The organism is Nitrospinota bacterium, assembly GCA_009873635.1.
Classification (GTDB): Bacteria; Nitrospinota; Nitrospinia; order Nitrospinales; family VA-1; genus LS-NOB.
In genome coordinates this window covers 1-45,758 of the sequence record WAHY01000015.1, presented here as the reverse complement: position 1 = coordinate 45,758, position 45,758 = coordinate 1, and the positions used below count along the sequence as shown (strand labels likewise).

40 protein-coding genes, 1 other RNA gene and 1 pseudogene (1 of these 42 running past the window's edge) are annotated in these 45,758 nt (G+C 43.9%); 18 read left to right on the top strand and 24 right to left on the bottom strand.

The annotated features are described in order from the left end of the window. Positions 1 to 213 (top strand): annotated as a pseudogene (locus F3741_09580) (hypothetical protein) (it extends 825 nt beyond the left edge of the window). Positions 214 to 229: 16 nt separating this feature from the next. After that, entirely contained in the window at positions 230 to 919 is a 690-nt protein-coding gene (locus tag F3741_09575; protein ID MZG31033.1) for an ABC transporter permease, read from the top strand. Here F3741_09575 and F3741_09570 read toward each other — a convergent pair. The 7 genes from F3741_09570 to F3741_09540 form a co-directional block, all read right to left on the bottom strand. Then, positions 912 to 1,676, bottom strand: a complete 765-nt coding sequence (locus F3741_09570; protein ID MZG31032.1) for a hypothetical protein — start codon at positions 1,674 to 1,676, stop codon at positions 912 to 914. The genes F3741_09575 and F3741_09570 overlap by 8 nt on opposite strands. A gap of 4 nt (positions 1,677 to 1,680) precedes the next feature. Then, positions 1,681 to 2,991 (bottom strand): insulinase family protein, encoded by a 1,311-nt coding sequence (locus tag F3741_09565; protein MZG31031.1) that lies wholly within the window; start codon positions 2,989 to 2,991, stop codon positions 1,681 to 1,683. An 85-nt stretch (positions 2,992 to 3,076) separates the two neighbouring features. Then, positions 3,077 to 6,532, bottom strand: coding sequence for a DNA polymerase III subunit alpha (dnaE, locus tag F3741_09560; GenBank protein ID MZG31030.1), 3,456 nt, complete (start codon positions 6,530 to 6,532; stop codon positions 3,077 to 3,079). 84 nt (positions 6,533 to 6,616) lie between these two features. Next, the gene (locus F3741_09555; protein ID MZG31029.1) at positions 6,617 to 8,086 is read right to left on the bottom strand and encodes a DASS family sodium-coupled anion symporter; all 1,470 of its coding nucleotides are present in this window, start codon (positions 8,084 to 8,086) and stop codon (positions 6,617 to 6,619) included. 204 nt (positions 8,087 to 8,290) lie between these two features. Beyond that, a complete protein-coding gene (locus F3741_09550) occupies positions 8,291 to 9,166 on the bottom strand; it encodes a heterodisulfide reductase (GenBank protein ID MZG31028.1) in 876 nt (291 codons plus the stop codon). After that, entirely contained in the window at positions 9,163 to 10,104 is a 942-nt protein-coding gene (sdhB, locus tag F3741_09545; protein MZG31027.1) for a succinate dehydrogenase iron-sulfur subunit, read from the bottom strand. Before sdhB ends, F3741_09550 begins: the two co-directional genes overlap by 4 nt. Further along, positions 10,104 to 11,813 carry an FAD-binding protein gene (locus F3741_09540; protein ID MZG31026.1) on the bottom strand — a complete coding sequence of 570 codons (1,710 nt, stop codon included), beginning with the start codon at positions 11,811 to 11,813 and terminating at the stop codon, positions 10,104 to 10,106. The genes sdhB and F3741_09540 overlap by 1 nt, the downstream gene beginning before the upstream one ends. 398 nt (positions 11,814 to 12,211) lie before the next feature. Here F3741_09540 and F3741_09535 point away from each other — a divergent pair, with 398 nt between their 5' ends. Then, positions 12,212 to 13,489 carry a DEAD/DEAH box helicase gene (locus F3741_09535; protein ID MZG31025.1) on the top strand — a complete coding sequence of 426 codons (1,278 nt, stop codon included), beginning with the start codon at positions 12,212 to 12,214 and terminating at the stop codon, positions 13,487 to 13,489. A 9-nt stretch (positions 13,490 to 13,498) separates the two neighbouring features. Here the strand turns inward: F3741_09535 and ligA are convergent, their stop codons facing one another. The 3 genes from ligA to F3741_09520 all read right to left on the bottom strand — a co-directional run bounded on the left by ligA (position 13,499) and on the right by F3741_09520 (position 18,616). Then, the gene (gene ligA / locus F3741_09530) at positions 13,499 to 15,493 is read right to left on the bottom strand and encodes an NAD-dependent DNA ligase LigA (protein ID MZG31024.1); all 1,995 of its coding nucleotides are present in this window, start codon (positions 15,491 to 15,493) and stop codon (positions 13,499 to 13,501) included. 140 nt (positions 15,494 to 15,633) lie between these two features. Further along, entirely contained in the window at positions 15,634 to 17,019 is a 1,386-nt protein-coding gene (locus tag F3741_09525; protein ID MZG31023.1) for a Do family serine endopeptidase, read from the bottom strand. A 130-nt stretch (positions 17,020 to 17,149) separates the two neighbouring features. Next, on the bottom strand, positions 17,150 to 18,616 hold the full coding sequence (locus F3741_09520; protein MZG31022.1) for a DegQ family serine endoprotease: 1,467 nt from the start codon (positions 18,614 to 18,616) through the stop codon (positions 17,150 to 17,152). A 520-nt stretch (positions 18,617 to 19,136) separates the two neighbouring features. Between F3741_09520 and F3741_09515 the strand changes: the two genes are divergently transcribed. From F3741_09515 to F3741_09500, 4 genes are all read left to right on the top strand, one after another. Beyond that, positions 19,137 to 19,334 carry a DUF2065 domain-containing protein gene (locus F3741_09515; GenBank protein MZG31021.1) on the top strand — a complete coding sequence of 66 codons (198 nt, stop codon included), beginning with the start codon at positions 19,137 to 19,139 and terminating at the stop codon, positions 19,332 to 19,334. Beyond that, positions 19,321 to 19,749, top strand: coding sequence for a hypothetical protein (locus F3741_09510; protein ID MZG31020.1), 429 nt, complete (start codon positions 19,321 to 19,323; stop codon positions 19,747 to 19,749). Before F3741_09515 ends, F3741_09510 begins: the two co-directional genes overlap by 14 nt. 95 nt (positions 19,750 to 19,844) lie before the next feature. Next, complete coding sequence (locus F3741_09505; protein ID MZG31019.1) at positions 19,845 to 20,579, top strand: hypothetical protein; 735 nt, start codon at positions 19,845 to 19,847, stop codon at positions 20,577 to 20,579. A 6-nt stretch (positions 20,580 to 20,585) separates the two neighbouring features. Beyond that, positions 20,586 to 22,208 (top strand): AMP-binding protein, encoded by a 1,623-nt coding sequence (locus tag F3741_09500; protein MZG31018.1) that lies wholly within the window; start codon positions 20,586 to 20,588, stop codon positions 22,206 to 22,208. On the opposite strand, the gene F3741_09495 is transcribed toward F3741_09500, so the two are convergent. The 7 genes from F3741_09495 to F3741_09465 form a co-directional block, all read right to left on the bottom strand. Further along, entirely contained in the window at positions 22,205 to 23,242 is a 1,038-nt protein-coding gene (locus F3741_09495) for a phosphatase PAP2 family protein (GenBank protein MZG31017.1), read from the bottom strand. The genes F3741_09500 and F3741_09495 overlap by 4 nt on opposite strands. 618 nt (positions 23,243 to 23,860) lie before the next feature. Further along, positions 23,861 to 24,236, bottom strand: an RNA gene (gene rnpB / locus F3741_09490) — RNase P RNA component class A. After that, positions 24,230 to 24,919 (bottom strand): hypothetical protein, encoded by a 690-nt coding sequence (locus F3741_09485; protein MZG31016.1) that lies wholly within the window; start codon positions 24,917 to 24,919, stop codon positions 24,230 to 24,232. Before F3741_09485 ends, rnpB begins: the two co-directional genes overlap by 7 nt. A 261-nt stretch (positions 24,920 to 25,180) precedes the next feature. Beyond that, a complete protein-coding gene (gene secF / locus F3741_09480) occupies positions 25,181 to 26,077 on the bottom strand; it encodes a protein translocase subunit SecF (protein ID MZG31015.1) in 897 nt (298 codons plus the stop codon). A 2-nt stretch (positions 26,078 to 26,079) separates the two neighbouring features. Beyond that, the gene (gene secD / locus F3741_09475) at positions 26,080 to 27,633 is read right to left on the bottom strand and encodes a protein translocase subunit SecD (protein ID MZG31014.1); all 1,554 of its coding nucleotides are present in this window, start codon (positions 27,631 to 27,633) and stop codon (positions 26,080 to 26,082) included. A 23-nt stretch (positions 27,634 to 27,656) separates the two neighbouring features. After that, positions 27,657 to 27,971 (bottom strand): preprotein translocase subunit YajC, encoded by a 315-nt coding sequence (gene yajC, locus F3741_09470; GenBank protein ID MZG31013.1) that lies wholly within the window; start codon positions 27,969 to 27,971, stop codon positions 27,657 to 27,659. 256 nt (positions 27,972 to 28,227) lie between these two features. Further along, positions 28,228 to 28,785, bottom strand: coding sequence for a hypothetical protein (locus tag F3741_09465; protein MZG31012.1), 558 nt, complete (start codon positions 28,783 to 28,785; stop codon positions 28,228 to 28,230). A gap of 289 nt (positions 28,786 to 29,074) precedes the next feature. Here F3741_09465 and F3741_09460 point away from each other — a divergent pair, with 289 nt between their 5' ends. Then, positions 29,075 to 29,383, top strand: a complete 309-nt coding sequence (locus tag F3741_09460; GenBank protein ID MZG31011.1) for a hypothetical protein — start codon at positions 29,075 to 29,077, stop codon at positions 29,381 to 29,383. 156 nt (positions 29,384 to 29,539) lie between these two features. Here the strand turns inward: F3741_09460 and F3741_09455 are convergent, their stop codons facing one another. From F3741_09455 to F3741_09445, 3 genes are read right to left on the bottom strand one after another with little or no spacing between them, the layout of a single operon-like run. Next, complete coding sequence (locus F3741_09455; protein ID MZG31010.1) at positions 29,540 to 30,100, bottom strand: NERD domain-containing protein; 561 nt, start codon at positions 30,098 to 30,100, stop codon at positions 29,540 to 29,542. A gap of 11 nt (positions 30,101 to 30,111) precedes the next feature. Then, positions 30,112 to 31,764 carry an FAD-binding protein gene (locus F3741_09450; protein MZG31009.1) on the bottom strand — a complete coding sequence of 551 codons (1,653 nt, stop codon included), beginning with the start codon at positions 31,762 to 31,764 and terminating at the stop codon, positions 30,112 to 30,114. Further along, the gene (locus F3741_09445) at positions 31,764 to 32,420 is read right to left on the bottom strand and encodes a 4Fe-4S dicluster domain-containing protein (protein MZG31008.1); all 657 of its coding nucleotides are present in this window, start codon (positions 32,418 to 32,420) and stop codon (positions 31,764 to 31,766) included. Before F3741_09445 ends, F3741_09450 begins: the two co-directional genes overlap by 1 nt. Positions 32,421 to 32,503: 83 nt before the next feature. Here F3741_09445 and F3741_09440 point away from each other — a divergent pair, with 83 nt between their 5' ends. The 4 genes from F3741_09440 (at position 32,504) to ruvB (ending at position 35,476) form a co-directional block, all read left to right on the top strand. After that, positions 32,504 to 33,259 (top strand): YebC/PmpR family DNA-binding transcriptional regulator, encoded by a 756-nt coding sequence (locus F3741_09440; protein MZG31007.1) that lies wholly within the window; start codon positions 32,504 to 32,506, stop codon positions 33,257 to 33,259. 86 nt (positions 33,260 to 33,345) lie between these two features. After that, the gene (gene ruvC / locus F3741_09435; protein MZG31006.1) at positions 33,346 to 33,837 is read left to right on the top strand and encodes a crossover junction endodeoxyribonuclease RuvC; all 492 of its coding nucleotides are present in this window, start codon (positions 33,346 to 33,348) and stop codon (positions 33,835 to 33,837) included. 7 nt (positions 33,838 to 33,844) lie between these two features. Next, positions 33,845 to 34,438, top strand: a complete 594-nt coding sequence (gene ruvA, locus F3741_09430; GenBank protein MZG31005.1) for a Holliday junction branch migration protein RuvA — start codon at positions 33,845 to 33,847, stop codon at positions 34,436 to 34,438. Positions 34,439 to 34,468: 30 nt separating this feature from the next. Beyond that, on the top strand, positions 34,469 to 35,476 hold the full coding sequence (gene ruvB / locus F3741_09425) for a Holliday junction branch migration DNA helicase RuvB (GenBank protein ID MZG31004.1): 1,008 nt from the start codon (positions 34,469 to 34,471) through the stop codon (positions 35,474 to 35,476). A 295-nt stretch (positions 35,477 to 35,771) separates the two neighbouring features. On the opposite strand, the gene F3741_09420 is transcribed toward ruvB, so the two are convergent. Together F3741_09420 and F3741_09415 are read right to left on the bottom strand one after the other, a co-directional pair. Beyond that, the gene (locus tag F3741_09420; protein MZG31003.1) at positions 35,772 to 36,434 is read right to left on the bottom strand and encodes a fumarylacetoacetate hydrolase family protein; all 663 of its coding nucleotides are present in this window, start codon (positions 36,432 to 36,434) and stop codon (positions 35,772 to 35,774) included. Next, the gene (locus F3741_09415; GenBank protein ID MZG31002.1) at positions 36,431 to 37,222 is read right to left on the bottom strand and encodes a dienelactone hydrolase family protein; all 792 of its coding nucleotides are present in this window, start codon (positions 37,220 to 37,222) and stop codon (positions 36,431 to 36,433) included. The genes F3741_09420 and F3741_09415 overlap by 4 nt, the downstream gene beginning before the upstream one ends. 232 nt (positions 37,223 to 37,454) lie before the next feature. Between F3741_09415 and F3741_09410 the strand changes: the two genes are divergently transcribed. From F3741_09410 to F3741_09395, 4 genes are all read left to right on the top strand, one after another. Beyond that, positions 37,455 to 38,666, top strand: coding sequence for a sulfite oxidase (locus F3741_09410; GenBank protein MZG31001.1), 1,212 nt, complete (start codon positions 37,455 to 37,457; stop codon positions 38,664 to 38,666). Between the two features lie 12 nt (positions 38,667 to 38,678). Further along, positions 38,679 to 39,074: a hypothetical protein gene (locus tag F3741_09405; protein ID MZG31000.1), complete on the top strand. Its 396-nt coding sequence runs from the start codon at positions 38,679 to 38,681 to the stop codon at positions 39,072 to 39,074. 298 nt (positions 39,075 to 39,372) lie between these two features. Then, positions 39,373 to 39,615 (top strand): sigma-70 family RNA polymerase sigma factor, encoded by a 243-nt coding sequence (locus F3741_09400; GenBank protein ID MZG30999.1) that lies wholly within the window; start codon positions 39,373 to 39,375, stop codon positions 39,613 to 39,615. A 307-nt stretch (positions 39,616 to 39,922) separates the two neighbouring features. After that, on the top strand, positions 39,923 to 41,335 hold the full coding sequence (locus F3741_09395; GenBank protein MZG30998.1) for an MBL fold metallo-hydrolase: 1,413 nt from the start codon (positions 39,923 to 39,925) through the stop codon (positions 41,333 to 41,335). A 41-nt stretch (positions 41,336 to 41,376) separates the two neighbouring features. Here F3741_09395 and F3741_09390 read toward each other — a convergent pair whose 3' ends face one another. Then, complete coding sequence (locus F3741_09390; protein ID MZG30997.1) at positions 41,377 to 43,383, bottom strand: hypothetical protein; 2,007 nt, start codon at positions 43,381 to 43,383, stop codon at positions 41,377 to 41,379. 273 nt (positions 43,384 to 43,656) lie between these two features. Here F3741_09390 and F3741_09385 point away from each other — a divergent pair, with 273 nt between their 5' ends. Continuing rightward, positions 43,657 to 44,244, top strand: coding sequence for a DUF3365 domain-containing protein (locus F3741_09385; GenBank protein MZG30996.1), 588 nt, complete (start codon positions 43,657 to 43,659; stop codon positions 44,242 to 44,244). Next, positions 44,238 to 44,717, top strand: coding sequence for a DUF3365 domain-containing protein (locus F3741_09380; GenBank protein MZG30995.1), 480 nt, complete (start codon positions 44,238 to 44,240; stop codon positions 44,715 to 44,717). The genes F3741_09385 and F3741_09380 overlap by 7 nt, the downstream gene beginning before the upstream one ends. 7 nt (positions 44,718 to 44,724) lie before the next feature. Here F3741_09380 and F3741_09375 read toward each other — a convergent pair whose 3' ends face one another. Continuing rightward, a complete protein-coding gene (locus tag F3741_09375) occupies positions 44,725 to 45,603 on the bottom strand; it encodes a PHP domain-containing protein (protein MZG30994.1) in 879 nt (292 codons plus the stop codon). Positions 45,604 to 45,758: the final 155 nt, after the last annotated feature.

Genomic DNA, 45,758 nt, shown 5'->3' with positions numbered 1-45,758 from the left:
GTCTATTCAAATGCCCTGGTTTATGGCTTTGAAGAAGCACTGCTGATCCCTTACAAAAAGTCGGGTCTGGATGTAAGGTATGTTGAAGATTGGCCTGTAGAAAAAATAAACTTCGTTCCAGACGAGTTGAAAGAAAAACTGGTACCCGCCCTGCAAGCACCCTGGAAAAAGTTTCGCGCGAACCTGGAAAAACAGTCCCAGGTAGCCATGTAAAAGTTCAGGATTAACCATGCAAACCATTCCATTACCGGAACTGAGCATCGTCTTCATCCCCGCAGCTTTTCTAATCGCAATAATGTATCAATGGGAGCTCAAACCCTGGGTCGGATTATACGCAAACGCCCGCATGCTTCTTCAGCTCCTGTTGGTTGGCTATTTTCTAAAATACGTTTTCGAAACCACACAACCGATGGTCATCATCGCATTAATTATCGTTATGATAGCAGTGGCTTCATGGATTGCCGTCAGGCCATTCGAAGAACACAAGCCTTTCCTGATAGCCATCATCTCAATCGGAGCACCGGGACTAATTCAACTGGGTCTCGTGACACAACTGGTATTGGACCTGCCAAGATGGTTTGAGCCAAACATGGTGATCCCAATTGCCGGAATGATCTTTGCCAACTCCATGAACACAGTCAGCCTGGCAGCAGAACGTTTTGAATCAGAGTTCAAGCGGGAAAAAGATCCCAAGAGTGCCAGACGAACAGCTTTAGAAGCGGCTCTCATACCACAAATAAATAGTCTTTTTGCTGTTGGGCTTGTTGCATTACCGGGAATGATGACGGGCCAGATACTTTCCGGAGTTGACCCGATCGTCGCAGTGCGTTACCAGATCATGGTGATGTGGATGATATTTGGTTCAGCTGGCATTGCCGCCGCCATATATCTTCTACTACGAGTAAAAACGCTCAACTAAACTTTAAAAGAAGCCAGCCGGCAAGACCTTTTTGCCCGTTCAATTCTTTATTGGAACCATTCCAGACTGCAGTGGCCATCAATACCGATTGCCTGAACTGCACATCATTTGCATTTCCATTTGTCAGGGAACGATTCAAAACCAGACGCCATTTATTGTCTTTCCAAATCGCCCCACCTTTCACATCCTGCTGATTCTGATCGGTCAGAGTGCTGAATCCTTCAGCATTCAAATCTTCAATGGTCTGGTGAGCAAGCATTGAATTGGGGTTATCTTTTACACCTGGCTGGCCCCTCTCCCCGCCAATGGCCTTCCATTGCCAGATATTGACAGGCATTCCCGGCTCTCCCATGGTGATCGAGGGAGCTTCTTTACTAACAGTGACTGGAAACATCACTGCAGCTCGGTCGACATACAAAGCCGAGTGGTCAAAGTTGCTGGACCTGGTATCATCATTCCATTCCAGCATTATGGCGATGTCGTTATTATTTTTAGCCGCGCGAATCGTGACTTCCTTTGTAGAAGGATTCGGCCATTTAGGATTAGTGATCATTTGAGGACCAAGCTCCACCTTTACGGCTACAGCTTTTTTATCCCAAAAGGAGTCATAAGGATCTGACGGCAAAGCTCCATCATGGTTGGCAACAGGTATAGCCGGACCGCAAGTTTCATCCTGCAAACAATCCTCAACATTCACACCGCAAGCCGTGAGAAAAAATAAAAGTAGTGCGAAGGTAAATATTCTATTTTGTTTCATGCAATTAATATTTCAGAGCCAGTTGCTCCAGACCTTCCTGCAATTCCGGAGTATAAGGACCAACAAGAATGAGGTTCATCACTTCAGGAACAAAAGTTTTTCGAGCAACTTCCATAATTTTTGATTTTGAGATCATTTCTATCCGGTTTCGTTCTTCTTCCAAAGAAAGCTCTTCTGAATAGAGATGAGGAAAGGCATAACGCACCACTTGCTTATAAGGATCATCCAGTTCCGAATCCAAATCAAACATATAACGTTTTTTCACATGAGCCACTTCGTAATCTGTAGGGCCATGGTTCACAAAAGCTTTAATTTCCTGAAGCAATACATCTGTCACTTCCAAAAGTTTTTCAGGTCTTACCGTGACATCAAAATCCATGGTGCCAATATCTGACATACTGGTGGCCCGGCATTCTACAGAATATACAAGGCCACGTTCTTCTCTAAGCACTCTCTGTAGCCTGGAGGTGAATCCATCATCAAATATTCGACTGATCAATCCCATCGTCAAAAAATCTTTATGGTTATAGGAACAGGAACGAAAGCATATTTGCAGTTCAATCTGGCTATCTGAGTCCTGCTGAAAAAGAAACTGAGGCCGGTCCTGCTTCTCAGAGATACTATCTATAAAGCAATCTTTTGCAATCGGCGCTACAGTATTTGAGAACCGTGAAAAATACTTTTCTGCCATTGAAAGGATATAATCATGCTCAGTCGGGCCTGAAACCGCCAAAATCATATTGCCGGGAACATAATGGACATTGTAATAATCCCTTAACATTTCCACATTAATAGATTTAATGCTCTTCTCTGTGCCTATAGTTGGCCATGAGATTGGATTATCAGGATAAAGCAACTTGCAGGCCTGGTTGTTTATATCCACATTCACGCCTTCTTCATTAAGTTCTTCATAATACTCTTCAAGAATAATTTCCCTTTCCAGCTCTATTTCCGGAAAAGTTGGGGAATAAAGAAACTCTGAGAAAAGTTCCATCCCCTTATCCAACTCTGAAATATGCGGACTGAACCCGTACTGGGTATACTCACCAAGTGTTGAAGCCCGGAGATCCCGGCCAATATTCTCAAATTCCTTATTCAGGGAAATTGAATTCGGGTATTTCTTATTACCCCGGAACATCATGTGTTCCAGGAAATGGGATATCCCGTTATTCTTATCAGTTTCAAACCTTAAACCAGCGCGGACAAACATTGATACTTCCATGGTGTGAATATGCGGCATTTCAACGGTAACCACCGTCAATCCATTAGCCATCACATCGTTGTAGTATCGTAAGGAAAATTCTTTAACTTCCATATTTATTTCGCCTTCGGCAGATATAAGAAATGTTAAAATTTAAAGCGTTAGATTAGCGCACAAATCAGCGGCCTGCAAATGATTGCTATTCAAATAAAATGGCATCTTCCCCCAGAAGAGACTCAATCTGGCCCAATACTTCATCAGAAGGCTTAATACGTAATTCATCCGCCACAGTTACTACACGTTCTTTATTATCAGGGAATATAAAATGTAACCGGGTATCGTTATTGCCCTTATGTGACGCTAAAATCTCTTTTACCGCGATCAAAGTTTCACGCTCCAGTCCCAGAGTCCTGAAGTGGATCATCACCTTGCCTTGAAAGTGCTGATTCGCCTGTCCAAGCGGAAACACTTCAGTTGCAATGACCTTTGGCAGGCTGCCCTCGGCATCCACTTCACCTTTCACAAGCAGAGGTTCTTCCGCCAACAAAAGCGTTTGGGCTTTTTCATAAATCTCCGGCCAAAGAATAACCTCCACCGAACCCTGCAAATCCTCCAGAGTAATAATCCCCATCTTATCACCCTTGCGAGTGGTTTTAGGGAGATGCTTGATAGGCATACCCGCCAGGCTGACCTTTTTCTTATTTCCCATTTCAGCGATTGAGGCTGAGGTGGCATCTGTAAACCAGGACAACTCCCGGGTGAACCCATCCAGAGGATGGCCAGTGATATAAAACCCTATGCTCTCTTTTTCCAAACGGAGCCTCTCTGTATCACTCCAGTCTTCAACAGAAATGGATTTATCTTCTTCAACATCAGCCTCAAACGTATCAAACATATTCGACTGTCCCAAATTTTGGTCTCTTTGCTTTGCCTGCCCTCGTTCCATACAGACTTGCAAATCGCTCATCATCTGAGCCCTGGTTTTACCAAGGGAATCGCAGGCCCCACTTTTTATCAAACTTTCAAAAACCCGTTTATTGGCTAACTGCATGTCAACGCTCTCACACAACTGTCCCAGGGAGCTGAATTGAGTCAACTCCTTCCTCGCTTCAATAATATTGTCGATGGCCTTGCTCCCGACATTTTTTATTGCCCCAAGACCAAAAACCAACACATTGTTGGCGACTGAAAAGTCACGCTGGCTCAAGTTCACATCCGGAGGTTGTACCGTGATGTTCAATTCACGGCAATCGTGGATATAACGCAAAACCTTATCCGTGTTGTCCATATCACTGGTTATCAATGCACCAAAAAATTCCAGCGGGAAATGAGCTTTCAGGTAGGCGGTCTGGTAAGAAACCTGAGCATATGCGGCGCTGTGAGATTTGTTAAAACCGTAACCGGCAAACTTTTCCATCAGGTTAAAAACTTTCTCCGATTTCTTTACATCTATATTTTTGGCTTTTGACCCATTTAGAAATTTCTCCCTCTGCGCCGCCATTTCCTCAGGTTTCTTTTTACCCATGGCTCTTCTTAACAGATCCGCATCACCCAGACTGAACCCGGCCAGGACGCTTGCAATCTTCATCACTTGTTCCTGGTAGAGGATGACCCCATGTGTTTCCTTGAGAATGGATTCCAATTGAGGAAGATCATATTTTTCTTCCAAAGTCCCATGCTTTCGCTTGACATAATCATCAACCATACCACTTTCAAGGGGCCCTGGCCGGTACATCGCTAAAAGAGCAATGATATCTTCAAAGCAGTCCGGTTTAAGTTTTTTAAGAAGATCGCGCATCCCTGAACTTTCCAGTTGGAATACCCCAAGCGTTTTCGCATCACAAAGCAGCTGATAGGTGGCAGAGTCGTCCAGAGGGATGGCACCTATATCCAAATCAATATTTTTTGATTGCCTGATCAGCTTTAAGGCATTGTTGATCACCGTCAAAGTTCTAAGGCCGAGAAAATCCATTTTCAGCAGGCCGAGTTTTTCTACACTGCCCATGGCATATTGAGTCACAACCTCATCATTTCCACCTTTATAAAGTGGACAAAATTCAGTCAGTGCCTTGGAGGAAATGACCACTCCAGCCGCATGAGTCGAACAATGCCGCTGTAACCCTTCAAGATTTTTAGCAATATCCAGCAGTTCCGCAACTTGCTCATTTTCCTTGCGCAACTTGTCAAATTGCGGTTCTTCCTTGAAAGCTTCTTTAAGAGATATATTCAATTTATTGGGAACAAGTTTCGCTAACTTGTCAACTTCACCATAAGTCATGTCCAAAACTCTACCGACATCACGAATGACCCCCTTAGCGTTCATACTGCCAAAGGTAATAATTTGGGTAACATTCTGGTTGCCACCATATTTCTCGGTAACATATTTAATCACCTCATCCCTGCCATCCATGCAGAAGTCAATATCTATATCCGGCATGCTGACTCTTTCCGGATTCAAAAACCGCTCGAACAACAAATCATACTGCAGGGGATCGATATCAGTGATTTGCAGGGCATAGGCCACCACGCTACCTGCGGCCGAGCCACGGCCAGGACCTACTGGAATGCCGTTTTCCTTGGCGTGGTGGATAAAGTCCCATACGATCAGAAAATAACCGGGGTATCCCATCCTCTTAATAATTCCCAGCTCTTCATCCAGTCTGTTTTCATAGGCTTCACGCTCAAATTCAATCTTGCGTTTATCCAGTTCTTCAAATCTTTTTGCCAAACCTTCGCGAGACTTCTCTTCAAGGTAAGTTTCAAGGGAATATGTGTCAGGAACCGGATAATCCGGAAGATTAAGCTTGTCAAATTCCAGCTCCAGTTCACAGCGATCAGCAATTTTCAAAGTGTTCTCTATCGCTTCTGGTGTCTCTTTAAACAAAGCGATCATCTCTTGAGGAGATTTAAAATAAAATTCATCCTTGGGATACTGCATTCGATAGGGATCTGACATCGTCTTTCCCGTCTGCAGACACAACAGAATTTCATGGGCATGAAAATCTTCTCGATTGATGTAGTGACAATTATTGGTTGCCACTACTGGCAGGTCGAGTTTTTTGCCAATGCCAATAATTTCCTTATTGATTCTGTCCTGGTTTTCCAGTTGGTGATTTTGCAGCTCAAGGAAAAAATTATTCTCCCCCATAATTTCTGAATACTGGCTGGCGACTTTGATAGCACGGGGAACATTCTCACGATTCACGTTATGAGCTACCTCACCACGAATACAAGAGCTCAGAGCGATAAGACCTTCTGAGCATTCTGCCAGCAGTTCCTTATCGATGCGCGGCTTATAATAGAAACCCTCCAGATACCCCTTGGTCACAAGCTTCAGGAGATTTTTATAACCCGTCTCATTTTCAGAAAGAAGAATCAAGTGATATGAAGCATCCCGAAGGCCATCTTTCGAGCTCTTTTCATGTCTGCTTTCGGGGGCAACATAGACTTCACATCCGATGATAGGTTTGACACCAAACTTTCGGGCAGTATTATAAAATTCGACGGCCCCGAACAAATTACCATGGTCGGTCATCGCGACAGCCGGCATACCAAACTCCACTGCTTTTTCAAATAAAGCAGAGTGGCGTATCGAAGAGTCCAGCAAGCTATAAGATGTATGCAGGTGAAGATGTACGAAGTTGGAAGGATTCATGACACACTAAATACCAGTTTACTTTCCTTAAAGCAACACCCTAAGAACCATAACCATAATCACTTAATTTATTGAGGTTTAAGTCTAAAGGAACAGGGATTCCACAAGGATCAAGACAGCACCAGTCACGATCCCCGCTCCAGCAAAGTTGAGCGCAAATCCAGTTCGTGACATCTGCGGGATGGTTACCCAGCCACTTCCAAACACAATTGCATTAGGAGGCGTCGCAACTGGCAACATGAATGCGAAGGATGCTGCCAACGTTGCCGGAACCATAAAAAATAGAGGATGGATGTTTACAGCCACTGCCGACATGCCTAATATCGGGAGAATCATCGTTGTGGTTGCAGTATTTGAGGTCAACTCCGTTAAAAATGTAATGGCAATACAAATACTGAGAACTACTAACCACAATGGCCATCCGGCTACACCTGTAAGCTTATTTCCTATCCATTTATCCAGTCCTGTTGCGCCAAAGCCGCTGGCCAGGGCAAATCCTCCCCCAAATAAAAGTAAAATACCCCAGGGAATTTTTTCCTGTACCGTTTTCCAGTCCAGTGCAAAGAACTCCCTCTTGCCATCTAACTCACGTCCCTTTAGACCATCAATAGGCAAAATCATAAGCAACACACCCATCGTCATGGCTACTGTAGAATCGTGCAAATATTCTGAGTGAGAAAAAAGGCCTGACCATCCGGGCACCACAAACATACCGAAAGAAATTGGCTGGCGAAAAATCCATAAAAAAGCTGTCAGGCAGAACACCACCGCCACAGTTTTTTCAGCACGATTGATGGGGCCTAAATCGTCTAATTCCTGTTGGATGATTTCATGGCTGCCTGCAGAAATATTTTTCAACGATAAAGGAGAAACAAAACGGCATAAGTACAACCAAACTAGTGGAACAAAAACGATAACCACCGGAATGGCCATCACCATCCATTTGAAAAAAGTTATTTCCGGGTACTCCGGGAACATTTTTTTATAAAAACCCACAAACACGATATTTGGTGCCGTGCCAATCAGGGTTCCCGCTCCACCAATACTGGCGGAATAGGCCAGTCCCAACATGAGGACAAGACCCACCCCTTGTTCAATTTGTCTTTGCGTTTCATCATTTTTCACACCGTTTAAAGACGCATCAACAGCAATTTGACGAACAACAGCCATAGCAACCGGGAACATCATCATGGTCGAAGCTGTATTTGATATCCACATCGATAACGCGGCAGTAGCCGTCATAAAACCCAGAATCAAACGTTGAGTTCGAGTTCCAATCACAAGAATGATCCATAAAGCCAGGCGCTTGTGAAAATTCCACTTTTCCATGGCCAGAGCGATCATGAACCCACCAAGGAAAAGAAAAATCAGATGGTTAGCATAATTCGGAGCCACTTGCTTGCTTGGCATGATACCCAGTAATGGGAATAAAAAAAGAGGCAATAAAGCCGTGACAGCCAGTGAGGTACCTTCTCCAATCCACCAGATGGCCATAAGAAAGGTCACCGCCAACATGCGTTGCCCCACAGGTGTTAATCCAGTAAAAGTCGGCATTGCAAGAAGAGCCAAAAAAATAAAGGCTCCCAAAGCCAGAACAAATAATTGTCTATTGAAAGTAGTTTTCACCAGGAGTTCATATCCACAAAAAAATTAACGCAATGATATTAACCTTTTCGGTGACATGATAGGAGATATTTTTTCTTAAAGGTTTTGCTATAGAAGTTGTAACGAACTAAATTACAGGATGCTTAATTAAACCTAACTTGCTAATATCTCGTTGATTTTCAGGGTGGAGACAATATGTTTATCCATGCCAAGCTCAGCAGGGGAATAGCCGAGTGCCAAGGCAACAAGCTGGGGGAGGTGTAAAATAGGGATTTCATTATTCTTCTTCTGAAGGATTTCCATCTCCGGCTGATAAGAATCCAGGCTCAAGTGGCAAAGCGGACACCCTGTTGCCAAAACATCAGCTCCGTGGTTTATAGCGTCCAGCAAAGCATTGCCCGACATACCCAGAGAAGCGGGTTTGTTCATCATGATGATGGGAAATCCACAACACTTGGTTCGACTAGGATAATAAACCGGTGTCGCGCCCAGTGCCGCAAAGATATCTTCCATGCCGGTCGGGTTATCCGGGTTCTCGAAGTCCGAGTTTTCTGACGGGCGAAGAACATAACAACCATAAAACGCCGCAACTTTTAACCCGGTCAACGGTCTCTTGATGCGTTCCTTCAATCTTGCCATTCCCTCTTCAGTGGCAAGAATGTTGGCAAAATGTTTGATTTTGGTCTTGCCATTATATTGATGTCCGCCCTCGTCAAGGATATCGTTGACCTTTTTTTTGTATTCAGGATCCTCATTTAGATGAGCCTCAGTTTTCTTCAAAGTACCCTGGCAGGTAGAGCAGATTGTGACAATATCAAGGTTCTGTTTTTCAGCAATAGAAAAAGTACGTGCATTAAGAGCGTCTGCAAGGAGAGGACTTTTTTCAGAAACCACCCCGGCACCACAGCAGGAAGCGGCTTTCATTTCTACGAAATCAAATCCCAGGCCTTCCGCCGCCTTAGTTGTAGATAGCATTAACTCCCGGGTCGCCCCTTTCGCAACACATCCAGTAAACAGGGCAAACTTCATTGGTCCAACTCCTTGAAAATACGTTTAACATCATCCATCTCCTCAATTGAATGATGGATAACAGGCGGCACCTTGCCTTTCAGGAACATGCGCAATCCAACCGGGATCAGACTCATCAGTCCTGGAATATTAAAAAATCCCATTGACTCAACGGGGATTCTGTTTTCGTTCAAATTTCCGCTTCTTTTCACAGAATTAAAAAAGGAAAGAGCGTGGCGGGCTCCATTATTGTTGTGTACACCCTGCTCCAGAGCAACGGTCATGACTTCTTTTATGCGATCAAACGGTCTCGCCGGTTTCGGGCAACGCTCAACACATTCAGCACAGTGAGTACAGTCCCAAATGCCACCCGGCTCACTGAGTTCCTTGACCCGCTCAAGGGTCTTGGAGTCACGCGAGTCACCGACAAACCTTTGAGCCTTTGCGAGGGCGGCAGGCCCCAGAAAGTTGTCGTCCACTTCCAGCACATTGCAGTCTGAATAACAGGCCCCACACATGATGCATGTACTGGAGTCATCAATTTTCAGAAACTCTTCCTGCGACTGGCGCCGTTCTTTTTCCGGAGGTGCTTCTTTTGGCTCCAGATAAGGTTTGACCTTATTTATCTTGTCCCAGAACGGGGTGAAATCGACCACCAGATCTTTGATCGGCTTCATATTGCCGAGCGGTTCCAAAGTGATGGTTTCGTCATTATCTATAATGTGTTCGGCCTGTCGCTGGCAAGCCAGCAGAGCGTGACCATTCGCCTTTACAGCACAAGACCCGCATATCGCGCTTCGACAAGACATGCGGTAAGAGAAGCTTCCGTCCAGTGTCCATTTAATCAGGTTCATACAATCGAGAAGCGTGGAACCTTTAGGTATATCCAGTTGGAATTCCTCAAAATAAGGTTCCGCCTGTTTTTCCGGATTGAATCGCTTGATCCTGAAAGTCGCCATTAATATGTTCTCTCTGCGGGTTGATATTTGGTAATCACAACGGGTTTCTTTTTAATGACCAGTCCATCCTGGGAATCAAAGATCATCGTATGATAGAGAAAGTTTTCATCATCGCGTTTGGGGTAATCCGTTCGATAATGCCCGCCCCGGCTTTCCTTTCTCTCCAAGGCCGCAGTGGCAATAAGCATTGCCATGCCTAGCATGTTCCCCAACTCAATAATTTCATAAATCTCGGTGTTGAACACCTTACCTTTGTCTGTCACTCTACCCTTTTTGAACTTTTCCTGCAGTCCTTTCAAGGTATCAATGCAAACTTTAAGTTTCTCTTCATCACGGAAAACACCACAATGGGTCATCATCACTTCTTTCATTTCATCACGGATATCGTTATAGCTTTCTGACCCATCTCTTTGATAAATATCCTCAAACTTTTTCAGAACCCGTGCTTTTTCCTGCCCTTCATTTACATTTCCATGGTCAATACCCACGGCATATTCAAGCACCGATTTACCCGCACGTTCTCCAAACACGACAGCGTCCAGAAGGGAATTTGTACCCAGCCGGTTTCCACCATGAACAGAGACACAGGCGCATTCTCCAGCGGCAAAAAAACCGTTCACACGGGTGCCCTTTTCATCACTGATAACGTGGCAGTCTTTATCAACCGGAATCCCCCCCATTGAATAATGCGCTGTAGGTTGAATAGGAAGACAATCTGTAATGCAGTCTATACCTAAAAAGTCGATGCCCAATTGCCGGATTTGAGGCAGGCGTTCCATGATCCGTTCCTTACCCAAATGTCTTAAATCCAGGTTGATACAGTCTTCACCATTGACACCACGGCCTGCATCTATTTCACTCTGTTCAGCCCGTGCAACAATATCACGAGGAGCCAACTCCATACGTGAAGGGGCATACTTTTCCATAAAACGTTCGCCATTTCCATTCAATAGATATGCACCTTCACCACGTGCTGCTTCTGAAAACAAAATTCCCTGGCGGAACAAACCTGATGGATGAAACTGGACAAACTCTGGATCTTCCAGAGGAATGCCTACATCGAATGCGGCCATTACACCATCAGCTGTGCTGGCAAAAGCGTTTGAAGTAATTTTGAAAACCCTGCCATAACCACCCGTTGCAAATACAACAGCTTTGGCCTTCATCACTTCCACTTCCCCCGTCTGGATATTACTGACCACGACACCATTGCAACGGTCACCATCAAGGATCAGGGAATGCATGTACCACTCATTATAAATTTTTACGGATTCCTCATTCTTCATGAGTTGTTCATGAAGTGCATGCAAAATGGCATGGCCAGTACGATCAGCAGAAAAACATGCACGTGGTTTAGAATGGCCACCGAAACTTCGCTGAGCAATTTTTCCATCTGGAGTACGGCTGAAAATACAGCCCATATGCTCCAATTCATAGATGACTCTGGGGGCGGCCTTGACATATTCCTCCACGGCGTCCTGATCACTGAGGAAGTCACCACCCTTGACGGTGTCATACATATGCTCTTCCCAGCTATCCGGTTCCGAGCTTCCTAGAGAAGCGGCAATCCCACCTTGTGCGGCACCTGAATGAGATCGAGAGGGGTATACTTTGGTCAATAGAGCAACATCCAGCTCTTTACATGCCTCCAAAGCACAACGCATTCCCGCAAGACCAGCACCAATAATCACTACATCATGTTGAATCACAAAGTCACCTCAAAACGAGAAGGATCCCGCACTTCAATTGTATATTTATATATCCGGTTAAATTCAGACTTTAAACCTTTACAACATCCTCTACCAACTATCTCAATCCCGACCCCTCACAAGCACTACAAAACCATTGAAAACCAAAGGGAAAACCTTTGAAACTAAATGCAGGCGGGCTCACTATAGGGGTAGCTACCGGAATCAAAATAGAAGGTGGATTTAACCATTTCCCCCACTATAAAGTCAAGAAAAATGAAAATTGAGTTGCAAAACAAGTTCAAGCCCCTCATAATGGCCCTTGTCTTCAACATATATTTTTAACCACTTGAAAACAAAGGCCCTAGCCCTCGCAAAACCTTGTGAGAAGTGCCCGCCCGGAGCATCTTTTGGAACTCTTGACTTTTGAGTCTCTCCCCATACCCGAACCAGTTTTGAAGGGTATTCGTGAGGCTAAATTTAAAACCTGCACACCTATCCAGAGCAAGTCTTTACCTATCACACTTGCCCGCAAAGATTTAGCAGGCCAAGCTCAAACCGGCACAGGAAAAACTGCCGCTTTTTTAATCACATTGCTCACACGGTTGTTGGAAAACACTCCACCCCTTGACCCTAAAAGAAAATCTGGTCCACGGGCATTGATCATCGCTCCAACACGGGAACTCGCAAGACAAATTGAGAAGGACGCACTCCTTCTGGGCAAATACTGTTCCTTCCGCACCGTATGTGTTATCGGTGGTGTAGATTATGAAAAACAAAAAAAACAAATCAAAGACGGGGTGGATATACTTATCGCCACACCTGGACGATTGATCGATTTCTACAAACAGAAATTCTTCAGCTTAAAACAAGTCGAAGTGATGGTCGTGGATGAAGCGGATCGCATGTTTGATATGGGTTTCATTTCTGACCTGCGTTACCTGTTCCGAAACTGTTCGCCCTATAACAAACGTCAGTCCATGTTATTTTCAGCAACTCTCAATCACCGGGTGATGGAATTATGTTACGAACATATGAACAATCCGGTAAAGGTCGCTATCGAACCGGAAAAAACCGTGGTCGATGCAATCACCCAAATTCTTTATCACGTGGGTCAGCATGAAAAGTTCAATTTACTTTTGGGCTTGATGAAAAAAGAAGCTGGAGAAAAAGTACTGATTTTTTCCAACACTAAAATTGAATGCGAGAATCTCGAGTGGAAGTTAAACCACAACGGTTTTAATGCCGGGCAAATAAGTGGTGACCTCCATCAAAAAGCGCGAATAAGGGTATTGGAAAAGTTTCAGAAAGGAGAAATCAATATTCTCATCGCCACCGATGTCGCTTCTCGCGGACTGCATATTGACGATATCACGCATGTCATTAATTATGATTTACCTCAAGATGCTGAAGACTATGTACACCGTATAGGCAGGACAGCACGTGCAGGAAACAAGGGTACTGCCATCACTTTGTGCTGTGAAGACTTTGCTCAACACCTGGAACGGGTTGAAGATTACCTGAAAAGCAAAATACCCGTATCCTGGCCTGAAGAAGAATTGTTTCTGGAAGCAAAGGAAGGAAAACCTCCCGCTAAAAAAAGACGCGGTCCACCACCGAAAGCAAAAAAGCCTGATGGCAGAAGGCCTGCGAAACGCCCGCCACGCAGACGAGCCCATACATCAGCTACCCGTTAAGGGGTTCGGCTATTCACTCATTAATTTTTGCAACTCACCCTCATCTAATATTTTAATACCAAGTTGCCGGGCTTTATCCAGTTTTGATCCGGCAGATTCTCCCGCTACAACAAAATCGGTTTTTTTAGAAACCGTCGAAGTTACCCGTCCGCCAAGAGACTGTATTTTCTCTTTTGCTTCTTCACGAGTAAAGTGAGTCAGGGTTCCCGTAAGAACGAACTGTCGGCCTTCAAACACACCTCCTCTTTCAGGCGCATCCCCCTGCTCTTCCATAATAATTCCAAGCCCAAGCAACCGTTCTATCTCTTCTTTATTCGTATCGCTTCCCAAAAAAGCTTTGAGGCTTTCAGCGATCACATTCCCCACCTCATCAATTTTTTCCAAATCTTCATAACTGGTTTCCTGCAATCTATTGAGGGATCTAAAAGTCGCAGCTAAAAGAATTGCCGTTCGTTGCCCAACATGCCTTATACCCAAAGCATGTAAGAAACGGGAAAGTCCAGCCGTCTTGCTTTTTTCAATAGCCGCAATCAAATTTTGGGCCGACTTATCCCCCATACGTTCTAAAGAAGCAACTTCTCCAACTTCAAGCGTATATAGGTCTGAAAAATTTTTAACCCTTCCGGAGTCCACCAATTGTTCGATCACTGACGGGCCAAAATGGTCAATATCCATCGCCTTTCTGGAAGAAAAATGCCTGAGCCTTTCCTTCAACTGTGCTGGACAGGCACTGTTAACACATCGCCAAACAACTTCACGTTCAGTACGATAAAGGGATGACTTACATTGTGGACAAGCAGTTGGCATTTTAAAAGGCTGGGCTCGGTTTCCAGAATGTTCAACAACCTTCACAACTTTAGGAATGATTTCCCCTGCCTTTTCGATCACCACACGATCGCCAACACGAATGTCTTTACGTTTAATTTCGTCTTCGTTATGCAACGTTGCCCTGCCAACTGTCGATCCAGAAATGGACACAGGCTTTAATTCCGCGACGGGTGTGATAGATCCTGTCCTCCCTACCTGGCATACAATGTCTTTGATTTCGGTTACTGCCTGTTCAGCCTCATATTTATAGGCTACTGCCCAACGAGGAAATTTGGAAGTTTCCCCCAATCGCTTGCGGTAAACCAATGAGTTAACCTGAATGACCAGTCCGTCAACCTCATAATCGAGTTCTTTTCTTTTGCCACGAAACTCTTCGATCAAGTCGATAGCAGACTCAAAACTTTTACATAACCTGTTGTACTGATTAACCGGGAACCTCAGTTCATCCAGTTTCTCCTGTAATTCAAAGTGTGTCTTAAAAGGGTTGTTTTCAAGAAAGCCCACTGCGTAAACAAATATCCCAAGTTTACGCCGTGCAGTTATTGCAGGGTCCAATAGTCTCAAAGCTCCGGCTGCAGCGTTTCTTGGATTGGCAAAAGGGGATTCTCCGTCTGCTTCCCGTTCCGAATTGATTCGTTCAAATTCCTTTTTAGGCATATAGACCTCACCGCGAACTTCCATGCGCTGTTTAAAGTCAATTTTTAAAGGAATAGAACGTAAAGTTCTTAGATTTGCAGTGATGTCCTCACCTTGCAGTCCATCTCCCCTTGTAGCTCCTCGCACCAGAAAACCATCTTCATAGGTAAGCGCTACAGCCAATCCATCAAATTTCAGTTCCACCACATATTCTATAGATTGTTCAGGAACATCACTCAGGCTCTTGACCACTCTCTGATGAAATGCCCGCACTTCATCGACATTGTAGGTATTATCAAGGCTGAGCATGGGCACAGGATGATCAACCGCTTTAAATCTTTCATCCACTTTACCCCCTACCCTCTGAGTGGGAGAATCGGGAGTAATGTATTCAGGGTGAACCGCTTCAAGCTCTCGCAAACGCCTGAGAAGTGCGTCGTATTCCCGGTCTGTAATCAATGGAGAGTTTTTGACGTAATATTGGTGATCGTACTTATGGATCGTCTGCTTTAGATCCTCAATGTCCTGTTTGAACGTCATAAGGGAATTGGTAGAAAGGATAAATACAAGCTTCCCACTCCTATTCTAAGAATGAGGAAGTTACAACAGGTCGTTTCTACTGAAGCCAATTTGAGAGATTTAGACACTCTCATAAAAATTTTACAGGATAATAAGTTTACTCATGGCTCCAGAGTCACATAATACCCCTGCCTTCCACGTTGAACCAAAAGTAAAATGCGATCTGGGTTATTTATTTCAACAACAGCTTTATTATAATCGTCTTCATTGTCAACACGCTTTTGATTCATTTGCCGAATAATATCACCTGGTTTGAGACCTATTCTCCCACCTGCACTATCACGAATCACCTCTAATACAACCATCCCCTTGGAGGTGGTCAACCTATTGGAACGGGCATAGCGTTGGCTGTTCTCCCGTATTAATAATCCGAGCCATGACCGGGTAAATTCTTTTACATAATTTTTAGGAATAGCAGTGATATGTACTTTACGTTCAATCATTTTCCCATCCCGCAAAATAGAAAAACGAGCCGTGCTGTTTACAGTATAAGAAGCCATACGCCCGCTTAAATCCGATTTGTCCTTTATCTCATGATCGTCAACTGCAACAATTACATCGCCACGTTTTAAACCAGCTTTTCCTGCAGAGCTATTGCCAGCCACCGATATAACCAACACTCCTTTTTTCCTCTCAAGTTTAAAATGGCGCAAGAGCTGGGTATCCAGTTCCTGCACAGAAGCTCCTAACCAGCCACGCCGGACTTTGCCATAACGGATCAGTTCGTCGACAATACGTTTGGCATGGTCTATGGGAATAGCAAACCCTATCCCTTCCGCCTTTTGATAAATGGCAGTATTTATTCCGATCAGGGAGCCGTTGATATTCAATAAAGGTCCGCCACTGTTTCCCGGGTTGATCGAGGCATCGACTTGAATAAAGTCACTGTAAACCATATTTTTCCCGGCAGTTATATTGCGGTTTAATGCACTGATGATTCCGGATGTCACTGTGTGCTGCAATCCAAATGGATTCCCAATTGCCAAAACCTGCTCTCCTATCATTAAATCATCAGACCTGCCCATTTTCACATAGGGTAGTGACTTATCTGAATCAATCTTTATGATAGCAAGGTCAGATTTAATATCCGCGCCAATGACTCTGGCATCAAACTCTCTTTTATCACTAAGAGTGACATGAATTTTTGCGGCTTTGGCAATGACATGCTCATTGGTGAGAATAAAACCTTCGTCATTGATGAGAACACCTGAACCCAGGCTACGCCTTTGATTTACCATTGGAGGGATAAAGTCTTTGAAGAACTGGTCAAAGAAATTATTGCCAAAGCTTCTGAAGGGATTACGCGCGGATCGTGATATTTCAGACGTGTAAATATTGACAACAGCCGGGCTGACTCTCTCTACAGCCCTTACGAGAGGGGTTCTGCGATTATAAGATTCTCCATAAGATGCAGGGGAATGCACCAGCAAGAATATTGGGACTGCTACAACCCAGAACCACCTTGAGGGAAAACTCACGCTTAACAGGACAAAATAAGTAAAAAAGAATAAGGCTGGATGCCCGAAACTCGCTGCCCTCTGCCGTGAACATTTGCTCTATCCCATATTCAGAAAGGCAGCGGTGTAATTCGGGCACAGCTATGAATAAAACGACATACTATTCGACTTTAACAGCAATATATATGGTACTTCCGCCGCGCTTTACCAAAAATAGAACTGAAGACCCCTTCTCAACGTTGGCAAGAAGGTTATTGTAGTCCTGCAGATTTTTGACGGGAACACGATTCATTTCTGAAATAACATCGCCCCGGCGGATACCCGCTTCTGATGCCGCATTTCCTGCAACCACATCAGAAACCAAAACTCCATCAACGCCTTCCAGTTTAAGGCTTTGTGCCAGCTCTTCAGTGATGTCCTGAACCTGAAGACCCAGCGGATCAGCCTTGGCAACCACAGTTTCCTTAGTGTCTTTTAATACCTCTATGGTAATACGCAATACTTTAAGGGATCCGTCACGTATCACCTCAACATCTACCACCGACCCAGGTGTTGTCGCTGCAACGATTTTGGGAAGGTCCTCCATTTCCCTTACAACCTGATTGTTAAATCTGGTGATAACGTCACCGCGCTTAACTCCTCCTTTATCAGCGGGGCCATTCGGAATCACATCTCCAACAAGAGCCCCTTCACTTTGACTGAGACCAAAAGATTTTTCCAGTTCAGGAGTGATTTTCTGGATCATGACCCCCAACCAACCACGTGTGACAGACCCTGTTTCTTTTAAATCTTTTAAGATTCCCTTTGCAATGTTAATAGGGATAGCGAAACCAATCCCCACATTTCCACCCGTATTGCCTGAAATAATAGCGGTGTTGATCCCGATCACTTCCCCTTCAATATTAATCAGCGGACCACCACTGTTACCGGGATTAATAGAAGCATCGGTTTGTATGAATTCATCATAGGGGCCAGCGCCAATACTCCGCCCCAAAGCGCTCACCACACCCACGGTAACAGTATGGCTGAGGCCGAAAGGGTTCCCAATGGCTACTACCCATTCACCCACCTCAAGATTTTCTGAACTTCCAAGTCTCAGAAAAGGAAATTCTGTATTGTCGCCTGGTTCACGCTTGATTTTGACCAAGGCAATATCAGTTTTGGAGTCCGACCCTATCAGAGTGGCTGTATATTCTTTTTCTTTTCCTTTATCCTCAAGGGTCACTACAATTTCATCTGCCCCCTCTATCACATGATAGTTAGTAAGGATGTGTCCTTCCTTGTCGATCACAAATCCCGAGCCCATACCTCCTCTTGGCTGTTGATTTGGACGCTCCCCAAAAAAACGATCATAAAAATCACGGAAAGGGTCCGGAGACCGGCCTTGCCCTGGTCCTGGCCGAGGTATTGGGATATTCTGCCGAGGAAGTGCTTTTGCTTTGGACTTGTTACTCACATTAACAACAGCAGGGTTCTGCTTTTTTGCTATCTCCACAAAAATATTGCTTGCAAGAGGATGGGTATCACTACTCAAAGCAAACAGGACCTCTGGAGACATTATGAGCGATAGCAATAATATAAAAGTTAGTGAAGTTAAATGAGCACGTTGGAAAAAAAATTTAAGCATATTGTTTAATCCTTCTTTTGTAAGCAATCGAAAATAAAAATGTGTGATGGAGATTCAGGGGAAATACAACCCGGTTCTCATTTAAAGAGCGGTTTAATTACTTACAGCTTAATACTATATAGGCCTATTTTTCAGTTAAAAAAAATTAATTTAAAAGTCCAATTAATTTGATCTTGAAAGGGAAAGGAAAATATAATGAATCTAAATTATATAATGCTTTTTCCTTTATTTACAACCACAAACCCCCTGAAAGAAGGTGCCTGCCAAACTCATTAGCAAACTAATTATATTTGACTAGCTTTATGAGATAAAAGATAATCGCAACGGGCGATGGATTAATCGCCGATCTGTTCCTCTAGCAGGCCAATTAAAATAGTCGTTCAATTTTGCTAAATCTTCTATTCATCGGGAATGACACGTTTTCAAAACAAAGGAGTTTATCATCTTCCGTGTCTGGAATGTAAATACATCGGAATAAATACTTTGCAAATGATTTATCTGTTTACAATTGGCCCCTGATATGAAACTGTTTCTTTCAGCATTAGGATTATTGATGATTTTTGAAGGAATTCCATATTTTTGCTTCCCTGAACAAGTTAAGTCCTTTGCACGAAAAATTCCAGATATGCCTGATGGAACCCTCAGGGCAATAGGTTTTTGCCTCATGATGGCAGGATTACTGGTAGTCTACTTAGGAGGAGGAAATGCAAATGGTTAAACAATTTTTCCTTTTTTTATTTTTTGGGTTCTGGTTATCACTTGTGGGGTGCTCTTCATTTGAAGAGGTAACTAAAAAAGGGTCCCCAGCACCACCACCGCCAATTATGGCGCAGCCATTTACAGATATCCCGGTACCCAACGGGTTCAAAAGAGACCATTCAAAATCTTTTATATATGAATCAGGAAGCAGCACTATAAAAGTTGGCCAACTCTTCTTTTACGGCTGGAGCGATCTTAGCGCAGTTATTAATTTTTACAAAAATGAAATGATTAATAAAGGCTGGACATTAATAAATACCATGGGGCATTCACCCACAGTCATGCACTACGAAAAAGAAGGCTGGGTTTGCAATCTACTTATCAAGTCTGTACTTGGGCAGGTATATATTGAAATACAGGCTGGCCCTAAATAATTCCAGTTTTTTTAAAAAATGTGCATTTAATTTTTTAGGCGAGTAGAACGCTCTAGCCTTTGCCCCATTATCCCCGGGTAAGGCGCAGAACTATCATGACCGATAAACCCGGCCAACAACTCCTTTTAAACTTTCCAATACGACCGGAATACAGCTTTGCGAACTTTGTAGTTTCTGATGGTTCGCTCTTTGCGTATGAAACAGCGGAGGAATTCTGCTCCGGAAAAGAAATTCCATTTCAAGTTCTGTATCTTTTCGGTCAGAAAAACCTGGGGAAAACACATCTGCTCCTGTCTATAGGCAACCATATCACAGAAAAAGGCTTGCGCGCTGTCTACATCGAGGGAAAAGATTTTTCAAAAAAAGCACAGGACAATCAACTCGCTCAACATACTCTGGAGCAACTTTTAGACGTTGATTTTTTTCTCATGGATAATGTGGAAGCCATTGCCCACTCCAAACCTGCCCAGGAAAAACTTTACCATCTTTACAATCAAATTAGGGAAAAGGGCGGAAAACTGGCTTTCACTTCTGGCCTACCCCCTGAAAATAATAACGCCATGGAGAGCTACCTGACCTCGAGGTTTCAATGGGGTATGGTCGCGGAAATAAAACCCATTGATGATGACACAACTGCCAGGATTATCTCTAAACTGGCAAAGGACATAAACCTTACCTTGCCGGAATCCATCATCCAGTATTTAATGTCACGCATACCACGAGATTTCATTTCAATCCAAAATGCTGTCACGACCATTAATCAAGAGTCTTATATAAAAAAGAAAAAAGTGACTCTGCCTATGGTCAAGACAGCTCTTGACTTGCCTTAGCCAGATATGAACAGCCGCAACATCTCTGCCAGCCTCTCACATTGGGAAAAAGTTATACCTGATCAGCCTGCAATCATTGAAATAAGGACTAAAACCGAGGTTACTTTTAAACAACTGGAAGAAGAGAGCAACTTAATTGCTTCAGGGCTTCTCAATCAAGGATTGAAAAAAGGTGACCGGGTTCTCATGATGGTGCCATATGGAAGTGACTTTGTAACACTGACATTTGCTTTGTTTAAGGCTGGAGCAGTCCCTGTTCTGATTGACCCGGGAATGGGTAAAAAAAATGTTCTACATTGCGTAAAACAATCCGAACCACGTGGAATCATTGCGGTTCCCTTAGTCCATGCAATAAAATCACTGATGCCTTCGGCTTTCAAGTCAATCCAGTTTTCAGTAACCGTCGGGAAAAATTGGTTCTGGCGGGGCCCAACACTTGAAAAAATAAAAAAATTCGGACGAACCGATTATCAGATGGAAGAAGCTCAAGAAGATCAGGAGGCAGCTGTTTTATTCACTAGCGGAAGTACTGGTCCTGCCAAAGGGGTTCTTTATACTCACGGAATGTTTGAACAACAAACCCAAATTTTAAGAGAGCACTTTGGCATTATTCAGGGAGAAAAAGACTTACCAACTTTTCCTCTGTTCGGTTTGTTCAGTACTGGCATGGGGATGACAAGCGTCATACCAGATATGGATCCCACCTGCCCAGCCAAGGTAAAACCGGAAAATATCATTCATCCAGTCAAAACCTATAACATCACCAGCAGTTTTGGATCTCCGGCTTTATGGGACACGGTCAGCCGTTATTGCGAAACGAACAAGGTACGACTGACTTCCCTCAAGCGTATTTTGATCGCAGGCGCTCCCGTTTCAGGAACACTGCTAAAGCGTTTTGAATCTATATTAGAACCAGATTGCAAAATCATGACTCCCTATGGAGCAACCGAAGCCCTCCCGGTAACGTCTATAGAAAGGCAAGAGATTATCAAAGAGACCTGGGAAAAGTCGGAAAAAGGAAATGGAACCTGCATTGGAAAACCTGTCCCTGGAGCTGAAGTAAGAATTATACAGATCTCAGATGACCCTATTTTAAAATGGGAAGACGGCTTGGAAGTCCCAAAAGGCCAAACCGGAGAAATAATTGTGAAAGCTCCCTGGGTGACTAAATCTTATTTCAACCGCGATGAAATCACCCGTCTCGCTAAAGTCCCCGATGGCCCAAATTTCTGGCACAGGATGGGTGATGTTGGAAAGTGGGACGACCAAGACCGGCTTTGGTTCTGTGGCAGAAAAAGTCACCGCGTTGTTACTGATTCAGAAACATACTTCACCATTCCCTGCGAAGCTATTTTCAACACACACCCTGATGTCAAACGTTCCGCTTTAGTAGGACAAGGTGCTGGGAAACATCGTGAGCCAGTGATGATCATTGAACCGGAGAATAAAGATAGAGTTACAAAAGATCAGGAAGTTTTCATTAACGAGCTACTGGAAATAGCAGCCTCCTATCCTCACACCTGCTCAATTAAAAAAATATTCTTTTATCCAGATTTTCCAGTGGATGTCCGACACAACGCAAAAATCTGCCGCGAAGAACTAGCGGATTGGGTGAAAAACCAACCTTAAAAGTTTGTCGAAAAGACCAGTCCTCCACCTTTATAGTTCGTTTGTGGATAAATGGTAAAGTGTCGGCCTTTTTTATTACTGTGAAGCTTGAGCAGCGTCTTTGAAGTGAAATAACCCAGCACAGCACCAAAAAACACGTCCGAAGCCCAATGTTTTTGATCGTTCAACCGGGAAAGACCTGTCAAGGTCGCGAGACCGTAGGAAATTGGTGCGGCTAAAGGAACATGCTCATATTCATTAGCCACAACTGTTGCGATGGCAAAGGCCGTTGAAGTATGTCCGGAAGGAAAAGCTTTATTTCCTGTACTCGGTCCTTTAAACTCAAATTCAGAAACCCCGTCGAAAGGGCGTGTCCGACCCATCATCAATTTTAATACTCCCGTGAACAGGCTGGTAATCAAAAAACTTTCTGTCGCAAGTAAAGCAGTTCGTTCAATTTTTTCATTTTCCCAAAGATTGCCATAAAGGTAAAAGCCTGCCATGAGAGGGAACATAACAGCTGAATTGCCAAACGGCTCAAACACACTCGATATGTCATCAGTGGTAGAGCTTCGACCTTCTTTGAAATCTTCCCTGAATTCATCATCCAGAAAAAATAATACACCGGTAACCCCTGCAACCGTTGAAGCGGTGTACCAGTCAGATTTATCCCAGCGCCAGGGTGACGTCAGCATATAACCGGTATCCGTCAATATGTTTTTAAAATAGTTTTTATTCAGCTTTAAACCGCCACGCAAACTTGACCGATCGGTTTTTTCTTTCAGCGCTGATGAATAGTGATTGTTTGCGGCAAGTAGTAGTTCATTGCCTTCATTCATATAGTTTCCTGAAAATGAATTAGTAGAAAAGTAATTCGGCACTGGTTTTCCCTGCGGATATTCCGACTTTCCCGACAACACATGGCGGCTTAATGATCTGCCCTTCTCTTCAACTTTCAGGTGAGCTTCGCCCGCTAATGCATTAGTGGCATAAAAATACAGTCCAAAAATGACAAAAATGACCCACCAGTGTTTTAGCGAATTATCAGGACTCATAAAGGTTATTCAATTTATATGAAGGGCAGAAATAGCAACTTTCAATTGCAAATACTTCTTAATAGCAAAACCAGTAAGCAAACAATAGCCGGGAAATTTCACTCAGAAACTTATTCTATATATGGTTTACGGCTTAATTAACTTTAAAATCAAGGGGTTTTTCCCTAAATCACGACTGGATCACGAATATAAGCGAAAACAGGGGAATCGCCCCAGGTTGCGGCAAGTGTAAAACAGGTGAGTTGAAAAGCTATGAATTAGGGGGGTTAATTCGCTAAATGAACCAAAGGATAATGAAAGCGTGTTTTTCAGCCGATAAGGCAAGAGAAATTAATGCACCACTTCAAGGAGGAAAACGTGCACACAACTTATCCAAAAAGAAAATCTTCCAAACCCATAACCAACTATATACTGCCAATCAGCCTGCTGGCAGCAATAGTGTTTCTCATCAATGCACTGCACAGTGTTTCACTCCCGGACCCATTGGGAGAAAAGATTCAACAACACGTTAAAACACGAAGAACCAATCAATAGAAGGCAGGGATTAAACTTAATTGCATTCAGCCCGGAAAACCATCCGGATTCTGCATTTGGCAAGGAAGGCGGTAGTTGCCGATAAGCCGAAGCAAACCATAAGCCGGGTTTTGTACTTCATGAAACATGAAGCGGTGACCATTAATCTAGGCCTGCTGTTACCAACAGGCTCAAGCAATCAACCCGAAAGTTTCGGACGGGCCGCCCTCAAGCACTTTCCTATTTGATCTTGCTCCGGATAGGGTTTACCAAGCTACCGCTGTCACCAACGATACTGGTGAGCTCTTACCTCGCCTTTTCACCTTTGCCGCCGGCACAAAGCCGGGTAGGCCGTATATTTTCTGTGGCACTTTCCTTAAGGTCGCCCTCACTCCGCGTTACGGAGTATCCTGCCCTGTGGAGCCCGGACTTTCCTCTCTCCCGGTTATAAAACCGAAACAGCGGTCACCCGGTTTACTTCGGCGTTGCGGCTTCAGATACTTCTTCCCAATATAAAAAACACATACAGTTTGAACACTGCTGAATCGATTCGCCAACTTTAACATTAATCACCATTTGCGGTAGAACCTGCTGAAAACAACCCTGGCAAACATTTTCGCGCAACAAAACTACAGCTTGACCATCACGGGCTTTAACCAGTTTTTCATATCTTTGTACCATCACCTTATCGATCTGATCTGTGACGCTATCACGCTTGGCTAACAGCGAATCCAACTCCTTTTTCATCCTTTCAAGCTCAGCATCTTTTTTCGCTTTGTATTCCTGAAAATGAGAATCCTCTTCCTTACATTTTTTTTCAATTGCCGGAATCTCTTTTTGTTTTTCTTCCAGAATTTCCATTATTTCAAGTTCTTTATCTTCCAGCCCCGCTACTTTTTCTTTAATCGTTTCCACTTCGGCAAGAATGGCCGTATATTCTTTGTTGGTTTTTACAGCTGGCAGCTTCGTCTTGGCTTTAGCCATATGATCATTTTCACCCTGAACCTCTAACTCAATATCCTTACGATTTTTTTGTAGATTTTCTATTTCTTCTTTAGCGTTTGAAAGAACCTTCTTCTTCTCTTCTAATTCCGCAAGTCCAGAATCAATCTGAACAGGGATATCAGCAAGGAGTTTTCTGTGCTCGGCAATATCATTATCCATTTTTTGCAGTAGGATTAATTGCTCAAGTTGAATTTTGGGTGAAACACTCAATATTTTACTCTCTATTAAGGCTTAATCCCTCAAATTATGAGGAATGACAGGTACACGATATCCCTTTTTCAGCAAAAGCTATTATGTATTATCTTATATTCTTTGAGAAATGTAGCATGGGCCAGAATAGGATTGCAAATGATTCCAACAAAGCCATGCTTCTTTGGCTAGCTAAGTTTAATTGGTATGCCTATTAACCCTAAGACCGATTCAGGCTCGACTTCGTGAGTCCCAAAAAACGAGAAACACACTGGCAATAAAGATGGATGAGTAAGTTCCAACCAGAACACCTACCAGCAAAGCAAAAGAAAAATCATGGATGATTTCTCCTCCAAAGAAAAATAGCGCAACCACTACCAGCAGTGTTGTTCCTGAGGTGAGGAGCGTCCTGCTTAAGGTCTGATTGATACTTGCATTGATGATTTGGGTAAGTGTATTTTTACCTTTACGGCGAAGGTTCTCACGAATACGGTCGAAAACAACAATAGTATCGTTTAATGAATAACCAATGATGGTCAAAAATGCGGCGACAATCACAAGGGTGAATTCTTTGTCTAAAATCGAAAATGCTCCCATAGTAACCAGAACATCATGTACCAGGGCTATGATTGCGGCAATAGCGTACTGAAGTTCAAAACGCCATGAAATATAAATTACAATTCCAATAATTGCATACAAGATTGAAAGGAGCGCTTTTTCCCTCAGGTCACGCCCTACCTTAGGACCTACCATTTCTACTCTTTCAACAGTGATGTCAGCCTTATTGAACTTTTCGCCGAGACTGTTGCGAATCCTGGAGCCTACAGCTTCGAGTTTTTCCTCTGATCGTTGAACACGGATGAGAATATCGCGTTTAGTCCCGAATTCCTGGATTGTGCTTTCTCCAAGTCCAATTGACTTCAAACCATCCCTAATGACCTCCAGATCCGGAGCGGTTTTAAACTGGAGTTGAACGAGAGTCCCCCCAGAAAAGTCAATGCCATACTTCAACCCACCTGACAGGACTATAGAAGCCAGACCCATCAAGATTACCAACCCTGAAATGGTTACGGCTGCTTTAATTTTACCCATGAAATCAAAATGGGTTTCGCTACCAATAATTTTCATATTTATATACTTAATTTATCCAGTTTTCTTTGGCTCATTGTTCCATCAAAAATAGCCCTGCTCACAAATACCGCTGTGAACATGCTGGCCGCGATTCCTATACATAAAGTAATGGCAAACCCTTTTATGGGGCCAGTGCCAAACTGAAACAAAACGACTGCAGCAATGAAGGTGGTAATATTCGCATCAACAATAGTTCGAAATGCTTTGGAAAAGCCCGCTTCGATTGCAGCCCTCACCGTCTTACCAATTCTTATTTCTTCACGGATCCTTTCGAACACCAGCACGTTAGCATCAATCGCCATACCTACTGTGAGAATAATTCCTGCAATGCCTGGCAATGTCAAAGCCGCTCCAAAATAAGCCAGCGCTCCTGCCAGGAGAATAATATTGAGAAACAGCGCAACCACAGCGATTATGCCGGACAGTTTGTAATAGATGGCAATAAAGGCCACGACAAGAAGCCCGCCATAAATAATAGAAGTGATTCCTTTATTAATGGAATCCTGTCCGAGCGATGGACCAACCGTTCTATTCTCAAGGATAACCACAGGTGCAGGAAGCGCGCCTGCCCTGAGAACAATAGCCAGGTCTCTTGCTTCAGAAGAAGTAAATCGACCCGTGATCTGAGCCCGTCCACCTGCTATTTCATCCTGAATAACAGGCGCCGAATAAACGTTATCATCCAAAACAATTGCCAGACGTTTTTTGATATTCTCACGCGTCACCTGCTGAAAAATCATGGCACCGACGCTGTTAAAGTTCAAAGCAACATAAGGTTCATTGAAATCAGAATCAAAGCGAACCTCAGCACCCGTCAATGTCTCACCTGTCAAAACAGCGCGTTTCTTTAAAAGATAAGGATCTTTGGTAACGGCCCCGCTTTCCTTATTTTCTATTCGTTGGTATAAAACTTCATCCCCATCAGGAATATTTCCATCAAGAGCCTGCTGCAAACTGTTTTCTTCATCCAACAGCTTGAATTCCAGCCGGGCAGTTTTTCCTATCAGGTTTATGGCTCTCTCGGGATCTTTCACACCGGGCAACTGCACGAGAATCCGTTTTACTCCCTGCACCTGAATGGTCGGTTCTGAAACACCAAACTGGTCTACCCTGTTGCGAATCGTCTCCAATCCCTGACTCACTGCGTTTTGCTCTATCTGCTTAATCTGGTCCTGACTCAATTGGTATATCAGCCCGAGTCCGTCTGAGTCTTCACTGACCAGGCTGAAAAAGGGGTATTTCTCCAGAACGGTTTTAACTGGTGGCAGATCCAACTGATCCACCATCCTTATATTAATCTGTCTATTTGAGAATATGACTTTGATGCGGTCTACTTCCAAGTCTTCTTCAGTAATATCCCTCTTAATATCATCAGCCAGTCTGTCCAGGCTTGCTTCTACTGCTTTCTCAACCTTAACTTCAAGCACCAGATGCATCCCCCCCTGCAGGTCAAGGCCCAGGGCAATTTTTTCCTTCAATGGATACGCGAGCCAAATTGCACCAAGCACTACAGCGAGTATCAAAGGGATTTTCCATTTAAGATCCTTATACATTACTTAAAACCTCATGCATCAACTTAATCTTTCTTCGAACCAATGGAAGAGCGGTTTATTTTGACTCGAACATTGTCTGCAATTTGCAGCATAACCGTATCTTCCTTAAGTTTTTTAATGGTTCCATGAATACCACTTAATGTTACAACAGAATCGCCCTCTTTCAGCTCATCAACCATTTTGCGCGCTTCCTGTTGTTTTTTCTGCTGCGGACGAATAAGAACAAAGTAAAAGATCATGAACATCATGATCATTGGCGGAAGCAATGCAAGCAAACTTCCTCCACCAGGTTCACCACCCTCTGGTGGCGGTGCCATAGCAAATGCTAAATCGAGCATGATATCTTCCCAGAAAAGTAGATTTTTTTATAATTCAAAGGTTTAGCTTCTATCAAATCCCACCCCATTTGTCAAACTTTGGCGTAAAAGCATGCGGTAAATCGCACAACCCTCTCTGACAAGGAAAAAGTTGCCGTGGGTCAAGTAAACATTCTTTTCCAGTGGGGAGGCAAAATCTGAAAATTGCCAGCATAACGCCATAACTAACCTGCCGCCATACAGGCACCCTTTTATTGTTACCTAACCCACCTACGGACTAATAGAATTTTTGCTGAACACCTGCTTCGTTGGTGAGCTCATAATAAAGAGAGTGAAACTCTTCTGTAGTCAATTTGGGATCACGTAATTTTTCCAGCTCCTCAGGGGTAATAGCAACTTCGGACAATTCGTCCCATGCTGAAGTAGCAACCGCCGCATAATTAGGCGGATTGAGCGGACGCAAAATCAAGCCATCCACCCGGTCGTTATACTTAAGCGCAAAATCAATCACGAAACGTGCATCTTCAGCACTGACAGCGCTGCCAATGGCAATATTAGTAGGGGGATGCCCATTACCACGCCTCCAAAACTGGACCGTATGCCCCAATACTTTAAGGGAGTTGGATTTTAGAAATTTTCGAATCTCTTTTTTCTTTTTTTTATGTTTATGACCTAACCAGATTTCAATAGTACAAATTGTCCGTTTAGAAGTGTCACAAGGCGGCTTATAACTAGGCGAAGGAAACAAGTATTCTTTTGATACCGCAAAAGATGATCCTGCCAACATAAAAAAAGCACCCCAAAAACAAATCGCCAAAACCACTAGCCGTTTCATCTTTACTCCTGTTCAAATTCAAATTCTAAGAAAGACTGTTATTTTAATGTATTTATTCCATATATAGAAAAATATCTATCCAGTTAACGTTCCAAAACCCCGCCTTAAAAAATATACATTCAAACACATAAACTGTAAACATCGCTTTACAAAACCAGAACAAGACATCCATATAAACGCCATAACTCTTTATTTTACATAGAGGAAAATATTATTTTTTGCTGGCACAAAAATTGCCCAACTTCTAATTATTAAGTTTGACCACCTTGAAGAGTTATCGGGTTATCTCATGGTTGAAGAAAAAGATAAAAATTCTCATCTTTTAAAAAGATGTTGTTCTCCAATGAATGGCACCCTGGGACTCACCCAACTTGTCATGAGCACTGAACTGACCCCGGTCCAAAATGACTATCTGCAAAAAATAAATTCCTCGTCAAAAAACCTGCTGACCATCATCAATGACATCCTTGATGTATCAAAAATTGAAGCCGGGAAAATAGATATTGTGCAAATCGAATTCAAACTGGAAAAAGTGTTGGAAGACGTATCGGTCATTTTCCCAGAATTTCGGCCATTAGGGAGTTTCTCGACCCAGTGAAAAAACATTTAAACCAGTTTGACTTTTCCGGAGCCTGCTCTGTCTTTTCAAAACTGAAAAATGAAATGCAGTCAGCATCCGAAGAAAGTAAAGAATGATAGGAAATAATTCTCAACAAACTATTCTTGTCGTTGACGGCAACACCGATGTGACAGCCTAATTGGCTGAAAGCTGTTGTAGTTTACGTATCACTTCATCCCGTTTGTCAGCGGACAAACGGGATGTTTTATTTTGCTCAATAAAAGGGATCAAGTCATTTAGTTGGATAACACTGGCTCCAAAGTCACCCTTTAACACCGCCCGAGTAAAAACCACAACAGGCACAAACCATACGGGCCCTATTATCTGCTCCAGAGCATTTACGTGTTTGCGGTTTTCCCAAAGTGGATTGTACAGAATATCCTTAGATGGTTTTAAGTGCCACTCTCTATCTTTTTCACGGCCAAACACCTTCCCCGCTTCTGTTTTAACTGTCAGAACAAACACACCATAATTCGAAACCACCACATGACTCACATCATTCATACCCAATTCAGCAGACACAACGACATTTGACAAAACAAAATAATCAGGACCCAAGCGTTCCAGTTGACCCATTACAATCTTCGGGTCACCCGCCAATTTGTGTTGTTTTCTTTTCTGGATAAAAAATATGAGAGCAACCACTGCCAGGAAGGCTAGAACTTTTAACCCGTCAGTAGAAAAGATGAAATCCATCAAAAAAATAATTAAAAGTTAAAAGGGTTACGAGGTTCAAAACCAGCAGATTTAGTATCTGATTTTGCGTTCTCTTCTGATTTCTTCACTTCCAGTTTCATCCCTGAGGCGTCTGGAAAAAACTTTGGAGATACCGTTTCGCTTCCTGTCTTTTCCTGTTCCGCACGAAACTTTTTCAGGTTAGTGAGAGTCACTGTCCCTCGTTCAGGAAGATTATCGATTACTGATAGGGCGGCTCTCCTGCCAAAAACGGTAATATCCAGCAGCGAGTTTCCCATAAGACGGTTTTTGCCATGCAAGCCTCCTGTTACTTCTCCACTGGCCCATAGTCCGTCAACATCGGTTCTACATTCCGTATCCACACGAATGCCACCATTCTGGTAATGCAATGTGGGATAAATTAGAATTGGCTGCTTTGCCGGATCAATGCCGTACCGCTCAAATCGGTGGATCAGCCCGGGAAATTGACGGGCTAAAGCCCCCTCACCATTTTTCAAGTCAATCATCGGAGTATCAAGCCAGATGCCTTCCTTACCATGTGGAGTTTTTATCCCTCTTCCATCTGCAATTTCCCTGATGATTGCCCCCGCCAACACATCACGATAAGCCATCTCGTTAATGAAATGCACCCCTTCAGAATTGACCACCTGGGCACCTATTGACCGAATCGCTTCTGTCACCAATTGTCCAGCCAGAGCTTCTGGATAACAGGCTCCTGAAGGATGATACTGATAACTATCCAGGTTAATCAGTCGACATCCCTGCCTGTATGCGAGCACAAGACCATCACCGGTAGCCCCTATATGGTTACTGGTGGGAAACCCCTGCAATCGGATCTGCCCGCTTCCCCCGGTAGCCAGAATCACCGCACGCGCCGAAACACAAATCTTTTTACCAGCATTCCTGTCAAATAAAATGGCACCTGTCACCCGGCTGTTTCCATCATCGACCAACTCCATGGCCACATGTTCTTCCAGCAATTGAGTGTCGGTCAAACGCACAGCATCTTTCAGCACTCGCATGATTTCCAGACCCGTGTAATCCCTGCAAGCCAATACACGCGGCACAGAAGTCCCGCCACCGCCTCGCAATCTAAAACTTCCATCTTCATTTTGATCAAACAGACAACCGAGCTGACTGAGCCAGCGAATGCTCTCCGGTCCCTGTTCACAGAGAATCCTCAACAGGTTCGGGTCATTATCTCCATGCCCCCCTACCAGCGCATCGGCAAAATGCCTCCTTGGCGAGTCGTCAGGGCCTATCGCAGACTGGATTCCGCCTTCCGCCATCACCGTATTGGAGTCACCCAACCTGAGTTTTGTTGCCAAATGAACAGATAACCCTTTTCCATGCAAGGTGAGAGCCGCTGCCGCTCCGGCCCCTCCCCCACCTATTATCAAAACATCCGTTTCAATTTCGGGGATGGGATTATAGTCTTTTTCTATAGGGCTATTGCCCTCCAACAATTGCGCAAGCTCTAAAGGAAATTTCTGGTCTCCTGCATTGGGGCCAACATTAACCTGCCTTATATGCCCCAGGTAGTCGGGGTGATATTTCCTGAGAATTGCATCCGCCTCTTCCGAGTCTGGTAAATGCGCCGATTGATTCAGTCTGGTTAGACGTGAGCTTTCAAGCTTATCCAGAGACTCTTTTGCCCATTGCATCACGGTTCGACCCTCCCGGATTGTCGAAACTTTATTGCCCTTTCAAGCCTCTCTTCGCGATCTTCATTGAGCAGGTGTTCCCATTCCTGCTCTGCAGTATCCTCAGATTCTTTGATAGCTGCATCCCGGCTCATACCCAGCGATCGACGAATCCAAAGTCCCATATTATGCGGCTTGACTTTATCCTCACATACATAACGGCATAGTCCGCAATGGATACAGGTGGTGAAGTCTTCCGCTACAGCTTGAAATTCACCCTTCTGCATTCGCAACACTGAATCCATCACCGGAATTGACATGGGGCAGGCAGTGGTGCAGCTACCACATTTGGTACAACGGCTAAGAGCAGGAAACACCGACTGCAAATGAGCAAGCTCTGGCTGGACCACCGGTTCGGCCGGATTATCTGCGCTAACAGGACAGGGGAAAACCTCCATTCCATCTTCCACCGGTTTCATACAAGCCAGTTCAGTTCCCCCCTGCCTTCCATCCGGATAGCGCAAAGTAACCGTGCAGGCACCACAAACCCCTCCCGCACACCCCACCTTCACGCTTTCTGCCATTCCCGCCGCCCAAAGGGCATGCACCAGGGTTTCTCCAGCTTTGGCTTGAATGGTTTTGCCTGAAATTTTTATTTCCACTGTTTTCTCAGTCATAAGGCCATACGAAGTTGAGAGAAGATCATAGATTATGTTAAATTACACACAGTTTAATATTTTTTGAAATTTGAGGAACAAATATGTCCGGTCATTCCAAGTGGGCTAGTATAAAACATAAAAAGGGCGCCGCCGACGCCAAACGTGGAAAAATTTTCACAAAACTGATTAAGGAAATCACCGTTGCCGCACGTATTGGTGGTGGAGACCCAGATGGAAACCCAAGACTCCGGACTGCTATCTTGATCGCCAAAAGCAAAAATATGCCTGTCGATAATATCACCCGCGCCATAAAAAAAGGCACCGGCGAGTTGGAAGGCACACATTACGAAGAACATACTTATGAGGGTTATGGCCCTGGTGGAGCAGCCATCTTTCTGGAAGCCATGACCGATAACAAAAATCGTACTGTCAGTGAAATTCGCGCCGCTCTCAGCAAAGCAGGTGGGAACCTGGGAGAAAACGGATGTGTCGGATGGATGTTTGAACAAAAGGGACTCATCACCGTCAAAACCGAGGCTAAAACTGAAGATGAGCTGATGGAACTCGCTATTGATGCCGGTGCCGATGACCTGAAGACGGTTGACGACCAATACGAGATCACAACTGCTGTTGAGAGTTTTGAAGAAGTGCGTAAAGCCCTGGAAGATGCGGGCGTGCCCATGGAAACGGCAGAAATCACCCGCATCCCGCAAAACACGGTTTCCATTGATGAAAAAAAAGGCAAAGCCCTTCTTAAACTTATGGATATTCTGGAAGACCACGACGACATCCAAAAAGCCTATTCAAATTTCGACATCTCGGATGATGTCATGGCCGCAATTTTAGAAAACAGTTAAGGCCTCAATTCAAAGACCCGGCATAAAATTACACGGGTAGCCCATCCAAATATTCAACCCTTCAACAAGGCTGAACAATGCGCGTCATGGGAATTGATCCAGGTAGCAACTGCACTGGATTCGGTATCATAGAAGAGATAAAAAACAACCTGCAACCTGTATACTGGAGCAGTGTGCGCACTTCATCCAAGCATTCGTTCCCCCAACGACTCAAACTCATTTATGACGAACTTGTTTTAACAATGGAAAAGTTCCAGCCAGATGTGGTTGCGGTGGAAGACCTGTTCTATGCAACAAATGTAAAAACCGTAATAAAACTCGGACAAACAAGAGGTATCACCCTGCTCGCAGCTGTCAACTGCGGGATTGAACTGGCTGAATACAGCCCGCTGGAAATCAAACAGTCCGTGGTCGGTTATGGGCGCGCGGACAAAAACCAGGTGTGCGATATGGTCTCAACCCTTCTACGTCTAAAAGAAAAGCCTGAACCTTTTGACGCATCCGATGCCCTTGCTGTAGCCATCTGCCATATACATCATGCCGGACTTCAACAAAAAATTAAAAAAGCCCAGAGATAAATAAAACATGATTGCCCACCTAAAAGGACAACTAACTTACAAATCTCCCGAATACGCCATTGTCGATGTAAATGGAGTTGGTTACCAGGTGTTCACACCCCTATCAACCTATTACGCCTTGCCCGGCACGGGACAAACAGTATCCCTTAAAATCCATACCCGGGTTCGGGAAGACGAGCTCAAACTCTTCGGCTTCCTGACAGAAGAGGAACAAACAATTTTCCAGAAGCTCATCACCATCAACAAGGTTGGTCCACGGCTGGCACTGGGCATCTTGTCCGGCATGTCTCCTGAAGATTTATTGTCCGCCGTGATGAATAACGATTCCGCAAGGCTGAGCACTATCCCCGGTGTTGGCAAAAAAACCGCGGAACGGCTAACTCTGGAAATGAAGGATAAACTTGCAGATCTTGCACTTGAAATGGAACATACAGCCGACTCCAGTCCTAAAGAAGGTTTTTATGACGATGCCCTGTCGGCACTTTTAAATCTAGGTTATAAGAAACCGGAAGCAGAAAAAGCCCTGAAAGCGATCTATAACCAAAATGGACAGGATGCCAGCCTTGAAGAGCTCATTAAAGAAAGTTTAAATATTTTATAGCAGGGAAAAATAATGGAAGAAGACAGACTCATGAGTTCCGGGCAGGATAATGAAGAGGTTCAATTTGATAACAGCCTCAGGCCTGGCAAGCTGGAAGAATATGTCGGTCAGGCAAAGATCAAAGAAAACCTCGATATATTTATCTCCGCCGCAAAAATGAGAGATGAATCACTCGACCATGTCCTTTTTTACGGACCACCCGGGCTGGGTAAAACCACACTGGCTAACATCATCGCCTCTGAAATGGACACGAATATCAAAAGCACTTCGGGTCCAGTCATCGAAAAGTCGGGCGATCTCGCGGCACTTCTGACTAACTTGAAAAAAGGGGATGTTCTGTTTATTGATGAGATACACAGATTGTCCAATGTCATCGAAGAAATTCTCTATTCCGCGATGGAAGATTACAAGCTCGATATCATGATTGGCCAGGGACCAAGCGCCCGGTCCATAAAACTTGAATTGCCACCTTTCACCCTGGTGGGAGCCACAACAAGAGCAGGACTTCTCACTTCTCCATTGCGCGACCGTTTTGGAGTGGTTCATCGACTCGACTACTACAATGAAAAAGAACTGGAAACTATTCTTACCCGTTCAGCCGGCATTCTTGAAATCGCGATAGTCCCTGAAGGTGCGAATGAAATCGCACGCCGGTCACGCGGAACACCAAGAATCGCCAACCGCCTCTTAAGACGTGTAAGAGATTACGCCCAGGTGAAAGCCGATGGGATCATCACCCGTGAGGTAGCTGCTGGTGCCCTTGAGATGATGGAGGTTGATGGAAAAGGACTCGATAAAATGGACCACAAACTTCTGCTGGCTATGATTGAAAAATATTCTGGAGGTCCTGTAGGAATAGAAAGTCTTGCCGCATCAATAAGTGAAGAGAAAGATACCATCGAAGATGTGCTGGAACCTTACCTCATCCAGACGGGATTCATCCAGCGAACACCCCGTGGCCGGGTTGCCACCCCCATGGCCTACAAACATTTTAATAAACTTGCCCCCAGTCAGGGCAGCCAGGAAAATCTTTTCTAACCATATAGCGAGAAAGGCAAAGAGAAGTATCTTGCAGCTTTAGAAAGATGACGAGGTAATGCAAAGACCTCAGTGAGGGAAAGAAAACTTTAAACCATTACTCTTTTATAAGCTTGCAAGTTTCTTGAATAGTGTTCCCAGGAAGCGTGTCATAACGAGGAAGACAAAATAGCGAATAATTTGACGAAATTTAAACTCTGAAATCTTTGAACGATTTGAACAACGACTTCTTACTGCCAAAACACAAACTGAGCATGCTTTCTAACCATCTGCTCTAGTCATGACTCAAACTTTATTACCCGCCAAAGACCCATGAGAAAGAACCCGTAGTCGGACTTTCAATAACCACCTTGTCTTTAGCCTTTATCGGACCAACGCCCTCAGGGGTTCCGGTAAAAACAATATCACCCGGTTTTAATTTCCACCATCCGCTTAAGACATGAATCAATTGGCTGACAGGAAAAAGCATTTCACGAGTATTGCCTTGCTGACGAAGTTCCCCGTTAACCGAGCAGCTGAAGGTTAAGTCTTTCAGGTCAATGCTATCTGAATTGTAAGCCTTGAAATGACCTAAAGGAGCACTCTGTTCAAAAGCTTTGGAAAGTTCCCAGGGCAATCCTGATTTTTTCAATCTCCCCTGAACATCACGCAGGGTTAAATCCAGACCCAGAGTAACCCCTGCAATATAAGAAGTCGCATCGGCCTCAGGGATATTTTGCCCCTCCTTACCTATTAAAAGCACCGCTTCCACTTCATGATGCAAAAGGCTGCCATGTTGTGGCAAAAACAGGGTTTCTCCCGGTGACACAATACTCCATACCGGTTTCATAAAAACCACCGGCTCGTCTGGAACTTGCCCTCCAAGCTCCTTCACATGCTTGTCATAGTTTTTCCCAATGCAAAAAATCCTATGAGGCGTGAACGACTGGCCTTCAATATTTATCCGCAATTCACTCATTGACCAAATACACGTCGGAAAAATTTCTGCATTGCTGACCAGGCCCTTTCGTCTGCTTGCCTGTTGTATTCCAGCGCTTGGATATTAAATTTTTTCCTGAATTCATCAGCCTGCTTGTTGGTATAGCTGTGTTTAACGCCAGCCAGGCTCATATAGGTAAAGTCAGCATTGCCCGCCATCATCTGGCTGGTAAATGAACCTAAAGTTTCAGGTTTCAGGAAGGCATCCTGAGAACCATTAATGACCAGAATAGAAGTTTTCATATTTTTGATCGCAGGTTGCAAAGGCAATGCGCTGTGAAAGGCAACGACTCCATCCAGGTCAGCACCGCCTCTAGCCATGCGAATAGAAACCGCGCCTCCAAAACAAAATCCGATTGCCCCAATACGATCCGCATCCACTGTTTCATGAGATTGCAAAATTTCTTTGGCCTTGTTAAATCTTGCTTTTGAAGTATTCCAGTCATTGAAAGCCGCGCTCATGAATTCCCCGGCCTTTTTGGGATGATCCGCTAACTTTCCATCGCCATACATATCGACAGCCAATGCTGTATAACCAATTTTAGCAAGCATACGAGCACGTTCCCGGGCATGGTCATTATGTCCCCACCATTCGTGAACCACTAAAACTCCGGGACGCTTTCCTTTAATAGAAGAGTCATAAGCGAAATAGCCTTTTAATGGTGTACCCTTATAACTGTAATCGATCTCTTGAGATTTAACCTCAGCGTGAGCTATCGTTGCCAGACTTAAAACTGTATAAAAAACCAATTGAAAAAAATATTTCATAGAGACTACACTCCCATGGTTTAAAACCTGGTTTATAGAATTAAGGAATTCTACCGGGCTTTAGGGCGCAGTGAAAGAAAAAATCGAAACTCTCTACGCCATTTGAAACAATATAAAGTGATTTATTAATAAGATCATTTCCCAAAACCGGGTTTATTTTGCCAATATATGAATTGTTGGTAAAATTAAAAGACAGCTCTATTAATTCTCTTATGAGGTTCAATCTCAGAATATGGGAAATCGTCAAACACCAAATTCTTCTCGCAGGGAGTTTTTAAAGTTAAGCGGGCTTTCGGCCCTGGCAGTTACAACGGATTTAACCTTGCCTTTTCTTCAATCCTCATTTGCTGACCCTCTTGATGACTTAACGATACCCGGAAAGAATGGATTGAGAGTTTTGAATAACAGACCTTTAAATGCTGAGACCCCTCCTCATTTATTGGATGATGTGATAACTCCCAACGACCGGCATTTCGTCAGGAACAACGGACTCGTACCCGAAATAGATAAAACCGGGTGGACCCTTACTGTGGATGGAGAAGTGCACAATCCTCTGGCCCTGACACTGGAACAATTAAAACGATTCAAACAATATACCTATGCCTTGCAAATTGAGTGCGGAGGTAACGGAAGAGCGGGCTACACTCCACCCGCAAAAGGCAATCAATGGACATACGGTGCCATAGGTTGCGCGACCTACACAGGAGTTAGAATGAAAGATGTGCTCCAATCCGCAGGACTGAAGAGTTCCGCTGTGTATACGGGGTATTATGGTGGCGACCCTCACTTAAGTGGTGACCCCAATAAAATACCCATATCCCGAGGTACTCCTATCAGTAAGGCCATGGATGAACACACACTGATCGTCTGGGAAATGAACGGTCAGCCTTTACCCGCATTGCACGGGTTTCCCCTGCGCGTGGTCACACCGGGCTGGCCCGGATCGACCTCCATAAAGTGGCTGAAACGAATATATGTCCGTGACAGGGAGCACGATGGTCCTAAAATGACGGGTTATGCATACCGTGTTCCCCGGTACCCGGTATCTCCCGGAACTCATGTTCCCAAGGAAGATATGAAAATCATTGAATCATTGCCTGTGAAATCTCTGATCACATTTCCAAAATCACGTCTGAACTGGAATTTAAAAAAATCTCTTCTGGTAAGGGGGCATGCCTGGGCGGGAGATCGCAGTGTAAAAGCTATGCATGTTTCTATAGATTTTGGAGCAAATTGGCTGGCAGTGTCTTTGGCCCCCCCCGTCAATCGTTTTGCCTGGCAAAATTGGAACACTGCGATTGATTTTCCCGGGAAAGGCTATTATGAAATCTGGGCAAGAGCAACCGACAGTGCTGGTGAAATGCAACCCATGGTGGTCCCGGGATGGAACCCTAAGGGATATCTGAACAATGCCATGCACCGTATCGCCGTAAACGTAACTTAACTGAAAATAAAAATGTTTTTAGTTCCACGAACCATTCACAACTTGAACAGGTTCTTTACCGATAAACTTGGATTGACTCTCTTTCTTCTTTGCATCCCCCTCCTTCCTGTTGTCGCGAATGGTGAAGATTCCCAGGGCCTACCTCCCGGAAAAGGACGGGAACAGGTTATCGAGAATTGTACCGTCTGCCATTCTTCTGCCATCATCCTGCAAAACCATATGGCCCGCAAACAATGGGACGAAACTTTGACCTGGATGCAGGAAAAACAAGGCTTGTGGGATCTGGAGCCTGATCTAAGAAAAACAATTTTAGATTATCTGGCCACATACCAAGGAATAAAGAAAACGCCTTCCCAATCCAGTGACCCTATGGGGCACAAATACACCTACCGCCCTAACCCTTTATAACCAATAGGGTTCATACAACAGGAATTATTGAAAATCTTCGGACTTGGTCCGGCTTTGAGTTTTGGCATGCGTATTGCTTTATTAGCTGAAAAGAAGTCATTGCGTCAAAATTCAGACAAGGAGGAGTTATGAAAAACTTGACCATAGATGAGCTTTTAACCCGCATGTTTAGAGATACCGCTAATCGGGTTGGCTGGAATGTTTATAGCAAAGACAAACGTTTTGTCTCTGTAACAAAGCAAGTCAAACCTAGAGCAACAGCCAACATGAAAAAATTACACTAAAACGGGGTAACACAATGAATGAAACTGCAACGATGACCCAAGCTGAAGTTACAGATCTCACCGTCGAGGAACGGGAAGAGTGGAAAGCAGATATCGCCAAATCCATAGATATGCTCAATGAACAGGAACGACTGATAATAGCCCTGCATTATCATGAAGAATTGACACTTGCGGAAATCGCGCAAATTCTTGACATTCCCATATCAAAAGTAAAAAAAATCCGCGACAAAACCCTGCAAAAATTTCTCAGCCGCTAGCCAGCGTGACGCTGGACTAATCGAGTAATGAGTTTTGTTGTCAGCAATTGTTTTCTGTCCTGGTAAAATAAACCTTTGCATCTGTTGAGAACAACCACTCATACAGCGGCTTTCTTCCCTATCAAGCTGAACCCACGCATAAGGGAAAAAATAGTAATGCCCTTGAGTCAAGAGAGCGTTTGCCTGCCATACGAAGCTATTGCATTTGAGTACAGTGTCACGCTGGTGGCTCCACATCTAGTAGGGCTTGAAATACTGCTTCCATTCGGTTAATCTCAGTCCTTCAATAAAAACGGGACCGCTATATATGATCAAGACGACTCTGGTCGGGCATGCCTGCCTGTTCATACAATCGAAGGAAACGAATATACTGACCGACCCGGTCTGGTTCGATTATCTCTGGGAGGAAATCAACACACTTTGTCCCAGCATTGTCCTTGAAAAAGATAAAGTTCCACCGCTTGATGTCCTCAATATTTCTCACAGGCATCAGGATCATTTTGATGTGCGCACCCTGGCATATCTGGTTCAAAATGAACGGCTCCTCACACCGGACACCCTTGTCCTCGCACCGCAGGACAATCTTCTGCTCGATATTCTCCATGAACTGGAGTTTAAAAATATAAAAGTGGTTGCCGATTTTGAACCCATCCAGGTCAAGGATGTGACCCTGACCCCGACTCCTTCACGCAACCAGTTGAGCACCGCTGAAGACCCTTTTCCCGAACATGGTCTATTGGTGAATGATGGTGAGGTGACAATCTGGAACCAGGTGGATTCTCTCGTAAACCCGGACATCATCCAGCACATCACCGAGCTATACGGCCAGATAGATTTTTTTCACTCCCGGTTTGTTCCATTGATAGAAGGAAATTTTTCTTATAACAAACCGATCACTTTGCCTATTGATGAATACTGCACATTCCTGAATGTTGTGAAAGCACTTTCTCCCAGGTTTGTCGTACCGGGCTCTGCCGCATTCAGGTATCGAGATGAGTTGAATTTCCTAAACCAGTATTCTTTTCCTACAACCCAGGATCAATTCCTGAGTGACCTTGAAGCTTTCTGCCCGGAAGTTCCACGCGCTCCATTTTTTCCAGGAGATGTTGCGCACATATCAAAGGATGAAATTCACATAGAAGAGCAGTCTTCCGGTTTTGTTCGTGTTAAAGAAGACGACAGCCATCTTGTTATCTTCAAGCCAAACTCTGAAGTTCCTGCCATAAAAACTCTAACTACCGACCCTGAAGAATATAAAAGGGAAGTTGAGGTGGTGGATAATTTCATTGAAAACGGTTTTCTAGAACGGATTTTTAAAAGTGAGTTGCTGGGTGGCTGGCAACATTGGCAAATCGTTTATCAGCTTGAAATTTTTGGGCAAAATGGACCGCAAGCCTGGACCATTGATTTTGGCCAACCTGGAAAACCACAACTGCATAAGGGCGAGACAGGAAAAATCAACCTCTACGAAGGTATTTCCACATCGGATTTATGCGCCCTGATAGAAGGCAATACCGCCTGGGATTATGTGACGCTATGCGGTAATTACCGCACCTTCAACAATATTTATCGAATCACAGATGGTCGGTTCGAGCTCCCGCCTGAAGACAAATCGAACTATGCCCTGGAACCCCTCATGGATATCTTCCCCTGGGACAACGATATGGATAGGCAAAAGTTCATGCGTGATGTCAAACGCTGGAAAGGCAGGCCTGCGTAGTCATTCATTTCAAAAAATGAAATTGAAGAACTTCTGTATGGTTAAGGAGCGGCAGGCCCCACAACCTGGGCATTATTATCAAGGATTGATGTTGCCTGAGAGTCTGTCATATCTCCAATAAACTCCATAGCAAAACCAGCTGTATTGCTTTCCGTAACAACTGTTCCCCAAAAACTTAACATCGTTATATCTTGGTATGCATTATCCACAGTGTTTTCGGGATTGCTGGCTACAGGATTAATATGTAAGAATCCATGCTGAAAGGAAGAGTTACTTGTAATTAGTTTGGCATCTGGAATCAATGTGCTGTTAACTGAAGAATGTCCGGACCTAACAATAAATACTCTTTCCGTAGCATCTCTCTCAACAGTAAAGGACTGAGCAGAACCAAATAAAGCCCCATTATTTTTTATCGCCCGAACAACAACACCAATCTGAGATGCCATGCCTGAAAGTGATGTATGGGTAACAGCAATGAAAGTATAAGATTCAGAGTCCGATTGCCAATAAGGGGATACCACTCTCTGGGAATTTGGGAATTTAACGATAGTATCAAAAGCAGGAGTGGTTGAGCTGACAGACTGCCTGAAGTTAGCAACCGTGAATGCTGTATTTTGAAATGTCAGGCGATTATCTGCCGCAAGCGCATTCCCTTCCGGAACTCCTGTGACAGCACCTCCAAACAGCACGTTTGGGTTGGAAAAAAACTGAATTCGAGTATTAGCCCCTGTCCCCATTATGGTTTTAAAATTATTTGTGGTGTCAACATACCCATGGTTATAATCAAATGGCTGTCCATCAGTATTGTCGTTAGCACGATCATGACGTGCCGCCATATTGTGCCCTATCTCATGTCCAAAAGTGTAATTACCAGTAGCACAATTAGTTTGTGTAACCGAATATCCAAAAGCCTCAAAAGATGAAGAAACCGTGGTCATTAAATATGCCAAGCCACACAAGCTATTATCACCTTTTACGAGCACAGCAACCAGATCTGCTCCATTATCATCTCTTAAAGCATGAAGCCCTGAAATTGCTCCACTTTGTGCTGAGCTAAGAGTTCCACTAAAGCTAAAGTCATTTTCTGAAAAATCAATCTCTTTTTTGGCAACGACGCTGATTGTATGCTCCACACCACTGTTTGAATAAGCAGCATTGGTTTCAGATTCTGCTAAGTCTATTAAGCTCTCTATTGCGCTGACGCCTCCTTCAGCAATTCGTGCTTCTTCTGTATAAACGACTAAAACTTCGATAACGCTTCCATCGTCAGCCTGAGTTGCAGGGTCTGAAGAACTTAAACTATTTGATGGACTCAGAGAATCGGGCACCGTCAGCACGCCTGTTGATAGCATAGCATCACTGTTGGTCTCAATTTGTGAAAATGAATCCTGAGAGATAAAAGCATCACCACCTGCCAGATCGCTATATCCACCAGAGATATGTGGCTTCACATGAGCCTTCGAATTTCCGAGTGGCCTATTTAAGGGTATAGAATTTGATTTTATATCAGGAGTAATTGGTTCACTAGCGGGCGGAAACTTGGTGGGATCAATTTCGTAAACAGCATGCACTCCATCACTGATGTGACGTACCTGATAAGAAAAACCGGTTTTTGATATGTTTCCAAAAACCTTATTATCACTCACAACCAAAACCACTCGGCTCAAAGGATTGTCCTTTAACTCTCCGTACCATGAGTAGCTTCCAGACCGGTTTTTTTCTATTCTTTTAATTATGGCCGTAAACTCCAGGCCTTGGAAAGCATTAAGAATTAACTTAATTTCACCATCTGGTTCGGCCTCAAAGTCTTCCTCCGGATTTTTTATAAGCCCGAAGTCTATAGTCACTAGACGGGAACGAACTATAAAAGGACTTTTTCGAGGCTTAATATCCGGGGCATTCTCAACCGAGAGAAATATTTTATCAGGCAGTGGTACGGCAGTATCAACCTCAAGGGCATTGACATCATACGAGACCAAAACTATTGCGCATAATAAATACAAACAGACTTTGGGTAAGAAAAAGTTTAAACTTTTAAAAAACAACAACTTTATACCTCATCCAACAAATATTTTATCGTATTAAAAACCACCTGATGTAGTAGTGAAGCCGATTGTTCTTAAGGAAGTTTCAGTGCATTTTCTTTTTCGGCAAAAAAATAGTTTTCTTGAGTGTGTGAGTGATTAAATAAAGAAAAAAGTTCTATAAAAACATACAGATTCCATATTCTTCGACTACCCCAATTTGCTCTAAACCAACATTGAGAATTAGTTTTTTGGGGCCTATATTAACCGCAATGCAACTTTTCGGGAGGTAGGCCCATGAAATCTTTCGCGTTCTATGTTGCCCTGATCTTTCTATTTATCCCCTATTCAGCCCAAAGTCTTGAAAAAGGAATCCCTGCCGGATTAGCCGCAGACTTCATCCATGCAGTGGTCGAAGCCGGGAGAACCACTTATTCTGAAAAAGTGGTTGAACACCTGAAAAACTCAGTCGCCGCTTCTGAAAACTGGGAACAGCAGCACACCTTACCTCTACCTGCCCAATTCCTTTCGATGTCATCCAAAATTTCCAACTCACGAGGAATTGGAATAAAGTACAGGTTAATGAGCCTTTGGCCGCTCAATAAAAATAATTCACCCCGGTCACAAAACGAAAAACTGCGGCTTGAGGAAGTTTTGAAGAATACAGATAAACCCTTCACCTGGGTCGTACCACGTGAGGGTCGTTGGTATTTTGAAGCTATTTATCCTGATATCGCCGTATCGGAAACCTGTGTCACCTGCCATAATAATCACCCGAACAGTCCAAAAAATGATTTTAAAGTTGGTGATATCATGGGAGGGATTATCATTGATCTGCCTTTGGGAAGGCGGACAGAAAAAATGTTGATGAAAAATTCATGCTGACTCCGGAAGTGGTGGCGGACTATGTTCATTTAGTGCGGGAGTCGGACCGTACCGTTTATGCCCAGCATGTTGTAAATCGTTTGGAGGAACAGGGCGTTCTTCACTCCAAGGAAAAATGGGAAAATGAAACGGCCCTGATGCTTCCCGCGCAGTTTCTGTTAAACAGTGCGATCAAATCAAAACGATTAGGACTGAATTATCGTTTGATCAGTCTTTATCCTATTAATCCACAGAACAGACCTGCCAATGAGTTTGAACAAAACGGACTTGAAAGTGTTGAAGTACACCCGATTCGCCCGAATATAAAGCGATCCAAGGTGGGAAGGAAATCTTTTTTCAGAGCAATATATCCAGATATAGCCGTAACACGTGGATGCGTTGAATGCCACAATGGTCACCCAAAAAGTCCGAAAAAAGACTTTGTGCTTGATGATGTTATGGGTGGAATTCTTGTGAGTTTTCAGTTGCAGTAGGGAAGTTTCAAGATGCCCAAATTTCCTGGAATTGTTCGAAGAAAATGGGTTCCATTTTGGTGGTTCCGAAGATGTCGACATTCTGGTGCGAGTTAAATCCGTGAAAATCTCGGCTACCTGTAATGACTAAATTAAAACTATTTGCCAGGTCGATGAAATAATTCACCGTCCCCATTCTCTCATGATAGGGATAATGGCATTCAAGACCCAATAGACCCATACCTTTCAATTCCTCTAATAATACAGGTGCGTTTTCAGGTTGCCTTCCTTTTTCAGGGCAGATCAGAGAGTAGGAACGCTCGCCAGGATGAGCTAACACAGGAACTCCCTTGCTCTCCCGGACCAGAGTGATGGCGGCATGAGCATCCAGGTTTTCCCGTTCGACATTATATTTCACCAGGTATCTTTCAAATGCCTGACCCGTATTGGACACAATACCGAGTCGCACCATCTCACGCGCAAGATGCGGCCGTGCCAGGACACCTTCAGCAGCTCTTTTTACATTCTCAAATTCAATGGTCCCACGAAACTTAGCAGGAATGACTGCGTTCACATTCTCAATCAACTGTCGCATGCGTGTTTCCCTGGTTTCCGTCATTCTTTTTACACGGCCCCTGAGTTCAGGTTTTATGGATTCATAATCCTTGAAATAGGCAAGAAGATGTATATTAAAATCGTGGAATTTTACAGTGATTTCAATTCCGGGAAACGCCGTGATACCCGTAGAATCTGCAGATTGAATAAATTCTGGAATACCATCAAAAGTATCATGATCGGTGAGAGACAAGATCGATACATTATTTTTTTCAGCAATCTGTACCAAATCTGAAGGAGAAAACTCACCATCTGAAAAGATCGAGTGCATATGTATTTCAGATTTACGCAGTGGCATGGCTTTATCCTTGAAGTTTCCATTTATATTAACGGGTTTTCCAGTGATTTCATAACAAAATACGGTTTTCCTGAAAACCAAACGCTTTCTCCTTCCCCAGTTAGGGTGTTCTATCTTCTTATTCCGTGAGCATTGATTTGGTGATAGAT

What these genes read in the sequence shown, in the direction of transcription:
- F3741_09575 (MZG31033.1), top strand. Translation starts at nt 230, where the DNA reads ATGCAAACCATTCCATTACCGGAACTGAGCATCGTCTTCATCCCCGCA.
- F3741_09570 (MZG31032.1), bottom strand. Translation starts at nt 1,676, where the DNA reads ATGAAACAAAATAGAATATTTACCTTCGCACTACTTTTATTTTTTCTC.
- F3741_09565 (MZG31031.1), bottom strand. Translation starts at nt 2,991, where the DNA reads ATGGAAGTTAAAGAATTTTCCTTACGATACTACAACGATGTGATGGCT.
- dnaE (MZG31030.1), bottom strand. Translation starts at nt 6,532, where the DNA reads ATGAATCCTTCCAACTTCGTACATCTTCACCTGCATACATCTTATAGC.
- F3741_09555 (MZG31029.1), bottom strand. Translation starts at nt 8,086, where the DNA reads ATGCCGACTTTTACTGGATTAACACCTGTGGGGCAACGCATGTTGGCG.
- F3741_09550 (MZG31028.1), bottom strand. Translation starts at nt 9,166, where the DNA reads ATGAAGTTTGCCCTGTTTACTGGATGTGTTGCGAAAGGGGCGACCCGG.
- sdhB (MZG31027.1), bottom strand. Translation starts at nt 10,104, where the DNA reads ATGGCGACTTTCAGGATCAAGCGATTCAATCCGGAAAAACAGGCGGAA.
- ligA (MZG31024.1), bottom strand. Translation starts at nt 15,493, where the DNA reads ATGACGTTCAAACAGGACATTGAGGATCTAAAGCAGACGATCCATAAG.
- F3741_09520 (MZG31022.1), bottom strand. Translation starts at nt 18,616, where the DNA reads ATGCTTAAATTTTTTTTCCAACGTGCTCATTTAACTTCACTAACTTTT.
- F3741_09515 (MZG31021.1), top strand. Translation starts at nt 19,137, where the DNA reads ATGAAACTGTTTCTTTCAGCATTAGGATTATTGATGATTTTTGAAGGA.
- F3741_09510 (MZG31020.1), top strand. Translation starts at nt 19,321, where the DNA reads ATGCAAATGGTTAAACAATTTTTCCTTTTTTTATTTTTTGGGTTCTGG.
- F3741_09505 (MZG31019.1), top strand. Translation starts at nt 19,845, where the DNA reads ATGACCGATAAACCCGGCCAACAACTCCTTTTAAACTTTCCAATACGA.
- F3741_09500 (MZG31018.1), top strand. Translation starts at nt 20,586, where the DNA reads ATGAACAGCCGCAACATCTCTGCCAGCCTCTCACATTGGGAAAAAGTT.
- F3741_09495 (MZG31017.1), bottom strand. Translation starts at nt 23,242, where the DNA reads ATGAGTCCTGATAATTCGCTAAAACACTGGTGGGTCATTTTTGTCATT.
- F3741_09485 (MZG31016.1), bottom strand. Translation starts at nt 24,919, where the DNA reads ATGGATAATGATATTGCCGAGCACAGAAAACTCCTTGCTGATATCCCT.
- secF (MZG31015.1), bottom strand. Translation starts at nt 26,077, where the DNA reads ATGAAAATTATTGGTAGCGAAACCCATTTTGATTTCATGGGTAAAATT.
- secD (MZG31014.1), bottom strand. Translation starts at nt 27,633, where the DNA reads ATGTATAAGGATCTTAAATGGAAAATCCCTTTGATACTCGCTGTAGTG.
- yajC (MZG31013.1), bottom strand. Translation starts at nt 27,971, where the DNA reads ATGCTCGATTTAGCATTTGCTATGGCACCGCCACCAGAGGGTGGTGAA.
- F3741_09465 (MZG31012.1), bottom strand. Translation starts at nt 28,785, where the DNA reads ATGAAACGGCTAGTGGTTTTGGCGATTTGTTTTTGGGGTGCTTTTTTT.
- F3741_09460 (MZG31011.1), top strand. Translation starts at nt 29,075, where the DNA reads ATGGTTGAAGAAAAAGATAAAAATTCTCATCTTTTAAAAAGATGTTGT.
- F3741_09455 (MZG31010.1), bottom strand. Translation starts at nt 30,100, where the DNA reads ATGGATTTCATCTTTTCTACTGACGGGTTAAAAGTTCTAGCCTTCCTG.
- F3741_09450 (MZG31009.1), bottom strand. Translation starts at nt 31,764, where the DNA reads ATGCAATGGGCAAAAGAGTCTCTGGATAAGCTTGAAAGCTCACGTCTA.
- F3741_09445 (MZG31008.1), bottom strand. Translation starts at nt 32,420, where the DNA reads ATGACTGAGAAAACAGTGGAAATAAAAATTTCAGGCAAAACCATTCAA.
- F3741_09440 (MZG31007.1), top strand. Translation starts at nt 32,504, where the DNA reads ATGTCCGGTCATTCCAAGTGGGCTAGTATAAAACATAAAAAGGGCGCC.
- ruvC (MZG31006.1), top strand. Translation starts at nt 33,346, where the DNA reads ATGGGAATTGATCCAGGTAGCAACTGCACTGGATTCGGTATCATAGAA.
- ruvA (MZG31005.1), top strand. Translation starts at nt 33,845, where the DNA reads ATGATTGCCCACCTAAAAGGACAACTAACTTACAAATCTCCCGAATAC.
- ruvB (MZG31004.1), top strand. Translation starts at nt 34,469, where the DNA reads ATGAGTTCCGGGCAGGATAATGAAGAGGTTCAATTTGATAACAGCCTC.
- F3741_09420 (MZG31003.1), bottom strand. Translation starts at nt 36,434, where the DNA reads ATGAGTGAATTGCGGATAAATATTGAAGGCCAGTCGTTCACGCCTCAT.
- F3741_09415 (MZG31002.1), bottom strand. Translation starts at nt 37,222, where the DNA reads ATGAAATATTTTTTTCAATTGGTTTTTTATACAGTTTTAAGTCTGGCA.
- F3741_09410 (MZG31001.1), top strand. Translation starts at nt 37,455, where the DNA reads ATGGGAAATCGTCAAACACCAAATTCTTCTCGCAGGGAGTTTTTAAAG.
- F3741_09405 (MZG31000.1), top strand. Translation starts at nt 38,679, where the DNA reads ATGTTTTTAGTTCCACGAACCATTCACAACTTGAACAGGTTCTTTACC.
- F3741_09400 (MZG30999.1), top strand. Translation starts at nt 39,373, where the DNA reads ATGAATGAAACTGCAACGATGACCCAAGCTGAAGTTACAGATCTCACC.
- F3741_09395 (MZG30998.1), top strand. Translation starts at nt 39,923, where the DNA reads ATGATCAAGACGACTCTGGTCGGGCATGCCTGCCTGTTCATACAATCG.
- F3741_09385 (MZG30996.1), top strand. Translation starts at nt 43,657, where the DNA reads ATGAAATCTTTCGCGTTCTATGTTGCCCTGATCTTTCTATTTATCCCC.
- F3741_09380 (MZG30995.1), top strand. Translation starts at nt 44,238, where the DNA reads ATGCTGACTCCGGAAGTGGTGGCGGACTATGTTCATTTAGTGCGGGAG.